The organism is Acidiphilium sp. 20-67-58 (assembly GCF_002255515.1).
Classification (GTDB): Bacteria; Pseudomonadota; Alphaproteobacteria; order Acetobacterales; family Acetobacteraceae; genus Acidiphilium.
The window spans coordinates 1-53,018 of the sequence record NZ_NCAS01000020.1; the positions used below are offsets into that span (position 1 = coordinate 1).

Consider the following 53,018-nt stretch of genomic DNA (forward strand, 5'->3'; position numbering starts at 1 on the left):
TCCGACCGCCAGTCCCGAGAACTCCGCCGCATGTATGACACCGGCGACTATTCCGTCAGCGACCTGGCCGAGGTCTTCTCGGTCTCCCGGCCGACCGTCCTACCGAACCCTCCAACGTCAGCCGGCCGCCACATAGCGATCAAGAAACCCCGCCACTTGCCGGTCAAGCTCACAGCCATCTTCCGGGAGTTTTTTGTCGCGTGTTTTTGTTGTAGGTTGTAGAAAGCCCGCACAATAAATTGCGACAGGTGAAGCATGCCCAATAAGCCCGCCTCCGGTCCCCTGATCGGCTATGCCCGCGTTTCCACCCAAGGCCAGGATCTGGCCCAGCAGCGGGCAACGTTGCGGCAAACAGGTTGCACCCGCATTTTTGAGGAAAAGGTCAGCGGTGCCCGGCGTGACAGACCTGAGCTCGCGCGGTTGCTCGATCATCTGCGCGCCGGCGATGTGGTGACGGTCACACGCTTGGACCGACTGGCGCGCTCAACTCGTGACCTTCTGGAGATCGCAGAGTGCATCAAGGAGGCTGGGGCTGGACTGCGTTCCTTGGCCGAGCCATGGGCTGATACCACCACACCGGCCGGGCGCATCGTTTTGACTGTGTTTGCCGGCATCGCCGATTTCGAGCGCTCCCTGATCGTGGAACGGACCAGCACTGGCCGTATCGCCGCCAAAGCCCGCGGCGTTCGGTTCGGGCCGAAGCCGTCACTCTCGGCCGAACAAATTGCCCACGCTCGCCAGCTCGTGGAGCAGGAAAACCGCCCCGTGTCAGAGGTCGCTAAGCTACTCGGCGTCCATCGGGAAACGCTCTACCGTGCTTTAGGAACGACGCCTAAAAAGGGTGATTTGGCTAAACTTGTGGGGGGAATTACCCCCGAAAATGCCCATCAAGAGGTCAGTTTCGGCCCCCGTGTCGGCCAAGAGCTGATTTGATGTTGCCCTGATTGCACGAGTAGTCTTTACGCGTGTCGCATAATTTACAAATTATACGACGAATCTCAGGTCGGATGATCGGCAAACCAGTCGCCAAGGCCAACCTCATTGTATAATTTCTCATACAGCCAAGCAGATCGCCTTTCGACCGCGGTCTGAAATGCCGTTAGCCTAGTATCCGACCAAATCGACCCGTTGCTGGCTGTTTGCCAGACTGCATACACTTGGTCATTGCATTCGAACGCGCCCTGCAGCAGAGAGGTATATTCGTGCACACCATTATTCACTCGATCCTGAATCCATTGCAGTTTCTCGGGGAACGATTTGTCACCCCAACCGCGGTTCGCTGACAGGTCCACAAGCCATTTGTTACCGATTGCATTGCCAAGATCAAAGCGTGCCCAGCGCAGTTTGTCGAGTTGGGCTTTATCAAGGTCCTTGATGTTCGAGGCCAATCGTTGCTTGAGGACGTCCCAGCTGACCCCCCAGTCATTGTATGGAACCATATGATCAACATCGAATGGCGTGTCATCCTCGCGGTCTGCCAACGGGTCATAATCCGGGAAGGCGGCCGCGAGATAGTCGCGCTGCAGCCACGGAAGGAAGCGCTCCGCGCCGCGCCACCACAACCTGACCAGATCGGCGACGCGATCGGGCTGACCTTTGGTTCGGTCATCGATGAAGCGCAAATGAATAGTGGGTTGATCAGTAACCAGGATCTGAGACATCTCACAGGGCTGGATGATTCGCCTAGTGAGATCTTCACGCATCGCGAGAGATGCAAAGAACTGGTGTAGCGTTAGGTTCGGGTTTTCTCGTATCATCTGGAAGCAGTGGCGGCTCCCCTTGTCATCGTTCCACGATGCGAGGAGCCAAGCAAGGCAGAACCGCACCACGTGATTGGCATTTTGATCGAAGTTGTTTTGCGGCTGCATTTTCCAAAAAACTAGTGCCTGGATAAGCTGAGGTGGCAGATACCGCATGACGGCCGCTGGCAACCCAAGGGGATTTTGGTCATCGTGTCTTACTGCATTGGACATCTCGACGAATGCCTGGGCAAAGGGACCGTGGCCGGTCTCGCCACCTGGGCAGATTTGATCGAGCTGTCTGACCAGATTGCCGTTCTGCCCTTCGATTGCGCGGGAGAATGCAACGATATCAGGAATATCGTTTCCGCGACCGGTTGATTCCCCCTTTTCCTGATGCGCTCTAGCGTTAGCGATGCGAATTGCCGAGGCGGCTATTTTCGACGGTGGCATAACGCGACCCGCCTGTTGATAGATATCGAGAACCAGGTTGTGAAAATCAGGCCGGATGGATTTGTAGAGAGAGAACAGCCGGTCCTCGGTGCTGAGTGGTGTACCTCCGGCACCGATCCTGTCGTACAAACGCCGGAGATTGTCGACGCCGCCGATAGCCGATGCATTTATGAGGGCGACTTCTGCCTGGCCCAGCCGGCTTAGCATCTCGGTTACTCGCTGAACTAAAGTATCATCATCGCCGATCAGAGTCTGCACCGCTGTTTCACGTCGCTCCTGAGGCGCTCCGAACCACGCCTGAAGAAGCACATGCAACGGCATGACGGTGAACGGAGCCGGACGCTCCACGCGAGTTCGATCTATCCCCCTGGGCAGGGGGGGCCAACCATCGGGATGTCCTTCGGGTGGCATTCGCACATTATGTTCGTTCACGGAAAGAATGAATTCCCGTCCACGCCTCAGGAAGTTTTCGAACAGTTCGTGCGTGTATGCGCGACGACCGCCGATCATAATCCGTGCGCCGTCGGGCTCGTATCGGTGACGCGCTTGGCTCCGATCCTTCGAAGGGAGCTTATAGCCTTTGTCATCGTACCCAAAGGGTTGGCTTGCCGACGTTAGATGGAGTTTGAACCTGCGATCCGCGTCTTGGTCATCCAAGTCGATCCATATGCAACGCGCATCCCGCGCTCCGGCATTCAAATTGAAGCCATGAAGCCCAAGCAAGAGGGAGCGTAGGCGCTGCTGTCCATCAAGAAGATCCCATCCTTCGCGAAGCTTCGCGTTACGGGCGTCGGTCCCGGCGCGATGGCCCTGGTGACCCTTCTCGCGTTGCTGGAGCATCAATCCGCCAATCGGCAGGCCATGCAAAACAGAGTCCCACAAATCGATAACCTGCTTGGGATTCCACGCGGAGTCCCTTTGGATTGGCGGTAGCGCGATAAGCCCGTGGTTGGGTAGCGGCTGACCTTCAACCCATTCGAAGGATGCGTGAGCCCAATCCACCAACTCGATGAGATTGATTCCTCTAATGGTGGTCTCAAAGAGCATTTACATTCCTCCGTTCTTCTTAACCTGCCCGCCAGGAGAAGATACTAATCTACCGTGAACTCAGAGAGTCTCGAGGCGCAAGAACGACGACTGCCTTTCCCCACGTATGGAGGTGCCAATCCAGTTCCTGCATGCCACCGCAGCGGAAGCTAACGATCAGCGAGCCATCTGATTGCCTCTCTATCGTCTGGCTCGGATGGAAGACCCAGTCCGACGCCTCATCCGCAGCCTCCGGCACGAACCGCAGCACAACGTCCTGCGGCGGTTCCTGAAACACTCCGAAGGACTGAGCGGCATAAGCCGCAAGGTCGAATTCCTGACGGGTGAAGTTGTCCGCCAGAACCTCGATCTCGCTGATCCGGTCCACCCGCCACAGCCGCATCTCGGTCGTGGTGTCGGTATGCGCGACAAGGTAAGCGCGCCGGCCATACAGTATGGCGTAGGGGCAAAGACTGCGTTGCGTCGCGCGCTTCGCCTCGGCCGGACGATATTTGAGCCGCAACTTGTTCATTCCGAGAATGGCGCCGCGAAGCGCAAGGAGAGTGTCGCGATCGAGCTTCAGCCTTGGGCCAGGCTGCGCCGCACTCCCCTCCGCCTGCATCAGCGCCTCGATATCCGGCTCCGCCACGCGCAGGGCACTCGGCGACATCACCATGCGCAATGTCGCTGCGGCATCGCGCAGGTCAGCAGCGCGAGCGGCCTCGCCGCGCGTGGCGAGTTCAGCCGATACCGTTTCCAGCGTTGCGATCGTTGTCGGCTGGACCGGCAACACAGGCAGTGCGCCGCGGGGCAGCCGCCAGCGGCGCACCCTCTCTTCATCATCGATTGTCTCGAGTTGCGGAAAGACATCCTGCAAACGGTCCCGCATGCGCTCGACAGTGCGGCGGCCGACGTCGAGTTCCCTGGCCATCTCATCGAGCGTCAGACCGGTGCGCGACCCTGCCAGCAGGATCGCAAGACGCAGGAGCCGCATGCCCGGTTCGTATCGCACGGAGAAAGACTGCCCGGCGCCGCGGGTTAGGGCAACAACAATGTCGTTGCCCTTCCCGCCGTTCACGCGCACGTTACCGCTCCGTCCCGAAGCCGATCGGTCGCGCGGCACCAACCCGGCCCTCGACCTCCTCGGCCAGCATGGAGAAAAGGGCATCGGGATCCGGATCGAGACCGAGCAGGGCCACGCGGCGCGCCACCAGCCCGAAATCCGCAGGGGTAAGCCGGTCGAGCCGGAACAGGCCGGCGGGCGGTTCCGCGCCGAACTGCCGCCGGAACAGTGCTTCGGCCTGGTCGAGGTTGAGCGGCCGGAAAGTGATCCTGAGCAGGAAGCGCCGCAGGCTGGCCTTGTCCAACGTATCCGGCAGGTTGGTCGTGCAGGCGAAAGGCAGCTTATGGGTCTCCATCCAGGTCAGCATCTCGTTGACCTGGCTGGCCTCCCAGCTGCGCTGCGCACCGGCACGATCGCGCAGGAGTGAATCCGCCTCATCGAAGATCAGGAAGGCGCTGGTCGCCCTGGCCTCGGCGAAGGCGGCGGCGATCCGCGCCTCCGTCTCGCCGACATACGGGCCGAACAGGTCCGAGCCGCGCTTCTGCAGCACCGTCAGCCCCATCCGCTGCGCGAGATGACGGGCGAAGGCGCTCTTGCCGGTCCCGGGTGGCCCGGAAAGCAACAGCGAGATCCCGCGTGGCGTCCCCTCCCGGCTTAGCCGATCCGCCAACTTCGCGAGGTCGGTATCGGCGTTGCTGAACGCCGGATCGTAGCCGGCCTCGACCTCCGTCTCCGGTGCGGGCGCGCGACCGTGGCCGATCGCCCGTGCCATCCCGGTCGCGACCATCTCCGCGGTCTCGGCGCCACCGCCGGCGAGGCGGGCTGCCCGCAGCGCGGTGCGCGCAACCGACGGGGCCGCCGGGATCATGCCGGCGAGGCGGTGCGCGGTGGCATGATCGAGTTCGACCCCTTCGGCCGTCGCCAGTTCCTGCCAGAGCTCGGCCCGGCGCACCACCGGCGGCAGACGGACCTCGATGCAGAGGCTCATCCGCCGGAGCACCGCGGGGGAGAACGCGGTAAGATCGTTCGCCGCCCAGATCATCGGCACGCGGGAGGTCTCGAGCAGCCGATGGATGAAGATCTTCGGGTCCGGTTCGCGGTCGTGAAGCCGCGGTCGGAACAGGTCCTCCGCCTCGTCGAACAGATAGAGCGCCTTCCCGGTCGTCCCGATCCGCTGGGCCAGCAGCATCTGGGACAGGCGGTCCCCACGCGAGGGCTCTTCACCGGCGCCGTTGCGCTCGCCGAGAAGATACACAGGCACACCGAGCACGGCGGCAATGGCTGCGGCGAGTTCGGTCTTCCCGGTACCCGGCGGACCGTAGAGCAAAATGTTCACCCCGCGCTCGGTATCTGTCGCCAGCGCCCGTTCGATGATCCGCCGGGCAACCTCGATCTCTTCGCCGAGATGACGGAACGCGATCCAGGGCAGGTTTGCCGGCATGGGTTGCCCGAGAAGCTCCGTCCGGACATCTGCCCCACCCAGAGAGCACGCCTGGATCAGGCCTGCGAGGCGCGGCACTACGGCGATGTCGCCGTCACTGTCGATGCGGATCGAACCCGAACTCAGCAATGGGGCATCCGGTTTGAAGCAGGCGTTCACCCGCATCGCATCGCTACCGATCAGCAGCGCAAAAAGGTCAGGATAACGTCGCAGCACACCGGGCCGCCCACGCGCCGCGGCAAGGCAGTCGAACAAACGCTCGAACCGTGTATCCAGCCGGTAGCGGTAAGCAAGCTCGAACAGCCGGGCGTTGAGGCCACTGATCCCGAGGGCTTCAGCAACTGCGGCGAACCCTGCCTCCAGCGACTGCCCGCAAATCAGTCTATCTTCCTCCCGACATAGCCGCTTATCGAGCGCTGCTCGGAAGGACCGCCAGCGAGTTTTGGGGATCGGCCGGGTATTGCGCCGCCGTTCTCCCCGATCGAAATCGGCATCGTTGAACAGATCCTCGGCAAGACCGAGCTGATCACGGTTGCGCGCCATCCAGCCGATCAGCGCTTGTGCCTCATCCGACCCCGGTTCGACCCGATCCATAACGTTGCGGGCATAGCCGACGAGTGCCACCGCATCGATCGTCGGCGCCTGGATCATTTCGAGATCTTCCAGTACTTCAGGGATGCAGAATTCGAGTGAGTTACTGTGCGGCAAGCGGCTCATCACTTGCTCCTCCCACTTTGTGCAGCTGTGGCACGGGCGGTCGCGTGCCTCGCAACACCGACAATGACGCGAGGCGAAAGGCCGCGCGACGCCGTATCGACTTCGATGACGATCGTTCCCGATGCCATCACCCGCGCAGAGGCGGCAAAGGCTTCCTTCCCGATCGTCACGGGGGCGTAAGCTAGATCGAAACCCGCACCCAGTGCGGCAACCTGGCGAAAGGCTGTTGCGGCTGCAACAGAGGGCAGAAAGCCAAGCATCTCACTGGCCTCCTTGGAAAAGCGGATTAGGAACGAGGCATAGGCGCTGAACATCATGAACTCCTCGATTGAACGAGCCACGGACGCAGTTCGCCCGTCACGGCTCTGTTCAAATCGACCCCGCTTGCGGGGATGCTCAGGATGTCATTCAATCATGAGAGATGGATAACATATTAATACGTCAAAAAAGGACGTAGATAATATCCAGATCGTGCAGGGAATAGAGGGGTGATCGCCCCATTGCGGCTTGGGATCGTGATCTCTCAGCCGCCTATCCGGCGGGGAGGGCCGAACTCGCCGCGCAGGCGATGGGTAGTGTCCGGGGTCGTGGTAGACTTTTGGGCCCTGTAACGGTGTAGTTTGTGGTGGCCATCGGATCAGTCGGCTATGGTGGAGTTGCGAGACTTCAACCTGAAGCCTAGAGAACCCGATGACCGAAGATAGATTACCACTGGCTGAGCTACTGGCCAAAGCCGGGTTTGAATCGGCGTCGAAGTGGGACCCCACCCTGGGATCCTCCCGAACCCATTGAATTGACAATCTAATCATGCGTTCTGATGGGGGCCCGATTGGCCGCCGATCGGCTCCGACCGGGACCCTAGGGCGAACGAAATTCCTACCGATATATCAAATGGTTGGTGCGATTCTGCGGTGGGGTCCCACTTCGGCGCCGATTCACACTTAATTTCAGGATGTCATGCCGGCAGTCCCAATTTTCCGAGCAATCGTTTCGCCCAGTCCTTGCTTTTCTCGCTGTAGGACTTTCTCGGTATCAACGCCTTGGGCAGACGTTCGCAACGACAAATCCGCTGAAGCTCTTCTTCCTTCTCGCCAGACCAATGTCCGCCACTGTTGATCCAGCCATCTATCATTGTACGGATCGAGTTCTCGACCTGCTCCTCAATAACATTCCGCCTAAAGCGCATCGCCATCACTGAGAGCGCAGAAATCCCGGTCCTCTCGAAGTCGATCAGGACTATCGGAGGTTTGCCCGGCGGTTCTATTGTGACGAGCATCGCGACACGCGGCCGCGATCCCGTACTCGCGGCTGCGCGACCCTGCTCAAGTTGAACCAGCGTTACGGAGAAAGCGGCTCCGGGCCTCATGGCTCGCATGTGACGAACGGTCTCATCCAGTGCCACGAGATCGCCCATGTCATGTAGGGGTGCAAGCGCAAGCGTCTTGAATTCCAAAGGAACGAGCCTTGCGGTTTCGCTGCGTTCGCCAGTTGTGACGTGGAACGCTTGGAGCGTGGATGTATCCGGTGCCTTCCTTGTCTCTTCGGCCTTTTTCTTGCGCGGCCGGGGCTTTTCCGACCATGCCCGTTGGATCTTCGCGACTTCGAAATCGTTCTCGAACACGCTGCGACGGCTCGGAAGGGATACAATTTTGGTGGTGTGATAGCTGCCGCTTCCGTCTTTGTCGTCGACGTCGATGTCGGGCTCCGCCGACGATGTCCGAGTTCCGCGCCGGTCATTGGAGCCGGGCACGTCTTTAGTGTCACCCCCAGCGCTCATCGCCTTGACGAAGCCGGGGTGGCTGTATTCTAGCTTCCGAAACGGGAGCCGACGGCCACCGATACAGGTCAACTCCAGTACCAAACACTGCCTGCCGCGTTGGGTACCGCGGAACGTCCACAGGGAATTCTGGATCGAGGGCGGCTCAAACAGGACATATTCTTGACCCATCGAGAGACGTTGAATGCTGTCCCATGCACGCCTGGCATCCGGATCCAAGGCAATCCAGGCGAATTCCAGTGCGAAGCTACGGCCTATCGCGCGGGGATCGATTTCCCGTGTAAAGCGGATCGTCGCAGTTTCGCTCCACCCGGGCATCAATGGTGCATACAGCTGCTCAAGGCCCGCCGGGCGCATCAATGCCAAGGCCAAGGCGCGGTTGTGGATGAACATCGCCCGGACCAGCTCGATCACCGGAACCAGCACGTCGCCTTTCGCTGTCCGATAGTGGAACAAACGCTGGGCGCGGTTTGTCCCCTTGGGCAGGGGCAGGAGTTCATGCGGGAGATCCGCGGACGTGAGGATTTCCGGTCGGCCCGTGTCCGGCACGATCGTTTCGAAATCGCTCCCCGGCAGTTCGTCCGTTCGCATTTGACCATGCTCGAACCAGATGCCGGGGCTCAACAAGGGGAACATCCCGATGGGCTCCTCTACCGGGATTAAATCATTCGTGCCCTTGACCCGGTAAACGACCCTAACGTTCCACTCGTTTCTCTCGTTACGAACCAACCCCCTCAGCCAAAAGACTTCAACGGGATCCTTCGAGAGATCCGCGATCGACCGAAAGACGATCCGCCTCATGCGGTCGCCACCCTGGGCGTCTCAAAATGCTCGGCCAAAAGCGTCTGGACCAGGTGTTCGCGCGCGGATGTCAGACCAGCCCGGCGCAGAACTCGCCAGGCCGCCAGGGGTTCACCGGCGCGATCCATCTCCCGGATGATGTGCCGGGTGCGGCGCTCCTGGAACTGATCGACGGACTCGACAACATCACGTAGACATCCCATTGCGTGTGGCAACTTCCCGGCTCGCTTGGCGAGCCACCCCCGATTCCAGGTCGTGCGTTCGATCTGCGATCGCGTGATCCGCACGGGTGGCTCCTGCGTCAAAAGGTGCAGGGTCGCCAGCAAAATCTTTATTCCGGCTTCGCGATCAACAACATCCCAGTCTCGACGAAAATGCGGGGAAGCTGAGCGTCTGCTGACCGGCGGTACTCGTCGATGGGATGCCGTGGTTCGACCGACGCATGACGCAGCCGAGCAGTAACCTGGCGGCGTCTTCCACCGCGTGCCTATGCCCAGTTCGACGGCCAGCTTGACTACCGTCTTCGGGTCCAGCTCAAGCCTACGCGCCAAGCTTCGCAGCGATATGCCGGAATCCACCGCCTCTCTCAGTGCAGGCGCCAACAATGGGCCGTAGGCCTGAAAGCGCGGTGGTCCGAGAACTTGCCGTTCCAGGAAGAGACTGCGGGTGTAGATATACCCGCATTTGCAGGCGAACACGCCGACCAGATGACCATGGTTTCGGTGGATTCTTACTTCGGAAATTGTCAGCCTGCTCCGATGTGGCGCCAGGGGATTCGGACACGCCCAAGGCCCGTCGCCGAATGGCCCGTCAATTCGCAGCTGACGGTCGAGAAAATCCTGGAGGAGCACGTGCTGGAACGGATGAAACGCGTGTCGGTGTTTGCGTGACATCGCTGTAAGCCAGGGACCGGGGCGAAATGCCCCGACGGTCAGTTCCGGAAGTAGCCGGAGGACACCCGCATAATTTTCGAAAAATGCCTGTTCGAGCCGTCGCTGGTCCAGCCGTCCGGAAGACAGGGTCAGCCCAGATCGCAGCAAGGCGCCACGGTAGTGTTTACTCCACTCTTGCGTAGTTCTGATTGGGCCGGGCTTCTCGAGAAGCGCGCGGCTCGCGCCGGCCAGGCGCTCAAGTTTTGTCAACAGGAGGTAATCATTTCCGGCGACAAGATCCGGCGAATCGTTCGGGCAGCTGCGCTTGGTGGCCGCGACATAGATGTGGCGTCCGAAGCCGGTCAGCGATACCGCACTGGCCTTCAGCGGACAGCCGTGCGTTGGGCAGACAAGCACGCCAGGCAACTGATGGTCGCGGCGCCAATAGGGTTCGCCTGGGCATTTTTCCATCTCTGTCAGACAGGCTGGGCAGAACCGCAGCTGAGTTACGTGACCGGCCCGAAATGCGGCTATGCCCAGGCGAAGCAGCATCCCATTCGTAACACCATTCCGCATTGCCGCTCGGACGCGATTGACCACCCCTGGTGGCTGGAACGCGGTATAGTACGGGAACAAGGTGAGTTCCTCGATGACGCGGTCAACCGTCCATCCGGAGCCCGGCGGGAGCCGATCCACCAGGGACTGCAAATGGCCTGGAAGATCTACACTCGCAACGACAAGGCGGTGGCCGTACAGGCTCTCCATGGATTGTATCGAGGAGGGGGCGCCCATGTGTCGATGGTAGCGGGCCAGTACGCTGTACAGCAGTTCTCCCGGATAAACCTGCGGGAAATACGCGAGCATGGTTAACCGGCGAAATCCAGAAGAGGCGGCCTTACCACTCCGGCTTCCTTAAGCGCATCGTACGCGCATTTACCCCGCTCTGCGCCGCCTTTCACAATTGTCCGGAGGTCGTCATCATCAGGATCCTCCACCTTCCGAGACACTGCCTTGACCTTGGGACGACTGACTTTCGGCGGGCTGCTTCTCAAGGTCGTGAGAACGTTCTCGAGTAACAAGAGCGGGTCGCCGGACGGATCCTTGGCTACGGCGTCATTGACCAGCGCCTGTGCGATATCCTCTGCCACGCAAATTTTCTTCAATGCACTGAGCACCGCATCGGTGACGGACTGGGACTTCGGCGCCTGTCCTGACCTTGGGGACGCCTCGGGGTCGATTTCGAGCCTCGGTCTGGGGTCAGACGCACCGCCGAGGATCGACTGGATGTGTGCGTCCAGTCCCCGCAAGTCGTCGTACATGTTCAGTTCGAAGTTGTCGTTCTCACGCAAAGCCTTGATCATCGGCGCTACGAGCTGGAACTCGTCTCTCGCGACTGTCCGGATCAGGCGTGGTGTTAATTCCTCTGACTGTCTCTTGCGACTCTGGTTTGCGTCGACAACCCGCATCTGGGCCAGCATGAATAGCTTGACCGCCAGATCGACGACGCCCTGGCTCTGATCGTACATCACCGCGTTCAGTTCCCCGTTGAGGGCGGTAGGTGGTGTGGTCCACTGGTATTTCCATAGATCACTGAGGAAACGATCCCACTCCGGTCCCGGCACCATCCGATCCCAGAATTGTGAGCCCAGACCGGTGGAGCGACGTGCCGTGCTGAAATTGCCCTGCAGGGTGGGCAAAGCGCCAAATGTTCCAATCGGAATCACTGGCACGCCGATCGTATTCACCAGCTTTACAAGGAAGTTCATCAACGTGTTCGCGCCGACCTTCGCGCCGCGTAAGTGCTGGATTTCGTCGATCACCAACACGCCGAGCCCGTGTAAATTCGCAACCTGTGCCATATACGGCGTCAGCTGTTCCGTCGTTTTGCTTTTTCCGTATCGCTTGACATAGTCTGTACCTATCAATTCGTCGACGGCGTGAAAGAAGTCGATACATAATTGTCTCAGAGACCCGAGAACGGGCGCCTCGAGTCTAAGCCATACGATCTGGGTAATGCTGAACGGATTGTCATGCTGAATCGTCTGTGGATATTGAGCCAGGACGCGCCGTACTGACACCGTCTTGCCGACACCTGGACAGCCAAGGAGCCCAAAACTGCTTGCGGTGACTTTCACCGGTGTCTTTGGCGCTGCATCCAGCGATCTTCTTTCGATTCTCTCGATGCCCGCGTAGATGTGCTTGAGATAGTCGTGGGTAAGGGGATTTCGGCCGACGTAACCCTGGCGCAATAACATCGAAAAGCGCTCGGCCAGGATCACCTGTCGGGCCTGGGGAAGGAAGCAGTTGGCTAGGCGAGCTATGCAGTGCTTGCGATAATGCCGTGGATAGCCGGGCTCTTTTTCATTGAAGTAAGGTGCGTCGCGCAGCTCCTGGTAGATCTCGAGTTGCGACTTTATTGGCGGAAGCCTCGAGATCCACAAGTTACCTTCATATTCGGGCAGAGTCGGCAAATCAGGAGTCGTCATCATCGTCTCCAAGAATTTCGTCGATCGAAGGCATGCTGTAGTCAGGCTCGTCTTCAGCGGTGACGCTACGCGGGAACGGCACAACCTCTCCGCTGTGCTGCCCGGGATCGGTGGAAGGCTGTCCGGGCCGGAAGGCCTCCTCGTCACGGCGGATTTCCCGCTCCGCCGCGCGGTTTGCCCGGATATCCTTTGTGCGGCTGGCATTGCTGCCCCGGCGTAATTTGGGCTGCTTTTGTTTTGCCTTCTCGACCACGGCCTCGATTTCCGTCGCGACGTCGAGCCTCGCCATCTGGCTTTGCTGCTCGCGGTTGGCCTTTTGATCCTGATCGAAGAAATATTGCTGCTCGATCTCGGGCAGGGACACCTGGCGCAGGGCGCGGCTCCGAGGCGTCATGGTGCACTCGTGGAAGGACTGCTCGCCATCATCGGCGGCAAGATAGATGTAATCGAGGCATCGCGGATCGTAGGCGACCTCGATCTGCCATCGCTTTTCCTGGCGTGCCTTGTCGAACCATCGCTGCTCCATTGCCAGGGCACACGTGTAATAGGCAGACTTGAAGCGGATACCGAGTTCGGTCACCATTGCCGTGTCCCGTGGCAGGAGGCAGTAGAGCACCCTGTCTTGCGGGAAGGAGCGCATGGCACCAGAACGATTTTGCCTGCCCCACTCCCACAACTCCACAGGAATGGCGGGCACGCTATCAGCCAGGACGTTCCTGTCCCTATCGTAGCGGGAGATCTCGTGCTGATTGTTATAAAAAAGAACGCAGTTGATGATGACCTGCGTAAATTCGTCGAGATCGAGAAGGGCATCGAGCCGGTAATCAGACCCGCCCCTAGCCCGGAAGTCCCCCTGGACATAGCCCGGAAGAAACGGCTTGAATTTCGCGGGCAGGATTTTGAAGCGTTGCTCGACGATTCCCTTCCACTCGCACCGATAGGGTGCGGCAGTTTCTACGCTAATCTTTAAGGTATTGCTGAGGGTGTCAATCATGCTGCTTGCCATCTCCCCCCTGTCACCGAGAAAGATCTCCGGGAGGAAATGACAGGGCCAGTCATGTGGTTCGATTGAAATGTCAAAGTCCTTGCAGAATTTGACCTTGTCGGCGTTGGAGTTCGCAAGAGCCATCATGGCACCCACCCATGACGGGCCCTCCAGCCCGACGTAGATGCCGGTTATCATGCGGCTGAAGACATCGATTATCACGTAGATGACAGGCCGCCCGATTATCCGTTCCCGATCGATGCGTGAAAGCAAATAGACATCCGCGATCGTGGCATCTATCAGGTATCGGTCCCCAGGCCCGAATACCTCGGCAGTTGCGGTTCCTGTCAGGCCACGCATGTCTTTATCGTAAATGCGTTCGCCAACGCGCTTGCGCTTCACGTCGAGACGTACGTGATCCTTGTCTGCCCAGTATTGAAACTGCTTGAAACTGGGTAAACCGCCGGCCTCATGAACTTCGTCCTTGGGTTCGTGTCGAACCCGGCCGGTTTCGGGATCGATATGCTTCGCGCAGAAAAAATCGGCGATGATCTTGTCGTAGGCGTCGCGCAACGTCCATGTCCGCTTGCGGGCCGTCGCATAAAGGCGATCAAAGCCGACCCGGAATACCTGGCGGATCTCCGGGGTGATATTGGCACCCGGGGCGGATCCGAACTGCTTGGGTCGTCCACGCTTCCGGTCTGATGAGTTTCTCGACTTTCCCGGGGCGCCTGAATTGTGATAGTCGGGTAGCAAGGCGTTCGGTACCATGCCCCGCTGCCAGTACCGACGGAGGTAACAATAGATCTGCCTCCGGGTCGTCCGATTTATGGCGGGGTCGCCGCTGGCTCGTGCTTGCTCGACGATACGTCGAACTTCCTTTCCACGAAACTGGCTCCTGAAGATGTCCGGTTCCTTGGTGGCCAGCTCACCAATGAGACCCCAAGCACGGTCTCGAAGGGCTTTGTGAGACGCTTTCAAAGCCGCGTCACGTACGATCAGGAGATACGGGTCGGCCTCCATGATTTGCCATTCGGCAACTTCCACTGCCTTCACCAGCGACTGCAGGTCACCGAGTTCGGGTAGGGCAGTAGCAGCGTCGACATCGATCGTCACAACGCTGTTTTGTGGGGGGGAGATCCACAGGATCCGAATGCGTCGTATGGGCTCTCCCGTTGTCTGGAGCAGATCGTTGCGAGCAAGGATCACCCCAGCCTCCGATCTTCCTCGAAACGGGTAGTAACTTTGAGAAGGGTTAGCGGATCTTTAGTGCTAAACTCCCGGTCGAGGTTCATCCGCAGCCGTCTCGTCGCTACGAGGTGACGAAGGGCGGTCAACGGCTCGCCCGGGGAGAACCCGCACTTCTCTTCCAACTGGGTAAGAAAGGCCTGGATTGATCCGCTTCTGGTCCGGGTGAATTCGGTCAGGAACTGCTCGCAGCGATCGGGCCAATAGTCGGGGTGTGGTGCCTCGAGCTCGTGCAGCGACCGCATCTTATGCAGCCACTGAAGGTTCCCGACACGAACACGCGGAAGATCCTTCTCCGTGATCAGATGCCACTCGATGCCTTCGCGCTTCCAATACCTGCGCTCGAGTTCCAGTTTCTCTAGTATTCGCGGTTCTTCCAGCTTTTGGGCCGGTTTGGCGGATCTCGCGATAGTCCGAGTCGTTCGCCCGCTTCTGATGTCAATCAAAAAGTCCGTTGTCATTATGATATCTGTCCTCGACGCGGGATCGATTGGGTGGATTATGCCCATGTCTTTGGCGAGCATGCGGGTCACCTCCCGGTCGAGCGGGAATTGCTCACGAATGTCGGTCACCGCGTCATCCCAATCCAGTATCACGAAGAAACGAGTCTCTATGTCGGATAGGAAATGGTGCAGACGTCCAGTCGTGTGGCCGGGGATGCGTGTTGCGCGACCAAGTGTTGGGACGTCCTGGATCGTCAACCATGGCTTGTAATCTTGGCCATTCCCCGTCCCACGTCCTTCCTTATAGAACCGCTGGATTTTTTTCTCGTCGAAACCGTATCGGCGTGAGGCCATTCGCTAATTCAATCGGATCGGGGCCGGCCAGCGTCGGACAACCTCGGAAGGAGGTTCGAAGCAGTCGGACATTGGGGACAGGTGTGACAGAGACGAGTAGGCAACGTCGGCCTACCGGTTGGAGTTCAGCGTGCAGGGGCGCTTCGGCGAAAAGCCTCGGCCGATTGCGACGTCGCCGTTCGGGTTGCAGGAGATGTCGGAAAAGTTAGAGCTGCGACGGGCGCCACGTCCATCATCCCAATCGCGCGAACGGTCTTTCTGCGTCGCCTGATTGTTACAATCCATTTGACTACAAGACAAGCAAAATTCCTTCGAGCAATTAGTTATGTTGCACGTAAAAGAAATTATTCGAAACAGCGCAAAAGACTAAACCCAGACGATGTGAACAAATTGTTTCACCGCCAAGTCGTCCAGTTGGAGTGTTTGAAGTATGATCGATCAATGGCGTGGTCGACGTCAATAGAGATTATGACGCGCGGCAAGCGGGTGTCTCCCTTGATTTGTCGAATAGTCTGAACGTGGTCGCAAGGCTGCGCGAACGAGATGTGGGTTGAGGAATCGGGGCCGGCATAGCTGCGGCCTGAAGATTGAGTTAGTGCGGGCAAATCGAGTGTGGGCAGGCAGTTACGACAACGTGATGAAATGCGTGATCCAAATGCGATGAAAAATTCGGCAAATTATCACGCTAATGTGATAATCCTCCATATTTTGCCATATTGCCTATCTTGCCTAAAAAGGGCGTGTCATGAGCACTGCAAAGCCATCTCAGCTTACGCGGGACATTTTGACAAAAGCGATCAAAAGCAAAGTCGAGAGCATGCCCCTGCGTGACCTCGTCGATCTGGCCTCGGCGCTCAAGATCGCGGTTCCCATGGCGGCCAAGAAGATCCGTCGGCGTGAGCCGAAGTTGGTTGCGCCGCCGGCCGCGCCCGAGGGGCGCGTGCTGCAGGGTGCCGGCGTCGGCCCGCTCGTCTCGATGGCAAAGGGCCGTCGGCTTCTGGATGCGATCACCGTTGACGACGAGGCGGCCGATTGGGTTGAGAGCGAACTCATCGGTGCGGGCGTGGTGGTCAAGCGGCTCGCCATTGCGCGGGGCACCCTCGACAACTGGCGTAAGGCCGGCAAGGTCGTGGCGCTGCGTAAGGGGGTGCGGAACTTTGTCTATCCGCTGCGGCAGTTCGATCATCGCCGGCCCGTGGACGGTCTCGATCTAGTGGCCGAGCACTTCACCTCTGCCGAGGAAGCATGGGAGTGGCTGGTTGTTCCCAATCGAATGACCGGTGGCAAGGCGCCGATCGACGCGCTACGCGCGGGCGACGTGAAGAACGTGGTCAGCGCGGCGGCAGTAGCCTTTGACTACGCGTGAAACACGTACTGCCCAAACTCCGGAAACAGCTGGTCGCCGCTAAGCTTGCCGACTGGTCGCGCATCCTTTCAAAGAGCGTGGTCTTCAGTTCAGTGGCCCGTCAGGGCGAAGCAGATCGAAGCATCAAACAGTAGGACGAAATTGCCGCTACGACCTTTCAGACACCCAAGCTACATCGCGGGCGAACTGGCCGAATACATCGAGGCCAAGAAGATGAGACACGTCCGAGGCGCCCCGATGCACCCCCAGACCCAGGGCAAGATCGAGCGCTGGCACCAGACCCTGAAAAACCGCATCCTCTTGGAAAACTACTTCCTGCCCGGTGACCTCGAGGCCCAGATCAAGGCCTTCGTCGAAAGCTACAACCACCGGCGCTATCACGAAAGCCTGAACAACGTGACGCCCGCAGACACCTACTTCGGCAGGGCCCCGGCCATCATCAAGCAGCGCGAAGGGATTAAACGGAAGACCACCGAGCATCGGCGCATGCAACACCGCAAGCTTGCCGCATAACATCAAACCCCAGACGAGGCCCGTTCTCCGCTAATCCACGCCGCGCATTGAGCCATATGTTCTGACGACGGACAGTTCAGAGTGCACGCTCGCCTGATCGCGCGACGTGACCTCGAGCAGCTTGATCTCACACGACAGCGCCACCTCTGGCATTCTGGAGTAGCAGCAAAGGGTGGGTGAACGAACCCGCTTCCGTCAGCCGTAAGCTGCCCGGCAGAAATCCCCTGTGGATCGACGCCGGATGTTGACCCCGCGAAAGCGAGTTGCATCAGCCACTTGGAATGCGGATCGGCGACGGGACCCCAGACCGATCCACAGCCGTTGGCCCCGACCCCCGGGCCAGATTTGGCCGCAATTATATTGCGTTGTATAAATCTTTATTGTCTAGGATATAATTTTAATATCTGGAATATGACTTTATTATCTAGGATACAACTTTATTTTCCGTCTACATTTATCGCGCCCCAAACGGGCGATCCTGGCGGCGTTGCCTTATTCAACCGTTACCGATTTGGCGAGGTTGCGCGGCTGGTCGACGTCCGTGCCTTTCAGGATGGCGACGTGGTAGGCCAGAAGCTGCACCGGGATGGCATAGAGTAGCGGGGCGACGAACGGGGCGCAGTCCGGCAGGATGACGGTGCGCTCGGCGATGCCGGAGAGGCGCGCTGCGCCGGCGCGGTCGCTGAACAGGATGATCCGCCCGCCGCGGGCCGCGGCCTCCTGCAGGTTGGAGGCGGTTTTCTCGAACAGCGGGCCGGAGGGCAGCACCGCGATGACCGGCACCGAGGGGTCGATCAGCGCGATCGGCCCGTGTTTCATTTCGCCGGCGGGGTAGCCTTCGGCGTGGATGTAGCTCAGCTCCTTCAGCTTCAGCGCGCCTTCGAGGGCGATCGGCATCATCGAGCCGCGGCCGAAGAACAGCACGTCGCGCGCATCGCGGATGTCTTCGGCGAGGGCGCGGATCTCGGCGTCATCGGCGAGGAGCTGGGCCATCTTGCCGGGAAGCTCCATCAGGGCGGCGACGAGCGGCGCGAGCTCGGCATCGCTCCGCGCGCCGCGGGCGCGGGCGAGGGCGAGGGTGAAGCCGGCGAGCACGGCGAGCTGTGCGGTGAAGGCCTTGGTGCTGGCGACGCTGATTTCCGGGCCGGCGATGGTTTCCAGCATCAGGTCGCTCTCGCGCGCCATCGTGCTTTCCGGCACGTTGACCACCGACATCACCTTGCAGCCCTGGCGCTTCATGTAGCGCAGCGCGGCCATGGTATCGGCGGTTTCGCCGGACTGGCTGACGACGAGTCCGAGCCCTGCGGGGTCGAGCGGTGGTTCGCGGTAGCGAAACTCGCTGGCCACATCGGCATCGACCGCGATCCGCGCGATCTCCTCCAGCCAGTAACGCGCCGTCAGACCGGCATAATAGGCCGAGCCGCAGGCCGAGAGGGTGATGCGCGGAATGGCGGCGAGGTCGATCGCGAGGTCCGGCAGGACCGGCAGGCGGGTTGCCGGATCAATCATGCGGTTCAGCGTGTCGCCGATGATCGCGGGGTTCTCGTGCAGCTCCTTTTCCATGAAATGGCGGAAATTGCCCTTGCCGATGGACGCGCCGGTCAGGCGGGTCAGCTTGACCTCGCGGGTGACCGGGTTGTTCGCGGCGTCACGGAATTCGGCACCGCTGCGCGAGACGATCACCCAGTCGCCATCGTCGAGATAGGCGATGCGGCGGGTCAGCGGCGCGAGGGCCAGGGCGTCGGAACCGAGATACATCTCCTCCTCGCCGAAGCCGACCGCGAGCGGGGCGCCGCGCTGCGCGCCGATCATCAGCTCGGGATGGCCGGCGAAGATCAGCGCCAGCGCATAGGCGCCTTCGAGCCGGGCGAAGGCGGCGGCGGCAGCCTCGGTTGGGGCGAGGCCGCGGGCGAGGTGCAGGTCGACGAGCTGGGCAACGGTTTCGGTGTCGGTCTCGGTGGAGAAGACCTGGCCGGCGGCTTCGAGCTCGGCGCGCAGTTCGGCATGGTTCTCGATGATGCCGTTATGCACGACGGCGACGCGGGCGGTGCCGTGCGGATGGGCGTTGCCTTCGGTGGGCGCGCCATGCGTCGCCCAGCGGGTATGGCCGATGCCGGTGGTGCCGGCGAGCGGCTCGGCGGCGAGGCTGGCGGCCAGGTTGGCGAGCTTGCCCTCGGCCCGGCGGCGGGTGATCGCGCCCTCGACCAGGGTGGCGATGCCGGCGCTGTCATAGCCGCGATAGGCGAGGCGGGAGAGACCGTCGAGCAGCAGGGGGGCGGCGTCGTTCCGCCCGATCAGTCCGACAATGCCGCACATCAGCGTTTTCCCTTCGTCATGCGCAGTTCGGCCGCGCGGCCGGGCTTTTCGACCTGCCGGCTGCGCGCGAGCGCCAGCGAATCCGCCGCCACCGGGTCGGTGATGACGCTGCCGGCGGCGATGATCGCACGCTCCCCCACGGTAACAGGTGCCACGAGGGCGACATCCGAGCCGATGAAGGCATCGGCGCCGATCGTGGTGCGGTGCTTGGCGAAGCCGTCGTAATTGCAGGTGATGGTGCCGGCGCCGATATTGGCGTGCGGGCCGATTTCGGCATCGCCGAGATAGGTCAGGTGGTTGGCCTTGGCGCCGGCGCCGAGGCGGGCGGCCTTGAGCTCGACGAAATTGCCGACATGGGCGCCCGCCCCGATCTCGCTGCCCGGGCGCAGCCGCGCATAGGGGCCGATGACGGCGCCGGACGCGATCGTGCAGCCCTCGAGATGGGAGAAGGCGCGGATCGTGACATCCGGCCCGACCGTCACGCCGGGGCCGAAGACGACATGCGGCTCGATCGTGACATCGGCGGCGAGCGCTGTGTCGGCGGCGAGGAAGACGGTTTCGGGGGCTGTCATCGTCACCCCGGCGGCGAGGGCGGCGGCGCGCAGGCGGGACTGCATCGCGGCCTCGGCGGCGGCAAGCTCGGCGCGGGAATTCACCCCCCGGCATTCGTCCCACGGCGCCTCGACCACGGCGACGGCAGCTCCCTCGGCGCGGGCGACGGCGACGAGGTCGGTAAGGTAGTATTCGCCCTTCGCGTTGTCGTTGCCGATTTTCCCGAGCCAGCGGCGCATGTCGGCGGCGGTGGCGGAGAAGCCGCCGACATTGCACAGGCCGATCGCGCGCTCGGCCTCGGTCGCGTCGGCGAATTCGACGATGCGTTCGGCGAAGCCATCGGGGCCGATGATGCGGCCGAAGGCGCCGGGCTCCGGCGGGCGGGTGCCGAGCAGCACCAGCGCCGCATCCCCCGCGCCGAGCCGCGCGCCGAGGCGCTGGAGCGTCGCGCCGGTGACCAGCGGATTGTCGCCATAGACAAGGGTGACGGCGCCGGCGCCGAAATGATCCGCCGCGGCGAGGGCGGCGTGGGCGGTGCCGAGGCGCTCGCGCTGGATCACGGTCGGGTGCGGAGCGGCGGCGCGGGCGACGTCGTCCATATCCGGGCCGGTGACGACGATTGTTTCGGCGAAGGCCGTCTTGCAGGCGGCGAGCAGATGGGCGAGCATCGGCTGGCCGGCGATGCGGTGCAGCACCTTGGGGCGGCTCGACTTCATCCGGGTGCCGAGGCCGGCGGCAAGGATCACGGCGGTATTGTGCATGCGCGAAGCGGTAGCCCTGGCCTGCCGCTCATGTAAAGTGCCGCGCCATCAAATAGGATTTCGGAGTGTGTCATGAACGCTTCACGCGGTGTTGTTTTCGACCTGGACGGCACGGTGATCGACAGCCTGCCCGACCTTGCGGCGGCGCTGAACCGCTCGCTGGCCCGCCACGGCGCGGCGCCGGTGGCGCGGGAGGATGTCGCGCCGATGGTCGGCGATGGCGCGAAAATGCTGCTGAAGCGGGGCTATGCAGCGCGCGGCATGACGCCGGAGGCCGCGGACGAGGCGATCTTCCTCGCCGATTACGAGGCGCATGTGACCGATCTCACCGAACCCTATCCGGGCATCGTGACGGCGCTGGAGACGCTGGCCGCGCGGGGCTACCGGCTCGGCATGTGCACCAACAAGCCCGAGGCCTCGGCGCGCAAGGTGCTGGCGGCGCTCGATCTCGACCGGTTCTTTCCGGTGCTGATCGGCGGGGATGCAACGAATTTCCGCAAGCCTGACCCGCGCCATCTCGGCGCCGTGCTGGAGGCGATGACGATTGCGCCGCGGGGGGCGGTGATGGTCGGCGATCATCACAACGACATCGCCACGGCGGAAGGGCTCGGCGTCGCCTCGATTTTCGTCCGCTGGGGCTATGGCAGGGCGGAGGGCACGATCGCCATCGGCGAGACCGCTGCCCTGGTCCCCGCGGTGGAGCGGCTGCTCGGCGCCGCCTGAACCCGCCGGCCTCGATTTCCTGCGTTCGGCATGACGCGCCCGGCCTTGACGGGGGCGGCGCGATGGACCATTTGCGTAAACAGGACCTGTGTTGTCCACAATCGGGTGTGCCATGCTGAGATTGTCGCGTTTGACCGACTATGCGGTGGTGGTTCTGGTGCGTCTTGCCCAGGCCGCCACGGTTGAAACCGCCCCCGCGATCGCGGCGGGCACCGGGATTCCGGAGCCGACCGTAGCCAAGGTCCTGAAGGGGCTGGCGCAGTCCGGCCTCGTGCTGTCGCAGCGCGGCGCGCATGGCGGCTACCGGCTTGGGCGGCCGCTCGCCGCGATCCCGATCGCGGATGTGATCGTCGCGATCGACGGGCCAATTGCTCTCACCGCCTGCGTCGAGGGCACGGGCGGGGCGTGCGACAGCGCGTCGCTTTGCCCGATGGCGGGACGCTGGGGCGTGGTGAACGACGCGATCAGCGATGCGCTGGGCGCGATCACGCTGGATGACATGCAGGCGGCGGCCCTGCCCAGGGCGCTGCGGGTCGATGAAACGGATCTTGCGGCGCGCGCGCCGTCAACTGTCGAATAGGGGTTTCAATGCCTGCCGTGAATGAGACGATCGAGACTGTCGACCGGATATCCGGCGGCGGCTACAAGTTCGGCTTCGAGACCAATATCGAGATGGAGTTCGCGCCCAAGGGGCTGAACGAGGACATCGTCCGGCTCATCTCGGCGAAGAAGGGCGAGCCGGAATGGCTGCTCGAATGGCGCCTCAAGGCGTATCGCGCCTGGCTGACGATGGAAGATCCGGCCTGGGCGCGCGTCCATCATCCCAGGATCGACTATCAGGACCTGCATTATTACGCGGCGCCGAAGAAGCCGGCGCCGAAATCGCTCGACGAGGTCGACCCCGAGCTGCTCGCGATGTACGAGAAGCTGGGCATTCCGCTGAACGAGCGCGCGGCGCTGGCGGGCATCGCCGTCGATGCCGTGTTCGACAGCGTTTCGGTCGCGACCACGTTCCGCGACACGCTGGCCAAGGCCGGGGTGATCTTCTGCTCGATTTCCGAGGCGGTGCGCGAGCATCCCGATCTCGTGCGGCAATATCTCGGCAGCGTCGTGCCGGCGGGCGACAATTATTACGCCGCGCTGAACTCGGCGGTGTTTTCCGATGGCAGCTTCGTCTTCGTGCCGAAGGGCGTGCGCTGCCCGATGGAGCTTTCGACCTATTTCCGCATCAATGCGCGCAATACCGGGCAGTTCGAGCGCACACTGATCATCGCCGAGGCGGGGGCCAGCGTGTCGTATCTCGAAGGCTGCACCGCGCCGATGCGCGACGAGAACCAGCTTCACGCCGCGGTCGTCGAACTCGTGGCGCTCGACGAGGCGACGATCAAGTATTCGACCGTGCAGAACTGGTATCCGGGCGACGCCCAGGGGCGCGGCGGCATCTACAATTTCGTGACCAAGCGCGGCGCCTGCCGGGGGCGGAACTCGAAGATTTCCTGGACCCAGGTGGAGACCGGCTCGGCGATCACCTGGAAATATCCGTCCTGCATCCTGCAGGGCGAGGGGTCGACCGGCGAGTTCTACTCGGTGGCGGTGACGAACAATTTCCAGCAGGCCGATACCGGCACCAAGATGATCCATCTGGCGCCGAACACGACGAGCACGATCGTCTCCAAGGGGATTTCGGCCGGACGGTCGAACAACACCTATCGCGGCCTGGTGCGGATCATGCCGCGGGCGATGAATGCGCGGAACTTCACCCAGTGCGACAGCCTGCTGATCGGCGATCAGTGTGGCGCGCATACGGTGCCGTATATCGAGAGCCGCAACCGCACCGCGAAGGTGGAGCACGAGGCGACGACCTCGAAGATCGCCGACGACCAGCTGTTCTACTGCCGGGCGCGCGGGCTTTCCGAAGAGGACGCGGTGGGGCTTCTGGTGAACGGCTTCTGCCGGGATGTTTTGAAGGAATTGCCGATGGAGTTCGCGGTCGAGGCGCAGAAGCTGCTCGCCGTGTCTCTCGAAGGCTCCGTGGGCTGAGGACGCAACATGCTTGAAATCAAGGGACTGACCGCGACCATCGATGGCAAGGAGATCCTTCGCGGGATCGACCTCACCGTGCCGGAGGGCGAGGTGCACGCGATCATGGGGCCGAACGGGGCGGGGAAATCCACCCTGTCCTACGTGCTCTCCGGCCGCGACGGCTACGAGGTGACCGGCGGCAGCGTGACGTATAACGGGGTCGACCTGCTGGCGATGGAGCCGGAGGAGCGGGCGGCGGCGGGTGTGTTCCTGGCCTTCCAGTATCCGGTCGAATTGCCGGGGGTGGGCAATGCCAATTTCATCCGCACCGCGCTGAACGCGATCCGCCGGGCGCGCGGCGAGACGGAACTCGACGCCGTGCAGTTCCTCAAGGAAGCGCGGGCGGCGGTGAAGGCGCTGAAGATGCCGGACGACATGCTGAAGCGAAACGTCAATGTCGGGTTCTCGGGCGGCGAGAAGAAGCGCAACGAGGTGTTGCAGATGGCGCTGCTGAAGCCGACCCTGGCGCTGCTCGACGAGACCGATTCCGGGCTCGATATCGATGCGCTCAGGATCGTCGCCGAAGGGGTGAACGCGCTGCGCGGGCCCACCTTCTCGGCGCTGGTGATCACGCATTATCAGCGGCTGCTCGACCATATCGTGCCGGACCGGGTGCATGTGCTGGCGGCCGGCAGGATCGTCCGCTCCGGCGGGCCGGAGCTTGCGCTCGAGCTTGAGGCGAACGGTTATGCGGGGCTGGAGGCGGCATGAGCGGGACTGACCTGCTCGACGGTTTCGACCTCGCCGCACTGCCGGGCGCGTCCACGCGGGAGGCGGCGGCGGCGCGGGTGCGCGCCGACGGTTGGCCGACGAAGCGCGACGAGGCCTGGCACTATACCGATCTCGCGGCCGGGCTGCGTGGTTTTGCGCTCGGCCCCGCCCCGGTGGTGGATGTTGAAGCAGAGTTGCCGGAAGGGCAGCGCGTCGTGTTCGTCAATGGCCGGTTCGATGCGGCGCGCTCGGCGGCGCCCGAATGGGTGGGCCGGCTCAGCGATGCGGCCCTGGGTGATGCTGCGCTGGGCGATGCGGCGCGCGGCGGCGTTGTCGTCGCACTGAACACCGCGCTGGCGGAGGATGGCGTCGCCATCACCCTCGCGCCGGGCCAGCAGGGCGGCACGCTGTTCCTGGTGGCGCTGGCGGCGGGCCGGGGCGAGGCGATGCCGGCCATCGCGCCGCGCCACCGGATCGCGCTCGGCGCCGGTGCGACGCTGACGCTGATCGAGACCGCGCGCGGCGAGGGCAGCTACCTGCACGCGCCGGTCTTCGAGGTGGACCTCGGCGAGGGGGCGCGGCTCAACCATTACCGGCTCCAGGATGAATCCGCCGAGGCGGTGCATGTCGCCACCATTTTCGCGGAAATCGCGGGTGGGGCCGGCTATGAGAGCTTCACCCTCAACCGCGGCGCCCGGCTCAGCCGCAACGAGACCCATGCGCGGCTCGGCGGCAAGGCGGCGGATGTGCATCTCAACGCCGCGCAGCTGCTCAATGGAACCCAGCATGGCGACGTGACCACGGTGGTGCGGCACGACGCGCCGAACTGCGCCTCGCGGCAGACGGTGAAATCGGTCCTCGCCGGGGCGGCGCGCGGCGTGTTCCAGGGGCGGATCGAGGTCGATCGCATCGCGCAGAAGACCGACGGCTACCAGATGAACCAGGCGCTGCTGCTCTCCGACGAAGCGGAGATCGACAGCAAGCCGGAGCTGGAAATCTTCGCCGACGACGTGAAGTGCAGCCATGGTGCGACGATCGGCGCGCTCGACCCCGAGCAGCTCTTCTACCTGCGCAGCCGCGGCGTGCCGGAGGCGGAGGCGAAATCGATCCTGATCCGCGCCTTTCTCGACGAGGCGCTTGAGCCGGTGACCGACGAGGCGGCGCGGGCCGTCTTCGAGGCGGCGATCGGCGCCTGGTGGCGGGAGGGCGCATGAGCGCTTCCCTCGAGCAGACCGGCTTCGACATCGCGCGCATCCGCGCCGATTTCCCCATCCTGTCGCAGACGGTGCATGGCAAGAAGCTGGTGTTTCTCGACAGCGGCGCCTCGGCGCAGAAGCCGCGCGCGGTGATCGACGCGATGGTCCGCTCGATGGAGACGCGCTACGCCAATGTCCATCGCGGGCTGCACTGGCTGAGCGAGCGCGCCTCGGACGATTACGAGGCCGCGCGCGACAAGGTGGCGGCCTTCCTCAACGCGGCGCGCGAGGAGATCGTCTTTGTGCGCAACGCGACCGAGGGGATCAATCTCGTTGCCGCGACGTTCGGGCGGTCGGCGCTGCAGCCGGGCGATGCGGTGGTGGTGAGCGAGATGGAGCACCACGCCAATCTCGTGCCCTGGCAGATGCTGCGGGATTCGCACGGGATCGATCTGCGCATCGTCAGGATCACCGATACCGGCGAGCTGGATTTTGCCGACCTGGAGCGGCAATTCGCCGATGGGCGGGTGCGGCTGCTGGCGATCACCCATATGTCGAACGTGCTCGGCACCTACACGCCGGTCGAGCGGCTTGCCGCCTTTGCGCATGAGCGCGGGGCGCGGCTGCTGCTCGATGGCGCGCAGGCGGTGGTGCACCGTGCTGTCGATGTCCGCGCGATCGATGCGGATTTCTACGTGTTCTCCGGTCACAAGCTCTACGGTCCGTCCGGCATCGGGGTGCTGTTTGGCAAGCGCGAGCTGCTCGACGCGATGCCGCCTTTCCTGGGCGGCGGCGACATGATCCGCAGCGTGAGTTACGAAAAATCGACCTGGGCGGAGCCGCCCTACCGGTTCGAGGCGGGCACGCCGGCGATCGTCGAGGCGGTGGGCCTTGCCGCGGCGATCGACTACGTGAACGCGATCGGCTTTCCGGCAATCGCCGCGCATGAGCGGGCGCTGACCGACCACGCGCTGGCGACGCTCGATGCGATCGACGGCATCCATGTGGTCGGGCGTGCGCAGGACCGCGGCGGGGTGGTCGCCTTCACCATGGACGGGGTGCATGCGCACGACGTCGCCACCCTGCTCGACAAGCAGGGGATCGCGGTGCGCGCCGGGCATCATTGCGCGGAACCGTTGACCCACCGGCTCGGGCTCGACAGCACCGCCCGCGCGACCTTTGGCGTCTATACGACGATGGAAGAGATCGACGCGCTGGCGAAGGGGCTGCGGCGCGTGCAGCAGGTGTTCGGCGGATGAGCGACGCTGCGGATGTCGGCGATCTGTACCAGCGGCTGATCATGGATCGCGCCCGCGCGCCGCTGCATGCCGGCCGGCCCGCCGCGTTCGACGCCGAGGCCGAGGGCGACAATCCGATGTGCGGCGACCGGGTGCAGCTGCGCCTGAGCTGCTCGGGCGGGGCGATCGGCGAGGTGTGGCACGAGACCCGCGGCTGCGCGATCTGCATCGCCTCGGCCGATCTGATGGCGGATGCGGTGACCGGGCGCACGCGCACGGCGGCCAATGAGCTTGCCGGCGCCTTCGAGACGATGGTGGCGAGCGGGGCCGTGCCCGACCGCGAGGATTTCACCGAATTGCGGGCGCTCTCGGGCGTTCATGAATACCGCTCGCGGCACCGCTGCGCGACACTTCCCTGGCAGGCGCTGCGCGCCGCCCTGACCAAGACGATGGAGACCGGACATGGCGGATGACATGGCCAGGACCGAACCCGTGACCACCTGGACGCCGGAGGGCGAAACCCCGCCGCTGGTGAGCGAGGAGAACGTGATCGCGGCGATCGCCACGGTCTACGACCCGGAAATTCCGGTGAACATCTTCGAGCTCGGCCTGATCTACGCCATCGAGATCGAGGGTGGGGCGGTAAAGGTGGAAATGACGCTCACTGCGCCGGCCTGCCCCAGCGCGCAGGAACTGCCCGAGGCGGTGCGCCTCGCGGTGGGGACGGTGCCGGGGGTGAGCGAGGTGGAGGTCGAGACCGTGTGGGATCCGCCCTGGGATCCCTCGCGGATGAGCGACGAGGCGCGCCTCGCGCTCAACATGTTCTGAGGAGTCCGCGATGACCACGATCCGCACCGAATCCGCCCCGCCCCGCCGCAGCCTGCCGCCGCTGATGCAACTGACCGACGCCGCGGCCGATCGCCTGCGTGCGCTGTATGAAAGCGGCCAGCAGGGGCGCCTGCTGCGCATCAGTGTCGGCACCAAGGGGTGCTCCGGCCTGTCCTACGAGATGAACTGGGTGGACGAGCCGGCGCCGACCGATGAACAGGTGAGCGACAAGGGCGTTACCGTCCTGATCGATCGCAAGGCCACCCTGTTCCTGATCGGCACGGTGATGGACTACAAGGTTGAGACATTCACCTCAGGCTTCACCTTCGAGAATCCGAACGAGAAGGGCCGTTGCGGCTGTGGCGAGAGTTTCCACGTCTGACGCCCTGCGGTGATGTCGCGGCCTGACGGCCCAGACCGGTTCAGGCGATGTCTTCCAGCCCGTCTGCGGTGACACGGCGGAAGAAACAGTTATGCGCGCCGGTGTGGCAGGCCGGGCCGGTCTGCTCGACAAGGAGCAGCAGCGTGTCGCCATCGCAGTCGAGCCGCATCTCGACCAAGCGCTGGACATGGCCCGAGCTTTCACCCTTGCGCCAGAGCTTGCCCCGGCTGCGGCTGAAATAGCAGACTTGTCCGGTCGCGAGGCTTTCGGCGATCGATTCCGCGTTCATCCAGGCCATCATCAGCACCTCGCCGGTATCGTGCTGCTGGGCGATGGCGGGAATGAGTCCGGCTTCGTTGAAGCGCGCGGCGGTGATGACGGGGTGGGTCATGCCGTGCCGTCCGGGCTGAAGCCGTCCTGCAGTTCCCCGGCCATGCAGGGTGACGAGGCGCAGGTGGTTCTGGCCTGACCGCACAGCACGGCGAGACCCTGTTCGAGATCGGCGATCAGGTCGTCGGTGTGTTCGAGGCCGATTTGCAGGCGCAGCATCTCGCCGCCGAAGCGGCCGGTGCCTTCGGTGCGGGTGATCGTGTTGGTGGTCGGCAAGGCGAGGCTCTCATAGCCGCCCCAGGAGGCGCCGATGCCGAACAGGCGTAGCGCGTCGGCCATCGCGCAGACGGCGTCGTAATCGTGTTCGGGCTGGAACACCACGCCGAACAGGCCGCAGCCGCCGGTGAAATCCCGCTTCCAGAATTCGTGGCCGGGGCAGGAGGACAGGGCGGGATGCAGCACGCGCAGCACTTCCGGCCGGCCGGCGAGCCACGTGGCGACGGCAAGGGCCGCGCGTTCCTGCTCGGCAAGGCGGACCGCGAGGGTGCGGGCGCCGCGCAGGGCCAGCCAGCAATCGTCCGGCGAGGCGTATTGGCCGAGATCGAGCGCGCCGGCGCGCAGCCAGGCCCAGTCTTCATCCGTTGCCACGGTGATGGCGCCGAGCACGATGTCGGAATGGCCGCCGACATATTTGGTCAGCGCCTGGATCGACACGTCGACCCCGTGGTGGAACGGCTGGAAGGTGCGGATGCCCCAGGTGTTGTCCATGAACAGCTTGGCGCCATGCGCGTGGGCGACGCGGGCGAGCATCGGTACGTCCTGCACCTCGAAGGTGTGGCTGCCGGGGCTTTCGGAAAAGATCGCGGTGGTTTGCGGCAGCAGCAGCGCGACCAAGCGCTCTTCGGCGATCAGCGGATCGTAATAGGTGGTGGCGACGCCATAGCGCGCGAGCACGCTGTCGCAGAAGCGGCGCGTCGGGCCATAGACGGAGTCGGGCACCAGCATGTGGTCGCCGGCCTTCAGCCAGGCGAGCAGCGGCACGGTGATGGCGGCAAGGCCCGAGGAGACGATCTGGCAATGCGTGCCGCCCTCGATTTCGGCGACCACGTTTTCCAGCGCGAAATGGGTCTCGGTGCCGTAAAGCCCGTAGATCTCTTCCTGCTCCAGGCGGCGCTTGCCGATTTCGCGGCGCGCCGCGCATGACGGGTAGAGCACGGTCGAGCCGCGGACGAGCTTGGGATTGACATAGCCATGCGACTTGACCGGCCGGCGCGAGGCCAGGGAGAGGCGGGTTTCGAAACGATCTTCGGTCATGCGGGATCCTCTCCGGTGGCAACCGGGGTGTCGGGCAGCGCACCCCATTCGGCCCATGAGCCGTCATAGAGCGCGCCCATCGGCAGGCCTGCGCGAATGAGGCCAAGAGTGACGACGGCCGCCGTCACGCCGGAGCCGCACATGGTGACGGGCGGTGTCGCGCCGTCGATCCCGGCGGCGGCGAAGCGGGCGCGCAACGCCTCCGGCGGCAGCATGGTCGCGTCGTCGCCGAGCAGTTCGGAATAGGGCAGCGAACGGGCGCCGGGAACATGGCCGCCGCGCATGCCGGGGCGCGGCTCGGGCACCGCGGCGGTGTAGCGGCCAGCGGTGCGGGCATCGAGCAGGATTTCCCGTCGGCTGGCGATGTTGGCCTCGATCGCGGCGCGGTCACGGATGCGGGCGGGGTCGAGACGTGGCGTGAAGCGGCCGCGCGGACGCGGCCGTGCGGCGCCGGCCTCGATCGCCCGTCCTTCCTTGCGCCATTTCGGCAGCCCGCCATCGAGGACGGCGACATTGTCATGGCCGAAGACGCGGAACATCCACCAGCCGCGCGCCGCCGAGAACAGGCCGCGCTGGTCGTAGACGACGATGCGGGAGTCGTTGCTGACGCCGAGCGCCTCGACCGCGGCGGCAAAGCCGGCTTCGTCCGGCAGCATGTGCGGCAGTGGCGAGGTGGTGTCGGCGATTCGCTCGATGTCGAAGAAGGCGGCACCGGGCAAGTGGGCGTCCTCGAACAGGGCGGTGGCGTCCTGCGGTTCGTTCGGGAGGTAGAAGGACGCGTCGAAAACGATCAGCGCCGGATCATCGAGTGTCGCGGCGAGAGACTCTGTTGAGATCAGCGGTGTCGACATGCGTGAAGTGTAACGCGCCGGCAGGGGTTTGTCTCCCTGCCGGCGCGGGAAATCAGGCCATGGCCGGTTCCAGCATCCGCCGCACCTCGGCCGCCGCGGCGCGGCCCTTGATGGCGTCGCGCCAGGCGCCCTCGGCGACGCGCTGATGGGTCATCACCGCGTCGTCGGCGCTGGTGATCATGGCCACACCGGTTTGCGCGTCGGGCGGCGCGTCGGTCGGGAAGGGGTTCACCGCGAGGCAGGCGCGCTCGCGCGAACGCAGGATCGAGAAGGGACCGTTCGGATCGCCGCCGGGCATCAGGCCGAGCTGCAGGCCGATCGGCTCGCTCTCCATCAGTTCGATCATGCGCTCGACCTCGCGGTGCGCGGTGTCGCGGCATTTCCGGCGAAGCTTTTCGGACAGCGGCAGGGTGCCGGCGATGCCGTGCTCGATGAAGCGCTGCAGCGACGCGGTGGTGAGGATCGCGATGACCGAGGGGCGGCGGGCGATGAACATCCGCTTGCGGACCGCGAGAACGCTGAGCACCTGTTCCGCGGCGGTGCGGGCCATGGCGCGGTCCTGGCCGCTGATCTCGGCGTTTTCCTCGAAGACCTGCGCGAGGGTGGCGTCGTATTCCTCGGAGGTGGTCAGATAGCAGATCGGGCCGAAGAATTGCAGGATCTGATCGGATGTTTCCTCGATCTGGCGGAGCCGCTCGAGATACCCGATGGGCCGGCTGTAATATTCGATGCCGATACCGAGCAAGGTCAGCGGCGAAATCTTGAGCAGTTCGGCCAGACGCTTGACGGTGTCGAGCTTAATGACCTCGCCTTTTTCGTAGCGATAAAGGGCGGCGCGCGATACGCCGAGACGGGCAGCGATCTCTTCGGCCTTGAGGCCGGACTCCATGCGATAGGCTCTGAGTTGCTGCCCAATATCATTAAAATGCATTGTCGTTTCTCACTTTTTAAACACTTTTGGCTCTACAATACGGCTCATCTCAACAATTCATTAACAGAGATGACAGGCAAAGTGTAATTTCTTTTTTTCTCCAATGAAAGATTATTAAGACCAGAAAAATCGTTTTTCCGCCATCGAGCCAATTCTAGATAGGCGGTGTATCCTATTTACATCATATGACGTATCCCTGTTTACATGTCGAGACAATCCGAGGTGGAAGAATCCCAGAAAACCGGGCTTTCCGCCCGCCGCCGGGCCGAGCTGCGCGGCAGGGGCGCTGAGACCCTCGTCGCTAACTTGTACGGCGCCAGAGGATTTGAGATACTCGCGCGAAGGTTGCGTACTCCGGCGGGGGAAATCGACCTTGTCGTGGCCGATCGGGAGGTGCTCGCCTTCGTCGAGGTGAAGGCCCGCGCCGCCCTGCGCGCCGCCGCCGATGCGCTCACCCCGCGGCAGCGGCGGCGACTCGTCGCGGCGGCCGAAATCGCTCTCGGCCAGCAACCCGGCTGGGCGCGTCCGGAGACACGCTTCGACGTCATCCTGGTGACCGGCGAGGCGGTTCATCCGATCTTTGCGGCATTTCGCGCCGATGATGGCTGAAGCGTTTGGCTCTGCGGCGCAGAGGCGCGTATAAGGACAGCATGAGCAACCGATCTCCCGAGCCTCCCCGTCTGAAGGGTGCCCGCGCCGATGCCGCGATGGATGCAGAATTGCGGCGTAACGTGGCGTTCTGGATGCTCCGCGGCGTCGAATGCCGGTCCGGTGCTGCGCCTTCGGGCATCGGGATCGATTTCGCCGCGGGGCGGGTCGTGTTTGACGATGGTATCGACCGGCTGGCCCGTCGCTTCGCGCTTCGCCTCGCCGGGGAATGGCTCGCGCTGGTGCGCGCCGGCGTGCCGGTGCCGCTCGCCGGGCTTGCTGCCGCCCGCGCCGCCGCGCAATTCGCCGAGGCCGAGCGGATGCCGCCGCTGCCGCGCTTTCCGTGGGCGGTGACGATGGCGGCGGAACCGCCGCCGGCGGCAGACCAGCTCGAACGGGTTTCGCGCGACCTGGCTGCGCTGGCCAATGGCGCCGGTGCGGCAGGGGCGGCGGATATCGCCCGGTGCCGGGCGCTGTGGCCGGTGATCGGCATCGTCGAATCCATCATGGAAACCGGCGGCGACATCCGGCTCATGCGCGACCCGCAGAGCGACCTCAACGGCTATGGATGCAGCCACCGGCCGCGACCGTGGGCGGTAACCTTCGCTTCGTCCACCGCATCTTCGGTCTCCGAGCGCGGCTATGAGGCGGCGGACCGGGTGCGGCTGCGGCTGACCGCGGCGATGCTGCGCGATGGCGACCGCCGCGCGATCGGGCAGGAGGCCGTCGCCGTGCGCCGGCGCATCGGGCACGATGCTGGCCTGCCTGCGGGCGGGGCGGTCGTGCTGGCCGCCTCGGGCACCGACAGCGAATTGCTCGCCCTCGCCCTCAGCCACTTGCCCGATGCCGGGCAGCCGATCACCACCATTCTGCTGGCGCCCGAGGAAACCGGCAGCGGCGTGCCGATGGCCGCGGTGGGAAGGCATTTCGCGATCGATACCGCGAACGGGCACGATGTCTCGCGCGCCGCCCCGATCGGCGGTTTCAGGCCGGATACCGAGCTGGTCTCGGTTCCGTTGCGCGACAAATATGGCATTCCGCGCCCGGCAACCGACATCGAGGACGAGATCGGCCGCGCGGTTGCGGCTGCGGCGGCGGCCGGGCGCCGGGTGATCCTGCACGCACTCGACCTGTCGAAGACCGGTCTTCTCGCACCGTCGATGGCGCTGCTGCGCAATTTGCGCGCGCGCTTTGGCGATGCGCTGGATATTGTGGTCGATGCCTGCCAGATGCGGATCGGACCCTCGCGCATCCGCGCCTATCTCGACCTTGATGCCGTGGTGCAGATCACCGGGTCGAAATTTCTCACCGGCCCGCCTTTTGCCGGCGCCGCCCTCATTCCCCCGCGCATCGCGCGACGGCTCGGGCGCGGACGGCTGCCCTCCGGGCTCGATGCCTATTTCAGCCGGGGCGAGTGGCCGCCTTCGGCAATGGCGGCGCGCGGTCTGCCCGAGGGCGCGAATTATGGCCTGTTGCTGCGCTGGCGCGCGGCGCTGGCGGAGTTGCGGGTGTTCGCCGCAGTGCCGGAGGCGCGCAAGTCCGACGTTCTCCTGCGGTTTCGCGCCGCGGTCGAGGCGGCGGTGGCGCGGCATGACATCTTTGTGTTGCAGACCGTCGCCGATCCCGCCCGCGAGGGTGGCGGCTGGGACGCGCTGCGCAGCGTTTTCGCTTTCGCCGTGCGTGCGCCGGGCTCGATGGACCGGCTGCTGGACCCTGCCGCGGCTCGTCAGCTCTATCATTGGCTGAACGCGGATTGCGCCGCACTCTTCGACACCGGCCGCGATCGCAGTATTGCCGCTCGCATTTGCCATATCGGTCAGCCGGTTGCCCTGCCCGATGGCGAGGGCGGGCAGATCGGCTGGCTCAGGGTTTCGGCCGGGGCGCGGCTGATTTCGGGCGAGCCGTCGCATCGCGGGCTCGCAACGGACCGCCGGCTGGCCCGGGAGATGGGCGACCTCGCGCTCGTCTTCGACAAGATCGCGCTGCTACGCTCTCATTGGGACCGGCTGGCCCAGTTCGACCCACGGCCGCGCTATCGCTGATCATTTATAGCCCGGCGCTCCAGACCGGAAGGACGGAGCGCCGGAGCGCCGGAGCGCGCGCTGTCTCAGCCGGAAAGTGCCGCTTCCAGGGCGTCGAGCCCTTCGCCGAGCACGGCATCGCTGACCGTCAGCGGCACCAGCAGGCGGATCGTGTTGCCGTGGACGCCGCAGGAAATCACGATGAGGCCGTGCTCGCGGGCGCGGGCGATGACCTGTTTCGTGGTCTCGGCGTCCGGTTCGTGACCGCCGCGCTGGCGGACGATGTCGAAGGCGATCATGGCACCCGGCCCGCGGATCGCGGCGATCGGGGCCACGTCGTTGCGGGCGGCGATGCGCTCGAGCCTGCCCTTCATCGTGGCACCGATCGCATTGGCGCGGTCCACCAGGTTTTCCTCCTGGATCACGTCGAGCACCGCGAGGGCGGCGGCGCAGGCGAGCGGGTTGCCGGCATAGGTGCCGCCGAGGCCGCCGGGCTCCGGCGCGTCCATCACCGCGGCGCGGCCGATCACGCCGGAAAGCGGGAAACCGCCGGCCAGCGATTTCGCGACCGTCATCAGGTCCGGCTTCACGCCGGAATGCTCGATGCCGAACATCTTCCCGGTGCGGCCGAAGCCGGTCTGCACCTCGTCGGCGATCAGCAGGATCCCGTTGCGGTCGCACAGCGCGCGCAGTGCGACCAGCAGCTCGGCCGGCGCCGGGATGAACCCGCCCTCGCCCTGGACCGGCTCGATCACGATGGCGGCGACGCGCTCGGGCTCGATATCGGCGCGAAACAGCATCTCGATGCCGCGAAGACTGTCGGCGACGCTGACGCCGAAGGGCTCGAAGGGAAAGGGCGCGTGATAGATTTCGGCCGGCATCGGCGCGAAGCGCTTCTTGTAGGGCACGACCTTGCCGGTCATCGCCATGGTCAGCAGGGTGCGGCCGTGATAGCCGCCGGCGAAGGTGATGATGCCGGGGCGGCCGGTGGCGGCGCGGGCGATCTTGACGGCGTTTTCCAGCGCCTCGGCGCCAGTGGTGAGGAACACGGTTTTCGCCGGTCCCTCGATCGGGGCGATCGCGTTGAGCCGCTCGGCCAGGGCGACATAGGGCTCATACGGCGTGACCTGGAAGCAGGTATGGGTGAAGCGGTCGAGCTGCTCGCGGACGGCCGCTATCACCTTCGGGTGGCGGTGCCCGGTATTGAGCACCGCGATGCCGGCGGCGAAGTCGATATACCGCTTCCCCTCCGCGTCCCACAGTTCGGCGTTCTCGGCGTGGGCGGTGTAGGCCATCGGATGGCTGATGCCTACACCGCGGGCGATGGCCGCCTCGCGGCGGCCGTGCAGCTCGGAATTCGCGCTCATTTTCCGATGTCCGCAGCGACCGGGCTGCGGTGCATCGTGCTGTGCACCACGAAATCGGCTTCCGTCGCGTCGCGGATCTGCTCGATCGTCACATCGTCCGGCTTGTCGACCAGAACGAGCGAGGGTGAGCGGGTGTGATCGACCTCAAAGACCGCCATGTCGGTGACGATCATGCTGACCACGTTCTTGCCGGTGAGCGGCAGGGAGCATTTGCGCAGGATCTTGGCTTCGCCCTTGGCGGTGTGCTCCATGAGCACGACGACGCGCGGCACGCCGGCGACGAGGTCCATCGCGCCGCCCATGCCCTTCACCATCTTGCCGGGGATCATCCAGTTCGCGAGATCGCCGTTCTCGGCCACCTGCAGCGCGCCGAGGATGGAGATGTCGATATGCCCGCCGCGCACCATGGCGAAGGATTCGGCAGAGTCGAAATAGCTCGTGGTCGGCAGCTCGGTGACGGTCTGCTTGCCGGCGTTGATCAGGTCGGCGTCTTCCTCGCCCTCATAGGGGAAAGGGCCGATCCCGAGCATGCCGTTCTCGGAGTGCAGGTGGACCGAGACGCCCTCGGGGATGTGGTTGGCCACCAGCGTCGGGATGCCGATGCCGAGATTGACGTAGAATCCGTCCTGCAGTTCACGGGCGGCGCGGGCCGCCATCTGGTCGCGTGTCCAGGGCATGTTTTCCTCCTCAGGCCCGCTCGCGCACGGTGCGCTTTTCGATGTGCTTCTCGACCTGCGCAAGCTTGACGATGCGTTTCACGTAGATTCCGGGGGTGACGATATGGTCCGGGTCGAGCGTGCCGGGTTCGACCAGCTCCTCGACCTCGGCGACCGTCACCTTGGCGGCGGCGGCGCAGATCGGGTTGAAGTTCCGCGCCGTCTTCCGATAGACGAGATTGCCCTCGGTATCGCCCTTCCAGGCATGGACCACGGCGAGATCGCCGAAGATGCCGCGCTCCATCACGTAATGCCGGCCGTCGAACTCGCGGGTTTCCTTGCCGTCGGCAACCTGCGTGCCATAGCCCGTCGCGGTGAAGAAGGCGGGGATGCCGGCGCCGCCGGCGCGGATGCGTTCGGCCAGGGTGCCCTGCGGGTTGAACTCGATCTCAAGCTCGCCGGCGAGATATTGCCGGGCGAAGGTGGCGTTCTCGCCGACATAGGACGAGATCATCTTCCGCACCTGCCGCGTATCCAGCAGGATGCCGAGACCGACCCCGTCGATCCCGGCATTGTTGGAGACGATGGTCAGGTTGCGCACGCCGCTTTCGCGGATCGCCTCGATCAGCGCCATCGGCACGCCGCACAGGCCAAAGCCGCCGGCGAGGATGGTCATGTCGTCGCGCAGCAGACCGGCGAGCGCCTCGACGGCGCCGGAATAGACCTTACGCATCCGGTTGGTTTCCTCCTTAGTGTTTCAGCGTTCGACGCACATGGCGACGCCCATGCCGCCGCCGATGCACAGCGTGGCGAGACCCTTGCGGGCGTCGCGCTTCTGCATCTCGAAGAGCAGGGTGGTCAGGACGCGCGCGCCCGAGGCGCCGATCGGGTGGCCGATGGCGATGGCGCCGCCGTTCACGTTCACCTTCGCCGGGTCGAGATTGAGGCCCTTGTTCACCGCGCAGGCCTGGGCGGCGAAGGCTTCGTTCGCCTCGACCAGGTCGAGATCGGTGACTGACCAGCCGGCCCGGGAGAGCGCCTTCTGCGAGGAAGGGATCGGCCCGGTGCCCATCACCGCGGGATCGACGCCGGCGGTGGCGAAGCTGGCGATGCGGGCGAGCGGGGTGAGGCCGCGCTTCGCCGCTTCCTTCGCCGACATGACGACGAGGGCGGCGGCGCCGTCATTGATGCCGGAGGCGTTGCCGGCGGTCACGGTGCCGTCCTTCGAGAAGGCGGGCTTGAGCTTCGCCATGCTCTCGGCCGAGGCGTCGTGGCGGATGTATTCATCGTCGGCGACCACGATCTCGCCCTTGCGGGTGGTGATCGTCACCGGCGCGATCTCGTCGCGGAAGCGGCCGGATTTCTGTGCCGCGGCGGCCTTGTGCTGCGAGGCGAGGGCGAGGGCGTCCTGCTCCTCGCGGGTGATCTGGTAGGCGCGGGCGACGTTCTCGGCGGTGGTGCCCATGTGGTAGCCGTTGAAGGCGTCCCACAGCCCGTCCTTGATCATGGAGTCGATGAACTTGACGTCGCCCATCTTGGTGCCGGCCCGCAGATGGGCGACATGGGTGCTGAGCGACATGCTTTCCTGGCCGCCGGCGATGACGATGTCGGACTGGCCGGACATCACCTGCTGGGCGGCAAGCGCCACGGCGCGCAGGCCGGAGCCGCAGACCTGGTTGATGCCGAAGGCGGTCTTGGAATCGGGGATGCCGGCATTGCGCGCGGCCTGGCGGGCGGGATTCTGCCCGGCGCCGGCTGCGAGCACCTGGCCGAGGATCACTTCGTCGACCTCTTCGGGGGAAAGCCCGGCGCGCTGCAGCGCGGCCCGGATCGCGATCTCGCCCAGCACATGCGCCGGGGTGGCTGCAAAGGCGCCGTTGAAGCTGCCGACCGGCGTACGCGCCGCGGCTGCGATGACGATGTCGTCCATTGAGCTGTTCCTCCGTCTTGTTCCTGCCCCACAGCATAGCCGCTTGCCGCCGCAAGGGCTACAGCCCGGCCACCCATTCGCCGAATGGTTGCCATAGGGCTTTCGGCGCACTCATCCCGGCGATCATGCCGATATGTCCGGCATTCGGCGCGATCAGGGCAGCGCCGGGGATCGCTGCGGCGAGGGCGGCGGCGGATGACGGCGGGACCAGCCGGTCCCGCGCCGGGGTGGCGACCAGGGTCGGGCAGGCGAGGGCGGCGGGGTTCACCGGCAGGCCGGCGATGCGCCAGGCGCCGTTTGCCGTGGTGTTCTCGCCATACCAGCCGCCGAGGGTTTCGCGGGCGACCGGGGCAGCGAGCGGCACGCCGTCGTTCAGCCAGTCCTCGAGGGCGACGAAGCGGATGGCGCGCGGGCTCGCGGGATCGAGGGCGGCGAAGGCGCGGTATTTCGCGGTGACGCCGAACGGGTCGAGCGTGGCGAACAGGGTTTGCAGCGCATCGATCGGCAGCGTGCCGGTGGCGGCCATCAGCGGTTCGAGGATGGGCAGGCTGGTGGCGAGGCTGCGCGCCGCGGCCGCGTCCTCGGCGTGGAAGTCCCACGGTGTCGCCAGCAGGGCGAGGGCGCGGACGCGGGCGGGCGCGCGCAGGGCGGCGGCGAGGGCGAGCAGCCCGCCCATGCAGTAGCCGACCAGGATGACCGGGCGATCCAGCGCGGCGAGGGCACGGTCGAGCCGGCCGGCGATGTAGTCGGTGAGGGTGAACTGCCGCTCGATGGTGCCGGGCCAGCCCCAGTCGAGCAGCAGCGGATGGGTGCCGCGGGCGGCGAGGAAGCGGAGGAACGAGGCGTCTTCGGCGAGATCGAGGATATACGCGCGGTTGACGAGGCTGGGGACGAAGAACAGCGTCGGGCCGGTGCCGCCGTAATCGAGCAGGCGGGTCTCGCCTTCGCTCCAGACAACTGGCGGGTCGGCCAGGGTGCGGCGCCAGGGGTGGCGGCGATAGGCGGCGATCCCGGCGAGCAGGGCGGCATCCTGTTCGAGTGCCTCGCGCACCACCGCGGCGGCGAAGTCAGGGTCCGCCAGGCCCTCCGTCGCGTTCCAGTGCGGCCAGACGCGCCTCAAGTTCGGCAATGCGGCGATGGAGGCGTTCGACCGCATCGCCGCCAGCATCAGGTGCAGCAGCAGGGGGCGCGGGCCGCGCCGTTCCATCGGGCCGGGGGCGTCGGGGCGGCTCATGACGGGACATCGCCTCGGCGGCGCCGATCGCCGCGGTCGCGGCACCGGCCCAGATTGTCATCAGCCCTGTCCATGCCTCGCGCCACTCCCGGTCCTGCGCCATGGCGGCGAGTTCGCTCTGCCAGAGCGTGATCCAGTCGCGCGCAAGATCGGCGAGGCGCGTCTCCGCGTCCGGCGGTTCGGCTTTGTGCTTGTCGCCCGGTCTGGCGTCTGTCATGAGGCATCCTGGCAACCACGCTGCGTTAGTGCTGTCCTAGCGCGAAAGGCGGGCTTTCCGCCAGTAGCCCCCGGATGGGAGATGATCATGCCGCCGGCTTTCATCGCAACCGGGTTTTGCGTCGGCCTGCTGATCGGGCTCACCGGGGTGGGCGGCGGCTCGGTGATGACGCCGATCCTGGTGCTGGTGTTCGGCATCCAAGCCACCACCGCGATCGGCACCGACCTGCTCTTCGCTGCCTGTACCAAGGCGTTCGGCACCGCGGTGCATGGCGCGAACCGGACGGTGGCGTGGCGCCTCGTCTGGCGGCTGGGCGCCGGCAGCGTGCCGGGGGCAATCGCGGCGATCCTGCTGCTCGGGCAAATCGGCGTTCACGGTGCTGCGGCCAACCGGCTGAGCCTCGGGCTGCTTGGCGCGATGCTGCTGCTCGCGGCCGCCTCGCTGGCGGCGAAGCCGTGGATCGCGCGGCGCGGCGGCGGGGTGCGGCGGGCGCCGCCCGCCTGGATCACGATCGCGCTCGGCTTCGGGCTCGGCGTCACGGTCACGCTGTCCTCCGTGGGGGCGGGCGCGCTCGGCACGGTGGTGCTGATATACCTTTATCCGGAACTGTCGCTGGCCGAAGTGGTCGGCTCGGACATCGCGCATGCGGTGCTGCTGACGATGGTGGCCGGATTCGGCCGGCTCTGGCTGCACGGGATCGACGTGCCGATGCTCGGCGCCCTGCTCGCCGGCTCGCTGCCCGGCGTTGCCATCGGCAGCCTGCTGGTCAGGCGCGCGCCCGAGCGCCTGCTGCGCTACGCCATCGCCGCGATGCTCGGCATGGTCGGCCTGCGGGTGCTGCTCGACCTGGCCTGAGGCGGCGCTGGCTTTCGCGGGGCGTCTCTGTCATGGTGGTGCGGTGCAAACAGCCGAACCAACGGCGACCGCGTTCCACGCTTTGCGACGAGGGGAAAGGGCGAAGACAATGGCTCAAACGCCGGACGGCACCAAGCCGATCGTCATCAAGAAATACGCCAACCGGCGCTTGTACAATACAGAAAGCTCGACCTACATCACGCTCGAGACCCTGTCGGAGATGGTCCGCGAGGGGCGAGACTTCGAGGTGTTCGACGCGAAATCCGGCGAGGACATCACCCGCGCGGTGCTGACCCAGATCATCGTCGAGGAAGAGAGCAAGGTCGGGCAGGCCATGCTGCCGACCAATTTTCTCCGCCAGCTCATCGGGCTTTACGGCAACAACATGCAGGGCGTGGTGCCGCGCTTCCTCGAACAGGCGATGAGCCAGTTAAGCCGCCAGCAATCGCAGATGCGCGCGGCGGTGCAGCAGACCATGGGCAATTTCATGCCGCCGGGCATGGAAGAGATCGGCCGGCAGAACATGGCGATGATGGAGCGGGCGATGAGCCTGTTCTCGCCCTTCGCGCCGCCCGGCGAGGCGGCGCCGCCGGCTGCCGACGAGCCCGCGGGCGGCGAGGAGATCGACGCGTTGCGCGCCGAGGTCGAGCGGTTGCAGGGCGAGATCGCCGCACTCCGGGCCAAGGCGCCGAAGCGCGGCTGATGGCGGCCTGGCTGGCAGGGTACGGGTGAGCGGACGGACGGTTCTGGTCAGCGGCGCTGCGGGGTTTGTCGGCCGGGCGGTGACCGCGCGGCTCGCCGCCTCCGGGGCGGAGGTCGTCGTTGCGCTGCGGCGTGCGCGCGAGGTGCCCGGCGCTGCGCGGGCGGTGGATGCGGGCGATCTGGCCGCGCCGGCGCCCGCCCTCGCGGCGGCGTTGCGCGGCGTGGATGCCGTGGTGCATGCCGCCGGGCTCGCTCATCGCAACGGGGTCGATCCGGCGGCGCTGGCGGCGGCGAACGTGACGGCGGCGCGGCGGGTGGCCGAGGAGGCTGTGGCGCGCGGGGTGCGGCGGCTGGTTCTCGTCTCCTCGGCGGCAGTATTCGGCAAGCAGCGTGACGGGACGTTCAGCGAGGCGAGCCCGCCCCGCCCCGACGATGCCTATGCCGCGAGCAAGCTCGAGGGCGAGGCGGCGGTGCGCGCGACGGTTGCCGGCAGCGCAACCCGGCTGGTGATCGTCAGGCCCTGCGCGGTGGTCGGGCCGGGCTGCGCCGGCAACATTCCGCGGCTGGTCCGGCTGATCCGCCGCGGCATGCCGTTGCCCTTCGGCGCCATCGCCAATGCCCGCAGCTTCATCGCGGTTGATGATCTGGCGGCGCTGATCGCGCGGGCGGTGGCGGCCGATGATCCGCCGGATTGCGTGATCGGCGCGCATCCCGAGCCGGTTTCGACGCCGGCGCTGATCCGCGCGCTGGCCGGCGGGCTGGGCCGCAAGGTCGTGCTGCTGCCGGTGCCACCCTCATGGCTGGGGGCTGCGACGCGCATGGCCGGGCACGGGGAATTGTGGCGCAGCTTCGCCGGGTCGTTCCGTGCCGATGTCTCGCTGGCCCGGGATTCCCTCGGGTTTTCGGCGCCGACGCCGGTGCGCGCGGCGCTCCAAGCGACCGCGGCGGCGTTACGGTAACCGGTTACCGCAGGCCTATCTGCTTGACGACGCGGCGGAATTCGCGCATAGGCCCGTCATCGCAAGGATGATGTCACGAGGACTCCCGTCATGAAGACCACCGTTTCGCTGAAACCGGCGGACGTGCAGAAGGATTGGGTGCTGATCGACGCCGACGGGCTGGTGCTCGGCCGGCTCGCCGCCCTGATCGCCAACCGCCTGCGCGGCAAGCACAAGCCGCAATTCACCCCGCATGTCGATTGCGGCGACCACATCATCGTCGTCAACGCCGACAAGGTGACGGTGACGGGCAAGAAGATGGACGATTCCACCTTCTACTACCACACCGGCTACCCCGGCGGGATCAAGGGGCGGACGATCCGCCAGCGCCTCGACGGGAAGAACCCGGAGAGCGTCATCGAGAAGGCGGTTGAGCGGATGATTACCCGCGGTCCGCTGCAGCGCCAGCAGATGAAGAACCTGCATGTCTATGTCGGTCCGTCGCACCCGCATCATGGCCAGCAGCCCAAGGTGCTCGACGTCGCGGCGCTGAACCGCAAGAACCTCAACCGTAACGCGAGGGCGTGAACATGTCCGGAACCGGTACGCTCGCCGATCTGAAGACCATCATCACCCCGACAACCGGGGTTGCCGCCGAGGCCGATGCGCCGAAGCGCGAGCCCAAGCGCGACGCGCTCGGCCGTTCCTACGCCACCGGCCGCCGCAAGGATGCGGTTGCCCGCGTGTGGATCAAGCCGGGCAAGGGCGAGATCGTGATCAATGGCCGCAAGGCGGCGCAGTATTTCGCGCGCCCGGTGCTGCGGATGCTGATTACCCAGCCCTTCCTCGTCGCTGACCGCTACAACCAGTTCGACGTGATGGCGACCGTCACCGGCGGCGGGCTTTCGGGCCAGGCCGGCGCCGTGCGGCACGGCATCTCCCGCGCGCTCACCTATTACGAGCCGGATCTGCGCGGCATTCTCAAGGCCGCCGGGTTCCTCACCCGCGACCCGCGCACCGTCGAGCGCAAGAAATACGGCAAGGCGAAGGCCCGCCGGAGCTTCCAGTTCTCGAAGCGCTGATCCGCCTTTTCCACATTGCGCGCCGCCCCGGTTCCGTCCGGGGCGGTTGGCGTTTGTGGCAGCCGGCTTTTCTTGTCACCTCGCCGCGCGGCCATCTCCGGCCTTGACGGCGGATGGCGGTATATCGGAACAAGAGAGCATGACCGCAGCGCGCGACGAGTTTGGCAATTTGCGCCTCGATGAGCAGCTCTGCTTCGCGCTCTATGCCGCCACGCACGCGATCACCCGGGTGTATCGGCCGTTGCTGGCCGAGCTGGGCCTGACCTATCCGCAATATATCGTGCTGCTGGTGCTCTTCGAGCGGCATGAATCGACGGTGAACGGCGTTGCCGAGGCGCTGAAGCTCGATGCGGCCACCGTGACGCCGCTGCTCAAGCGCCTTGCCGAGGCCGGTTTCGTCTCCCGCGAGCGCAGCCGGGACGACGAACGCGTCGTCATCGTGCGGCTGACCCCGAAGGCCGAGGCCGTCGCGCCGCGGCTTGCGGCGATCCAGAACACCGTGCGTTGCCGCGCCGGTCTCGATGCCGGGCAATTCGAGGCCCTGCGCGCAGAGCTTGTCGCGTTGACCGATCGGCTGTGCCGCGATGGCGAGGCATCGTCCTGACGGATTGCCTGGCGGGGCGATCAGTGTTTGAGACGGGTTTCGAGGGCTGCCGCCATACGGTCCGCCGCGCGGTCGAGCATCAGTTGGTCGTCCGACTTGACCTCGAAGGTTCTGGCCATCAGCTCCCGGCCTGACCGCACATCCAGCAGATAGGCCTTCATGTAGACGATCAGATCGCTGACCCGGTGCAGCGTGCCGACGAACAGGAAGCCGGCTCCGGCCTGCCTGGCTGCGGCAACGAGGCAGGAGGTGCAGGTCGAGGGATGGTCGTAGTCGGCGTCGATCCGCTTCATGCGGGCGAGGGTTTCGCCGGTGCCGACGGCTTTCGCCCGGCCCGCGCGATCGAGATCCGCCCGGATGCGCGCAGCGGCGTGGCGTAGCCAGCGCTGCTGGTCGGCGACGATGGCGGGGCGCTGGTCGGCCGCGGTGTCGAACAGGTCGAACGGGGCGACGAACACGGTCGGGCGCTGCGTGGCGGCGTGGGCGCTGCCGGCGCCGGAGGCGATCAGCGCGAGAGCACAGGCGGCGAGGGCAAGCCCGCCGCGCATGGCCTCAGCTTACCTTGCCGTGGCAGTATTTGTATTTCTTGCCCGAACCGCAGGGGCAGGCCGCGTTGCGCGGCGTCGCGGCCCAGGTTTCCGGCCGGTCGGGATCGACCGATTCGGCGCGATAGGTGCTGACCGCCATTTCCGGCGCCAGGGCGGGCTGCGGCTCGGCGAGGGCGACGCCGTCATAAGGCTGGCTCGCCGGATGGCTGGTGAGCATCGACGCCGGATCGAAGGCGGGGGCAGCCGCGGTTGCCGGGTCGGTCCCGAGTTCGACATGGGCAAGCACGGAGGAGACCTGTTCCTTCAGATCCTCGAGCATCGCGGTGAACAGGGCGAAGGCCTCGGCCTTGTATTCGTTGAGCGGGTCGCGCTGGCCGTAGGCGCGCAGGCCGATGCCCTGGCGGAGATGGTCGAGGGCGAGGAGATGCTCCTTCCAGAGATGATCGAGCGTTTGCAGCAGGATCGATTTCTCGAGGAAGCGCATGAAGTCGGGGCCGAAATTCGCGGCCTTGGCGGCCATGTGCGCCTCGATGGCGTCGCTGATGCGCTCGCGCAGATGGCTCTCGTCGATCCCTTCTTCGGCCGCCCAGTCGGCGACCGGCAGGTCGAGCCCGAACACGCGCTGCACATCCTCGGCGAGTTCGGCACTTTCCCACTGCTCGGCATAGGCCTTCTCGGGGATGCGGCGCTCAACCATCTGCGCGATCGTGTCGGCGCGCATCTCGCCGATCACATCGGCGACGCTTTCGGCGCGCATGAACTCGCGGCGCTGGGCATAGACCTCCTTGCGCTGGTTGTTCATCACGTCGTCGTATTTGAGCAGGTTCTTGCGGGTGTCGAAGTTCCGCGCCTCGACCTTTTTCTGGGCCTTTTCCAGCGCCTTGTTGATCCAGGGATGGATGATCGCCTCGCCTTCCTTCAGGCCGAGCTTCTCCAGCATCGGGCCCATCCGGTCGGAGCCGAAGATCCGCATCAGGTCGTCTTCGAGCGAGAGGAAGAAGCGCGAGGCACCGGGGTCGCCCTGGCGGCCGGAGCGGCCGCGCAGCTGGTTGTCGACCCGGCGGCTCTCATGCCGCTCGGTGCCGATCACGAACAGGCCGCCTGAGGCATGGACGATGTCGTGCGCGGCCTCGATCTCGGCGCGGATCGCGGCCTCGCGCGCGGGGCGGTCGGCTTCGGGCAGCGTCTCGAGCTCGGTCTTCAGGCGCATTTCGAGATTGCCGCCGAGCTTGATGTCGGTGCCGCGGCCGGCCATGTTGGTCGCGATCGTGACCGCTCCCGGCGCGCCGGCATCGGCGACGATCGCCGCCTCCTGCTCATGGAACCGGGCATTGAGCACGGCATGGGGGATTTTCCGGCTGTTGAGCAGGCCGGAGATGATCTCGGATTTCTCGATCGAGGTGGTGCCCACCAGCACCGGCTGCTGGCGCTGGCGGCATTCCTCGATCAGTGCTGCGACGGCCTCGTATTTCTCGTCGGCCGAGCGGTAGACCTCGTCGTCGCTGTCCTTGCGGGCGACCGGCACGTTGGTCGGGATCTCGACGACCGCGAGCTTGTAGATCTCGTCGAACTCGTCGGCCTCGGTCATGGCGGTGCCGGTCATGCCGGACAGCTTCGGATAGAGGCGGAAATAGTTCTGGAAGGTGATCGAGGCCAGGGTCTGGTTCTCGCGCTCGACGGTGACGTGTTCCTTCGCTTCCAGCGCCTGGTGCAGCCCGTCGGAATAGCGCCTTCCTTCCATCATGCGGCCGGTGAACTCGTCGATGATGATGACCTGGCCGTCCTTGACGATGTAATCGACGTCGCGGGTGAACAGTGTGTGGGCGCGCAGCGACTGGTTGGTGTGATGCACCAGCGAGATGTTGAACACGTCGTAGAGATTGCCCTCGGTGAGCAGCCCGGCCTCGGCGAGCATCTGCTCCACCCGCTCGGAACCCAGCTCGGTGAGGTTCACCGTCTTGAATTTCTCGTCCTTGTCATAGGTCGCCGGGTCTTCCACCAGGCGTTTCACGATGCCGTCGACCTCGTTGTAGAGTTCGGTCGGCTCGTCGGAAGGGCCGGAGATGATCAGCGGGGTGCGGGCCTCGTCGATCAGGATCGAGTCGACCTCGTCGACGATCGCGTAGTTGAAATCGCGCTGGACCATGTCGGCAAGCGCGTATTTCATGTTGTCGCGCAGATAGTCGAAGCCGAACTCGTTGTTGGTCCCGTAGGTGATGTCGGCCGCGTAGGCCTCGCGCCGCGCATCGTCCTCCAGCCCCGGCACGATCACGCCGACGGACAGGCCGAGGAAATTGTAGAGCCGGCCCATCCAGCCGGCGTCGCGCCGGGCGAGATAGTCGTTGACGGTGACGACATGCACGCCCTTGCCGGTGAGGGCGTTGAGATAGACCGGCAGCGTGCCCACCAGCGTCTTGCCCTCGCCGGTCTTCATTTCGGCGATCTTGCCGTCATGCAGCACCATGCCGCCGATCATCTGGACATCGAAATGGCGCATGCCGAGCACGCGCTTCGATGCCTCGCGGCAGACCGCGAAAGCCTCGGGGAGCAGGCGGTCGAGCGGCTCGCCGCCCGCGAGGCGGGAGCGGAATTCCGCCGTCTTGCCCTGCAGCGCCGCGTCATCGAGGGCTTCGAGGGCGGGTTCGTGGGCGTTGATTTCGGCGACGCGCCGGCGATAGGCCTTCAGCGCACGGTCGTTGCTGGTGCCGATGATGGCGCGGGCGATGCTTGAGAACATGATGACGCGAGCTTCCGGTCTATCCGCGAGTCTGAACCTGTCCGTCCCGACTGGTCTGGGTTGCGTGGCAGCCCGGCGGCGCGCATCCGCGCGGGCGCCCGACTGCGATCGGATCATTGACATAAGAGTGCGCGCCGGTCTGGTCAAATCACGCGCGCCAAGCGCGGTGTAGTACGCGCGCCAAAGCGCGTTGCAATATCGGGAATTTTGCGCGCCGCCCGGCCCGGCCCGCTTGCAGGCGCCGGACGCTTCGGCCATGGTGCGGCCGTTTTGCATCAGGGACCAGCAGCATGAAGCGTTCTCTTTCAGGGTTTTCGGCCGGCTTCGCTCTCACGGCGGTGATGGCGCTCGGGCTTTGCGGCCCGGCTTTCGCCGCCACGGGCAGCGGCGCGGCCGCGCCCGCCGCGGCCAAGCCTGCCGCCAAGACGCAGAAGGATACGGTCGTCGCGATCGTCAACGGTCACGATATCCACCTCTCCGACGTCGCCAAGGCGGCGCAGAGCCTGCCGCCGCAACTGCAGAACGCGCCGCCACAGGAGCTTTTCCCGGTCCTGCTCAACCGGCTGGTCGATGAGCGCGCCCTGCTGATCCGGGCCCGCAAGGCCGGGACGGCGAAGGATCCGAAAGTGGCGGCGGAGATGAAGGCGGCGGCGGACCAGGCGCTGGAGCGCGGCTATCTGCGCACGCTGGTCGAGCCGAAACTGACCGACGCCGCGGTGAAGGCCTATTACGAGGCCCATTACGTCAAGGCGAAGCAGCCCGAGGAGGTCAAGGCACGGCAGATCCTCGTCAAGACCCAGGCTGAGGCGGAAAAGGTGATCGCCGAACTGGGCAAGGGGGCGAAGTTCGCCGATCTCGCCAAGAAATACAGCATCGATCCCGGTGCCAAGAATGGCGGCGAGCTTGGCTGGTTCACCAAGCAGGAAATGGTCAAGCCCTTCGCCGATGCCGCCTTCGCGCTCAAGCCCGGTACCTATACCAAGACGCCGGTGCAGTCGCAGTTCGGCTGGCATGTGATCGAGAGCGAGGGGCAGCGGGAAAAGCCGGTACCCGCGCTTGACGACGTGAAGGACCAGATCCGGCAGCGGATCACCAACGCGGCGGTGACCAAGGTGCTACAGGACGCGCGCAAGGGGCTGAACATCAAGCTCTTCAACCCCGACGGCACCCCGGCGCAGGACGGCGGCGCCGCGCCCGCGAAGAACTGAGCGCGACGCCGTGGCGAAGGATCTGCCGGTATCGCCGCTGGCGGTGAGCCTGCCGGACCTTCCGGCAGTGGCCGGGGTGCGGTTTGCCACTGCCGCCGCCGGCATCCGCTATCGCGGGCGGGACGATGTCCTGCTCGCCTCCTTCGACCCCGGCACGACCGTTGCGGGTGTGTTTACCCGCAACAAGTGTCCTGGCGCGCCGGTGAGCTGGTGTCGCGAGATCCTGCCCGGTGGGATGGCGCGCGGCCTCGTGGTCAATGCCGGCAATGCCAACGTGTTCAACGGGGCGGCCGGGGCGGCGGCGGCGCGGCTGAGTGCCGAATCGGCGGCGCGCGCGCTCGGTTGCCCGGCCGAGGAGGTATTCCTGGCCTCGACCGGGGTGATCGGCGAGCCGATGCCGGCCGAGCGGATCGTTGCGGTCATGGATGCGCTCGCGGCCGGTCTTGCGCCGGATCGCTGGGCGGAATCGGCCCGCGCGATCATGACCACCGATACGTTTCCGAAGGCAGCAACGCGGACGGCGCGTCTCGGCGGTGTTGAGGTGCGGATTTCCGGCATCGCCAAGGGCAGCGGCATGATCGCGCCCGACATGGCGACGATGCTGGCCTTCATCGTCACCGACGCCGCCCTGCCGGCGGCGACGCTGCAGGCGATGCTCGGCCGCGGCGTCGGGCCCAGCTTCAATTCGATCACCGTGGATTCGGATACCTCGACCTCCGACACGGTGCTGCTGTTCGCAACCGGCGCCGCCGGCAATGCGCCGCTGAGCGACGCGCGGGGTCTTGCAGCCTTCCGCCAGGCGCTGAATGAGGTTCTGCACGACCTCGCCCTGATGGTGGTGCGCGACGGCGAGGGCGCGCGGAAGCTGATCGAGATCAATGTCGCCGGCGCGGTTTCCGCCCTGTCGGCACGGCGGGTCGGGCTTGCCATCGCGAATTCGCCGCTGGTCAAGACCGCGATCGCCGGCGAGGACGCGAATTGGGGGCGGATCGTCATGGCGGTGGGCAAGGCCGGCGAGCCGGCCGAGCGGGACCGGCTGGCCGTGGCCGTCGGCGGCGTGTGGATGGCGCGCGAGGGCAGGGTTGTCGAGGGATATGACGAGGCGCCGGTCGTCGCGCACATGCGCGGCGCGGAGATCCGCATCGATGTCGATCTCGGCATGGGGCGCGGCCGCGCGCGGGTTTGGACCTGCGATCTGACTCACGGCTATATCGACATCAACGGCAGCTATCGCAGCTAGAGCATCATCCGATCAGATGGCTCCATCTGATCGGATTAAGATGCTCAAATTATCAACAAGAAAAAGCACATTCCGATCGGCTGATGGTCGCGGCGCAAGGCGGCGCTGGAGGCACCGCGCGGTATGTCGCCGCCTGATATCACGGTCTCGTGATCATGAGAAAACCCTACGGGGTCATCCGTTTCCCGCTCTGCCGCGTAGTTGGGGCATGAGGTCGCCGCCGGCGACCGAGCAGAGGAGACTACGGACCATGAAACTCAGCCATATTGCCCTCGGCGCCGCTCTTGCCGTCGCCGCCTGCGGAACCGCCATGGCCGCCATGATGGACCATTCCGTGATGGTCGGGGGCGCGCCGATGTATCCGAGCCGGAACATCGTGCAGAACGCGGTGAATTCCAAGGACAACACGACCCTGGTGGCCGCGGTGAAGGCCGCCGGTCTGGTCAAGGCGCTGGAGGGCAAGGGGCCGTTCACCGTGTTCGCGCCGACCAACGAGGCGTTCGACATGCTGCCCAAGGGAACGGTGCCGACCCTTCTCGAGCCGAAAAACAAGGCGATGCTCACCTCGATCCTGCTCTATCACGTCGTGCCCGGCGATTTCACCTTCGCAACGCTGCGCGCCGATATCCAGGGGCATGGCGGAATGGTCAAGCTGCCGACCCTCGACAAGGGGCACGACCTGACGCTGCGGATGAACGGGCCGCACAATATCGAGGTTGTCGACGAGAAGGGTAACGTCGCCCAGATCGAGACCTATGACGTGAACCAGTCGAACGGTGTCATCCAGGTGATCGACCGGGTGCTGATGCCCTGATCCTGGCGCACCATCCGATCAGATGGAGTCATCCGATCGGATAAGGATGCTCTCGCGACCGAATCGGGAAGCCAGCGGCCTCGGCCGCTGGCTTTGCCGTGATCGGGGCCCTGCTCCGACGTCCTCTTGATGCGTCGCCTGCCATGGCGCAGAACGATATCGCACTGAAAATAGGGGGTGACCGTGAGTCTCAGGGGCAAGGTTGCGCTGGTAACCGGTTCGACCAGCGGCATCGGTCTCGGGATTGCCCGCGCGCTGGCGGCGCAGGGTGCCGATATCATGCTCAACGGGTTTGGCGATACGGTGAAGATCGAGGCGCTGCGTGCCGCCCTCGCCGACGAGTTCGGCGTGCGGGTGGCATTCGATGGTGCCGACCTGACAAAGGCTGCGGAGATCCGCCGGCTGGTCGAGCGGACCGAGGCTGATCTTGGTTCGATCGACATTCTGGTGAACAATGCCGGGATCCAGCACGTCGCACCGGTGGAGGATTTCCCCGACGAGAAATGGGACGCGGTGATCGCGCTCAATCTCTCCGCCGTGTTCCACGGGATGAAAGCCGCCGTGCCGCCGATGCGCCGCCGGGGCTGGGGGCGGATCGTGAACATCGCCTCCGCGCACGGGCTGGTGGCAAGCGGGCAGAAGATTGCCTATGTCGCCGCGAAGCACGGCGTCGTCGGCGCCACCAAGACGGTCGCGATCGAGTGCGCGAATGACGGGATCACCGTGAACGCCATCTGTCCGGGCTGGGTGCTGACGCCGCTGGTCGAGGCGCAGATCGAGGCCCGCGCCGCTTCGAACCACACCACCGTGCAGGACGAGTCCAAAACCCTGCTGGCCGAGAAGCAGCCGATGCTGGAATTCACCACCCCGGCGAAGATCGGCGCATTCGTCGTGTTCCTCTGCTCCGATGGCGCATCGACGATCACCGGCGCAGCGCTGTCCATCGACGGGGGCTGGGTTGCCCAGTAAGCACGACGAGGCATCGCATATCGCCGCATTGCTGCGGCGCGGCGCGGAGCTGAAGCTGGCGCTGGCGGCGTCACCCCAGCCGGTTATCGATGTCGTCGGGGTTTGTGAGGCTGCAATTCGTGCCGGCAACAAGCTGATGTTCTGCGGCAATGGCGGGTCGGCGGCGGATTCCCAGCATCTCGCGACGGAACTGCTGATCCGCTTGCGGGGCAGCGTCGCCCGCGAGTCCTGGCCGGCCCTGGCGCTGACGCTCGATCCTGCCGCGCTCACCGCAGCAGGAAACGATTTCGGGTTCGACGAGGTGTTCGCGCGGCCGCTTTCCGGCCTCGGTCGCACCGGCGATGTGCTGTTCGGGATCACGACATCCGGGCGGTCGCCCTCTGTGCTGCGGGCGCTGGAAGTGGCGCGCGGCATGGGGATTGTCACGATCGGGCTGCTCGGGGGCGATGGTGGGCCGGCACTGGCGCTCTGCGACCACGCGCTCGTCGTGCCGGATAGCACCACCGCGCGGATCCAGGAGTGTCACATTACCCTCGGTCACATCATCCTCGAACTGCTGGAAGACCGGCTGACGGAGCGCCACGGGTGAAGATCCTGCTCACCGGCGCGGCCGGGTTCATCGGTTATCATGTCGCCGAGGCCCTGCTCGCGCGCGGTGCGCAGGTGGTTGGGGTGGATGATGTCAATCCGTATTACGACATCCGGCTGAAACGCGCCCGTCTGGCGCGGCTCGCCGCGCATGAGAGGTTCCGGTTTCACCGGGCCGATATCGCGGATCACGCCGCATTGCGGGCGGCCGGGGAGGGGTGGGACGTGATCGTCCACCTCGCGGCACAGGCGGGGGTTCGCTACTCGATCGACAATCCGTTCGCCTATGCCGTGGCAAACATGACGGGGCATCTGTCGGTGCTCGAACTTGCCCGGCACAGCCCTGGCCTGCGGCATCTCGTCTACGCGAGCTCTTCGTCGGTCTATGGCGCCGGAACTCCGCTGCCCTACGCCGAGACGGCGAGGGCGGACCGCCCGCAATCGCTCTATGCGGCAACCAAGCGGGCCGACGAAATGATGAGCGCCGCCTATGCCCATCTCTATGGCCTGCGCCAGACCGGACTACGGTTCTTTACGGTTTACGGACCGTGGGGGCGCCCGGACATGGCCTATTTCGGGTTCGCCGAAGCGATCATGGGCGGCCGGCCCATCACGCTTTACGACGGCGGAACCCTGAAACGCGACTTCACCTACATCGACGATATCGTCGACGGGGTGATGGGGGTGATCGACCATCCACCAGCGATTGCCGGCGAGCACCGGGTTTTCAACATCGGCAATCATCGGGCCGAACTCGTGCTCGATCTCGTACGGCTTCTTGAGACGGAACTAGGGCGAAAGGCCCTGATCGAGGACGCGCCCCGCCCTGCGGCCGACCCTGTCGAGACCTGCGCAGACCTTTCCGCGCTGACTGCGCTCACCGGTTTCGTCCCTCAAACTCAATTAAATCAGGGTGTTGCGAAATTTATTGCGTGGTATCGCATTTGGTGTGCGCAGAGGGGTTGACGCCCCAGTTCGGGTGTAATAGATCAGTCACATCGACGGCGGCACTGACTGAATGTGACGACGGCCTGATGCTCGGCGGGATGGAAGTCCCGTCGTTTTGTTCTTTGAGGATTGTGAATAGGCTAGGAAGGGATACGTTGGTGGCGTTTGGCTACTGGCCTGAGAGGGTTGGTGGTTGGAACTGGAGCGTGGGTT

At 65.0% G+C, this 53,018-nt stretch carries 48 protein-coding genes and 2 pseudogenes; 27 read left to right on the plus strand and 23 right to left on the minus strand.

What is annotated here, in order from left to right:
• A pseudogene (locus B7Z76_RS16405) lies at window positions 1-136 on the plus strand (helix-turn-helix domain-containing protein); the annotation flags it as partial.
• A 119-nt stretch (window positions 137-255) separates the two neighbouring features.
• Window positions 256-933, plus strand: coding sequence for a recombinase family protein (locus B7Z76_RS09425; protein ID WP_291343563.1), 678 nt, complete (start codon window positions 256-258; stop codon window positions 931-933).
• 65 nt (window positions 934-998) lie between these two features.
• On the opposite strand, the gene B7Z76_RS09430 is transcribed toward B7Z76_RS09425, so the two are convergent.
• From B7Z76_RS09430 to B7Z76_RS09470, 9 genes are all read right to left on the minus strand, one after another.
• Window positions 999-3,239, minus strand: coding sequence for a DUF262 domain-containing protein (locus B7Z76_RS09430; RefSeq protein ID WP_291343565.1), 2,241 nt, complete (start codon window positions 3,237-3,239; stop codon window positions 999-1,001).
• 49 nt (window positions 3,240-3,288) lie between these two features.
• Window positions 3,289-4,302 (minus strand): YafY family protein, encoded by a 1,014-nt coding sequence (locus B7Z76_RS09435; RefSeq protein ID WP_291343567.1) that lies wholly within the window; start codon window positions 4,300-4,302, stop codon window positions 3,289-3,291.
• 1 nt (window position 4,303) lies between these two features.
• Window positions 4,304-6,439, minus strand: a complete 2,136-nt coding sequence (locus B7Z76_RS09440; RefSeq protein ID WP_291343569.1) for an ATP-binding protein — start codon at window positions 6,437-6,439, stop codon at window positions 4,304-4,306.
• Window positions 6,439-6,756 carry a hypothetical protein gene (locus B7Z76_RS09445; protein ID WP_291343571.1) on the minus strand — a complete coding sequence of 106 codons (318 nt, stop codon included), beginning with the start codon at window positions 6,754-6,756 and terminating at the stop codon, window positions 6,439-6,441. Before B7Z76_RS09445 ends, B7Z76_RS09440 begins: the two co-directional genes overlap by 1 nt.
• Window positions 6,757-7,394: 638 nt before the next feature.
• Entirely contained in the window at window positions 7,395-9,017 is a 1,623-nt protein-coding gene (locus B7Z76_RS09450) for a hypothetical protein (RefSeq protein WP_291343573.1), read from the minus strand.
• Window positions 9,014-10,753 carry a TnsD family Tn7-like transposition protein gene (locus B7Z76_RS09455; RefSeq protein WP_291343575.1) on the minus strand — a complete coding sequence of 580 codons (1,740 nt, stop codon included), beginning with the start codon at window positions 10,751-10,753 and terminating at the stop codon, window positions 9,014-9,016. Before B7Z76_RS09455 ends, B7Z76_RS09450 begins: the two co-directional genes overlap by 4 nt.
• A 2-nt stretch (window positions 10,754-10,755) precedes the next feature.
• Window positions 10,756-12,378, minus strand: a complete 1,623-nt coding sequence (locus B7Z76_RS09460; RefSeq protein WP_291343577.1) for an ATP-binding protein — start codon at window positions 12,376-12,378, stop codon at window positions 10,756-10,758.
• On the minus strand, window positions 12,362-14,476 hold the full coding sequence (locus B7Z76_RS09465; protein ID WP_291343579.1) for a Mu transposase C-terminal domain-containing protein: 2,115 nt from the start codon (window positions 14,474-14,476) through the stop codon (window positions 12,362-12,364). Before B7Z76_RS09465 ends, B7Z76_RS09460 begins: the two co-directional genes overlap by 17 nt.
• 89 nt (window positions 14,477-14,565) lie before the next feature.
• The gene (locus B7Z76_RS09470; RefSeq protein ID WP_291343581.1) at window positions 14,566-15,405 is read right to left on the minus strand and encodes a TnsA endonuclease N-terminal domain-containing protein; all 840 of its coding nucleotides are present in this window, start codon (window positions 15,403-15,405) and stop codon (window positions 14,566-14,568) included.
• A gap of 745 nt (window positions 15,406-16,150) precedes the next feature.
• Here B7Z76_RS09470 and B7Z76_RS09475 point away from each other — a divergent pair.
• Together B7Z76_RS09475 and B7Z76_RS09480 are read left to right on the plus strand one after the other, a co-directional pair.
• Window positions 16,151-16,771, plus strand: coding sequence for a hypothetical protein (locus tag B7Z76_RS09475; RefSeq protein WP_291343583.1), 621 nt, complete (start codon window positions 16,151-16,153; stop codon window positions 16,769-16,771).
• 165 nt (window positions 16,772-16,936) lie between these two features.
• Window positions 16,937-17,284, plus strand: a pseudogene (locus B7Z76_RS09480) (integrase core domain-containing protein); the annotation flags it as partial.
• A 492-nt stretch (window positions 17,285-17,776) separates the two neighbouring features.
• Here the strand turns inward: B7Z76_RS09480 and glmS are convergent.
• Both glmS and glmU read right to left on the minus strand, forming a co-directional pair.
• On the minus strand, window positions 17,777-19,600 hold the full coding sequence (gene glmS / locus B7Z76_RS09485; RefSeq protein WP_291343586.1) for a glutamine--fructose-6-phosphate transaminase (isomerizing): 1,824 nt from the start codon (window positions 19,598-19,600) through the stop codon (window positions 17,777-17,779).
• Window positions 19,600-20,913, minus strand: coding sequence for a bifunctional UDP-N-acetylglucosamine diphosphorylase/glucosamine-1-phosphate N-acetyltransferase GlmU (gene glmU / locus B7Z76_RS09490; protein WP_291343588.1), 1,314 nt, complete (start codon window positions 20,911-20,913; stop codon window positions 19,600-19,602). The genes glmS and glmU overlap by 1 nt, the downstream gene beginning before the upstream one ends.
• A 72-nt stretch (window positions 20,914-20,985) precedes the next feature.
• On the opposite strand from glmU, the gene gph reads away from it, so the two are divergent.
• The 9 genes from gph to B7Z76_RS09535 all read left to right on the plus strand — a co-directional run bounded on the left by gph (window position 20,986) and on the right by B7Z76_RS09535 (window position 28,073).
• Window positions 20,986-21,636: a phosphoglycolate phosphatase gene (gene gph / locus B7Z76_RS09495; RefSeq protein ID WP_291343590.1), complete on the plus strand. Its 651-nt coding sequence runs from the start codon at window positions 20,986-20,988 to the stop codon at window positions 21,634-21,636.
• Window positions 21,637-21,748: 112 nt separating this feature from the next.
• A complete protein-coding gene (locus B7Z76_RS09500) occupies window positions 21,749-22,216 on the plus strand; it encodes an SUF system Fe-S cluster assembly regulator (protein ID WP_291343591.1) in 468 nt (155 codons plus the stop codon).
• An 8-nt stretch (window positions 22,217-22,224) separates the two neighbouring features.
• Complete coding sequence (sufB, locus tag B7Z76_RS09505) at window positions 22,225-23,676, plus strand: Fe-S cluster assembly protein SufB (protein ID WP_174503326.1); 1,452 nt, start codon at window positions 22,225-22,227, stop codon at window positions 23,674-23,676.
• Window positions 23,677-23,685: 9 nt separating this feature from the next.
• The gene (gene sufC / locus B7Z76_RS09510; RefSeq protein ID WP_291343593.1) at window positions 23,686-24,429 is read left to right on the plus strand and encodes a Fe-S cluster assembly ATPase SufC; all 744 of its coding nucleotides are present in this window, start codon (window positions 23,686-23,688) and stop codon (window positions 24,427-24,429) included.
• The gene (gene sufD / locus B7Z76_RS09515; RefSeq protein ID WP_174503324.1) at window positions 24,426-25,643 is read left to right on the plus strand and encodes a Fe-S cluster assembly protein SufD; all 1,218 of its coding nucleotides are present in this window, start codon (window positions 24,426-24,428) and stop codon (window positions 25,641-25,643) included. The genes sufC and sufD overlap by 4 nt, the downstream gene beginning before the upstream one ends.
• Window positions 25,640-26,884 carry an aminotransferase class V-fold PLP-dependent enzyme gene (locus B7Z76_RS09520; RefSeq protein WP_291343595.1) on the plus strand — a complete coding sequence of 415 codons (1,245 nt, stop codon included), beginning with the start codon at window positions 25,640-25,642 and terminating at the stop codon, window positions 26,882-26,884. The genes sufD and B7Z76_RS09520 overlap by 4 nt, the downstream gene beginning before the upstream one ends.
• Window positions 26,881-27,336, plus strand: coding sequence for a Fe-S cluster assembly sulfur transfer protein SufU (sufU, locus tag B7Z76_RS09525; protein WP_291343597.1), 456 nt, complete (start codon window positions 26,881-26,883; stop codon window positions 27,334-27,336). Before B7Z76_RS09520 ends, sufU begins: the two co-directional genes overlap by 4 nt.
• Complete coding sequence (locus tag B7Z76_RS09530) at window positions 27,326-27,691, plus strand: DUF59 domain-containing protein (protein WP_174503321.1); 366 nt, start codon at window positions 27,326-27,328, stop codon at window positions 27,689-27,691. Before sufU ends, B7Z76_RS09530 begins: the two co-directional genes overlap by 11 nt.
• A gap of 10 nt (window positions 27,692-27,701) precedes the next feature.
• Window positions 27,702-28,073: an iron-sulfur cluster assembly accessory protein gene (locus B7Z76_RS09535; protein ID WP_174503320.1), complete on the plus strand. Its 372-nt coding sequence runs from the start codon at window positions 27,702-27,704 to the stop codon at window positions 28,071-28,073.
• A gap of 40 nt (window positions 28,074-28,113) precedes the next feature.
• Here the strand turns inward: B7Z76_RS09535 and hisI are convergent, their stop codons facing one another.
• From hisI to B7Z76_RS09555, 4 genes are read right to left on the minus strand one after another with little or no spacing between them, the layout of a single operon-like run.
• Window positions 28,114-28,464, minus strand: a complete 351-nt coding sequence (gene hisI, locus B7Z76_RS09540) for a phosphoribosyl-AMP cyclohydrolase (protein ID WP_291343599.1) — start codon at window positions 28,462-28,464, stop codon at window positions 28,114-28,116.
• On the minus strand, window positions 28,461-29,717 hold the full coding sequence (metC, locus tag B7Z76_RS09545) for a cystathionine beta-lyase (protein WP_291343601.1): 1,257 nt from the start codon (window positions 29,715-29,717) through the stop codon (window positions 28,461-28,463). Before metC ends, hisI begins: the two co-directional genes overlap by 4 nt.
• On the minus strand, window positions 29,714-30,568 hold the full coding sequence (gene sseA / locus B7Z76_RS09550) for a 3-mercaptopyruvate sulfurtransferase (RefSeq protein WP_291343603.1): 855 nt from the start codon (window positions 30,566-30,568) through the stop codon (window positions 29,714-29,716). The genes metC and sseA overlap by 4 nt, the downstream gene beginning before the upstream one ends.
• Window positions 30,569-30,620: 52 nt before the next feature.
• Window positions 30,621-31,499, minus strand: a complete 879-nt coding sequence (locus B7Z76_RS09555) for a helix-turn-helix domain-containing protein (RefSeq protein ID WP_174503316.1) — start codon at window positions 31,497-31,499, stop codon at window positions 30,621-30,623.
• A gap of 204 nt (window positions 31,500-31,703) precedes the next feature.
• Between B7Z76_RS09555 and B7Z76_RS09560 the strand changes: the two genes are divergently transcribed.
• A complete protein-coding gene (locus tag B7Z76_RS09560) occupies window positions 31,704-32,108 on the plus strand; it encodes a YraN family protein (protein ID WP_174503315.1) in 405 nt (134 codons plus the stop codon).
• A gap of 41 nt (window positions 32,109-32,149) precedes the next feature.
• A complete protein-coding gene (locus B7Z76_RS09565) occupies window positions 32,150-34,189 on the plus strand; it encodes a hypothetical protein (RefSeq protein WP_291343606.1) in 2,040 nt (679 codons plus the stop codon).
• Between the two features lie 65 nt (window positions 34,190-34,254).
• On the opposite strand, the gene gabT is transcribed toward B7Z76_RS09565, so the two are convergent.
• Genes gabT through B7Z76_RS09595 form a run of 6 tightly spaced genes read right to left on the minus strand, consistent with a single transcriptional unit; the run spans window position 34,255 to window position 39,572 of the window.
• Window positions 34,255-35,535, minus strand: coding sequence for a 4-aminobutyrate--2-oxoglutarate transaminase (gene gabT, locus B7Z76_RS09570; protein WP_291343608.1), 1,281 nt, complete (start codon window positions 35,533-35,535; stop codon window positions 34,255-34,257).
• Window positions 35,532-36,212 (minus strand): CoA transferase subunit B, encoded by a 681-nt coding sequence (locus tag B7Z76_RS09575; protein WP_174503312.1) that lies wholly within the window; start codon window positions 36,210-36,212, stop codon window positions 35,532-35,534. Before B7Z76_RS09575 ends, gabT begins: the two co-directional genes overlap by 4 nt.
• 10 nt (window positions 36,213-36,222) lie before the next feature.
• On the minus strand, window positions 36,223-36,924 hold the full coding sequence (locus tag B7Z76_RS09580) for a CoA transferase subunit A (RefSeq protein WP_174503311.1): 702 nt from the start codon (window positions 36,922-36,924) through the stop codon (window positions 36,223-36,225).
• A gap of 24 nt (window positions 36,925-36,948) precedes the next feature.
• Entirely contained in the window at window positions 36,949-38,121 is a 1,173-nt protein-coding gene (locus B7Z76_RS09585) for an acetyl-CoA C-acetyltransferase (RefSeq protein WP_174503310.1), read from the minus strand.
• Between the two features lie 58 nt (window positions 38,122-38,179).
• On the minus strand, window positions 38,180-39,241 hold the full coding sequence (locus B7Z76_RS09590; RefSeq protein ID WP_291343613.1) for an alpha/beta fold hydrolase: 1,062 nt from the start codon (window positions 39,239-39,241) through the stop codon (window positions 38,180-38,182).
• Window positions 39,189-39,572, minus strand: coding sequence for a hypothetical protein (locus tag B7Z76_RS09595; protein WP_236656327.1), 384 nt, complete (start codon window positions 39,570-39,572; stop codon window positions 39,189-39,191). The genes B7Z76_RS09590 and B7Z76_RS09595 overlap by 53 nt, the downstream gene beginning before the upstream one ends.
• A gap of 87 nt (window positions 39,573-39,659) precedes the next feature.
• On the opposite strand from B7Z76_RS09595, the gene B7Z76_RS09600 reads away from it, so the two are divergent.
• The 6 genes from B7Z76_RS09600 to B7Z76_RS09625 all read left to right on the plus strand — a co-directional run bounded on the left by B7Z76_RS09600 (window position 39,660) and on the right by B7Z76_RS09625 (window position 43,753).
• Window positions 39,660-40,427 carry a sulfite exporter TauE/SafE family protein gene (locus tag B7Z76_RS09600; RefSeq protein WP_174503308.1) on the plus strand — a complete coding sequence of 256 codons (768 nt, stop codon included), beginning with the start codon at window positions 39,660-39,662 and terminating at the stop codon, window positions 40,425-40,427.
• Window positions 40,428-40,536: 109 nt separating this feature from the next.
• Window positions 40,537-41,130, plus strand: a complete 594-nt coding sequence (gene phaR / locus B7Z76_RS09605) for a polyhydroxyalkanoate synthesis repressor PhaR (protein ID WP_291343616.1) — start codon at window positions 40,537-40,539, stop codon at window positions 41,128-41,130.
• A gap of 25 nt (window positions 41,131-41,155) precedes the next feature.
• The gene (locus B7Z76_RS09610; protein ID WP_291343617.1) at window positions 41,156-42,088 is read left to right on the plus strand and encodes an NAD-dependent epimerase/dehydratase family protein; all 933 of its coding nucleotides are present in this window, start codon (window positions 41,156-41,158) and stop codon (window positions 42,086-42,088) included.
• Between the two features lie 90 nt (window positions 42,089-42,178).
• Window positions 42,179-42,655, plus strand: coding sequence for a 50S ribosomal protein L13 (rplM, locus tag B7Z76_RS09615; protein ID WP_174503305.1), 477 nt, complete (start codon window positions 42,179-42,181; stop codon window positions 42,653-42,655).
• A gap of 2 nt (window positions 42,656-42,657) precedes the next feature.
• Entirely contained in the window at window positions 42,658-43,149 is a 492-nt protein-coding gene (rpsI, locus tag B7Z76_RS09620) for a 30S ribosomal protein S9 (protein WP_174503304.1), read from the plus strand.
• 139 nt (window positions 43,150-43,288) lie between these two features.
• Window positions 43,289-43,753 carry a MarR family winged helix-turn-helix transcriptional regulator gene (locus tag B7Z76_RS09625; RefSeq protein ID WP_291343618.1) on the plus strand — a complete coding sequence of 155 codons (465 nt, stop codon included), beginning with the start codon at window positions 43,289-43,291 and terminating at the stop codon, window positions 43,751-43,753.
• Between the two features lie 20 nt (window positions 43,754-43,773).
• Here B7Z76_RS09625 and B7Z76_RS09630 read toward each other — a convergent pair whose 3' ends face one another.
• Window positions 43,774-44,301: a DUF2380 domain-containing protein gene (locus B7Z76_RS09630; protein WP_291343619.1), complete on the minus strand. Its 528-nt coding sequence runs from the start codon at window positions 44,299-44,301 to the stop codon at window positions 43,774-43,776.
• Between the two features lie 4 nt (window positions 44,302-44,305).
• Window positions 44,306-47,038: a preprotein translocase subunit SecA gene (gene secA / locus B7Z76_RS09635; protein ID WP_291343620.1), complete on the minus strand. Its 2,733-nt coding sequence runs from the start codon at window positions 47,036-47,038 to the stop codon at window positions 44,306-44,308.
• A gap of 290 nt (window positions 47,039-47,328) precedes the next feature.
• Between secA and B7Z76_RS09640 the strand changes: the two genes are divergently transcribed.
• From B7Z76_RS09640 to B7Z76_RS09665, 6 genes are all read left to right on the plus strand, one after another.
• Window positions 47,329-48,246, plus strand: coding sequence for a peptidylprolyl isomerase (locus B7Z76_RS09640; RefSeq protein WP_174503301.1), 918 nt, complete (start codon window positions 47,329-47,331; stop codon window positions 48,244-48,246).
• Between the two features lie 10 nt (window positions 48,247-48,256).
• Window positions 48,257-49,486, plus strand: a complete 1,230-nt coding sequence (gene argJ / locus B7Z76_RS09645; protein ID WP_291343621.1) for a bifunctional glutamate N-acetyltransferase/amino-acid acetyltransferase ArgJ — start codon at window positions 48,257-48,259, stop codon at window positions 49,484-49,486.
• A 250-nt stretch (window positions 49,487-49,736) separates the two neighbouring features.
• Window positions 49,737-50,300 (plus strand): fasciclin domain-containing protein, encoded by a 564-nt coding sequence (locus B7Z76_RS09650; protein WP_174503299.1) that lies wholly within the window; start codon window positions 49,737-49,739, stop codon window positions 50,298-50,300.
• A gap of 183 nt (window positions 50,301-50,483) precedes the next feature.
• On the plus strand, window positions 50,484-51,269 hold the full coding sequence (locus tag B7Z76_RS09655; RefSeq protein ID WP_174503298.1) for a 3-hydroxybutyrate dehydrogenase: 786 nt from the start codon (window positions 50,484-50,486) through the stop codon (window positions 51,267-51,269).
• The gene (locus B7Z76_RS09660; RefSeq protein WP_291343623.1) at window positions 51,259-51,858 is read left to right on the plus strand and encodes an SIS domain-containing protein; all 600 of its coding nucleotides are present in this window, start codon (window positions 51,259-51,261) and stop codon (window positions 51,856-51,858) included. Before B7Z76_RS09655 ends, B7Z76_RS09660 begins: the two co-directional genes overlap by 11 nt.
• Window positions 51,855-52,823 carry an NAD-dependent epimerase/dehydratase family protein gene (locus B7Z76_RS09665; RefSeq protein ID WP_291343624.1) on the plus strand — a complete coding sequence of 323 codons (969 nt, stop codon included), beginning with the start codon at window positions 51,855-51,857 and terminating at the stop codon, window positions 52,821-52,823. Before B7Z76_RS09660 ends, B7Z76_RS09665 begins: the two co-directional genes overlap by 4 nt.
• The last annotated feature ends 195 nt before the right edge of the window (window positions 52,824-53,018 follow it).

Excerpts from the sequence above, each read along its gene's own strand:
- B7Z76_RS09425 (WP_291343563.1), top strand. The coding sequence starts at position 256 with ATGCCCAATAAGCCCGCCTCCGGTCCCCTGATCGGCTATGCCCGCGTT.
- B7Z76_RS09430 (WP_291343565.1), bottom strand. The coding sequence starts at position 3,239 with ATGCTCTTTGAGACCACCATTAGAGGAATCAATCTCATCGAGTTGGTG.
- B7Z76_RS09440 (WP_291343569.1), bottom strand. The coding sequence starts at position 6,439 with ATGAGCCGCTTGCCGCACAGTAACTCACTCGAATTCTGCATCCCTGAA.
- B7Z76_RS09445 (WP_291343571.1), bottom strand. The coding sequence starts at position 6,756 with ATGATGTTCAGCGCCTATGCCTCGTTCCTAATCCGCTTTTCCAAGGAG.
- B7Z76_RS09450 (WP_291343573.1), bottom strand. The coding sequence starts at position 9,017 with ATGAGGCGGATCGTCTTTCGGTCGATCGCGGATCTCTCGAAGGATCCC.
- B7Z76_RS09455 (WP_291343575.1), bottom strand. The coding sequence starts at position 10,753 with ATGCTCGCGTATTTCCCGCAGGTTTATCCGGGAGAACTGCTGTACAGC.
- B7Z76_RS09460 (WP_291343577.1), bottom strand. The coding sequence starts at position 12,378 with ATGATGACGACTCCTGATTTGCCGACTCTGCCCGAATATGAAGGTAAC.
- B7Z76_RS09470 (WP_291343581.1), bottom strand. The coding sequence starts at position 15,405 with ATGGCCTCACGCCGATACGGTTTCGACGAGAAAAAAATCCAGCGGTTC.
- B7Z76_RS09475 (WP_291343583.1), top strand. The coding sequence starts at position 16,151 with ATGAGCACTGCAAAGCCATCTCAGCTTACGCGGGACATTTTGACAAAA.
- glmS (WP_291343586.1), bottom strand. The coding sequence starts at position 19,600 with ATGTGCGGCATTGTCGGACTGATCGGGCGGAACGACGCCGCCCCCCTG.
- glmU (WP_291343588.1), bottom strand. The coding sequence starts at position 20,913 with ATGCACAATACCGCCGTGATCCTTGCCGCCGGCCTCGGCACCCGGATG.
- gph (WP_291343590.1), top strand. The coding sequence starts at position 20,986 with ATGAACGCTTCACGCGGTGTTGTTTTCGACCTGGACGGCACGGTGATC.
- B7Z76_RS09500 (WP_291343591.1), top strand. The coding sequence starts at position 21,749 with ATGCTGAGATTGTCGCGTTTGACCGACTATGCGGTGGTGGTTCTGGTG.
- sufB (WP_174503326.1), top strand. The coding sequence starts at position 22,225 with ATGCCTGCCGTGAATGAGACGATCGAGACTGTCGACCGGATATCCGGC.
- sufC (WP_291343593.1), top strand. The coding sequence starts at position 23,686 with ATGCTTGAAATCAAGGGACTGACCGCGACCATCGATGGCAAGGAGATC.
- sufD (WP_174503324.1), top strand. The coding sequence starts at position 24,426 with ATGAGCGGGACTGACCTGCTCGACGGTTTCGACCTCGCCGCACTGCCG.
- B7Z76_RS09520 (WP_291343595.1), top strand. The coding sequence starts at position 25,640 with ATGAGCGCTTCCCTCGAGCAGACCGGCTTCGACATCGCGCGCATCCGC.
- sufU (WP_291343597.1), top strand. The coding sequence starts at position 26,881 with ATGAGCGACGCTGCGGATGTCGGCGATCTGTACCAGCGGCTGATCATG.
- B7Z76_RS09530 (WP_174503321.1), top strand. The coding sequence starts at position 27,326 with ATGGCGGATGACATGGCCAGGACCGAACCCGTGACCACCTGGACGCCG.
- B7Z76_RS09535 (WP_174503320.1), top strand. The coding sequence starts at position 27,702 with ATGACCACGATCCGCACCGAATCCGCCCCGCCCCGCCGCAGCCTGCCG.
- hisI (WP_291343599.1), bottom strand. The coding sequence starts at position 28,464 with ATGACCCACCCCGTCATCACCGCCGCGCGCTTCAACGAAGCCGGACTC.
- metC (WP_291343601.1), bottom strand. The coding sequence starts at position 29,717 with ATGACCGAAGATCGTTTCGAAACCCGCCTCTCCCTGGCCTCGCGCCGG.
- sseA (WP_291343603.1), bottom strand. The coding sequence starts at position 30,568 with ATGTCGACACCGCTGATCTCAACAGAGTCTCTCGCCGCGACACTCGAT.
- B7Z76_RS09555 (WP_174503316.1), bottom strand. The coding sequence starts at position 31,499 with ATGCATTTTAATGATATTGGGCAGCAACTCAGAGCCTATCGCATGGAG.
- B7Z76_RS09560 (WP_174503315.1), top strand. The coding sequence starts at position 31,704 with ATGTCGAGACAATCCGAGGTGGAAGAATCCCAGAAAACCGGGCTTTCC.
- B7Z76_RS09565 (WP_291343606.1), top strand. The coding sequence starts at position 32,150 with ATGAGCAACCGATCTCCCGAGCCTCCCCGTCTGAAGGGTGCCCGCGCC.
- gabT (WP_291343608.1), bottom strand. The coding sequence starts at position 35,535 with ATGAGCGCGAATTCCGAGCTGCACGGCCGCCGCGAGGCGGCCATCGCC.
- B7Z76_RS09575 (WP_174503312.1), bottom strand. The coding sequence starts at position 36,212 with ATGCCCTGGACACGCGACCAGATGGCGGCCCGCGCCGCCCGTGAACTG.
- B7Z76_RS09580 (WP_174503311.1), bottom strand. The coding sequence starts at position 36,924 with ATGCGTAAGGTCTATTCCGGCGCCGTCGAGGCGCTCGCCGGTCTGCTG.
- B7Z76_RS09585 (WP_174503310.1), bottom strand. The coding sequence starts at position 38,121 with ATGGACGACATCGTCATCGCAGCCGCGGCGCGTACGCCGGTCGGCAGC.
- B7Z76_RS09595 (WP_236656327.1), bottom strand. The coding sequence starts at position 39,572 with ATGACAGACGCCAGACCGGGCGACAAGCACAAAGCCGAACCGCCGGAC.
- B7Z76_RS09600 (WP_174503308.1), top strand. The coding sequence starts at position 39,660 with ATGCCGCCGGCTTTCATCGCAACCGGGTTTTGCGTCGGCCTGCTGATC.
- phaR (WP_291343616.1), top strand. The coding sequence starts at position 40,537 with ATGGCTCAAACGCCGGACGGCACCAAGCCGATCGTCATCAAGAAATAC.
- rplM (WP_174503305.1), top strand. The coding sequence starts at position 42,179 with ATGAAGACCACCGTTTCGCTGAAACCGGCGGACGTGCAGAAGGATTGG.
- rpsI (WP_174503304.1), top strand. The coding sequence starts at position 42,658 with ATGTCCGGAACCGGTACGCTCGCCGATCTGAAGACCATCATCACCCCG.
- B7Z76_RS09625 (WP_291343618.1), top strand. The coding sequence starts at position 43,289 with ATGACCGCAGCGCGCGACGAGTTTGGCAATTTGCGCCTCGATGAGCAG.
- B7Z76_RS09630 (WP_291343619.1), bottom strand. The coding sequence starts at position 44,301 with ATGCGCGGCGGGCTTGCCCTCGCCGCCTGTGCTCTCGCGCTGATCGCC.
- secA (WP_291343620.1), bottom strand. The coding sequence starts at position 47,038 with ATGTTCTCAAGCATCGCCCGCGCCATCATCGGCACCAGCAACGACCGT.
- B7Z76_RS09640 (WP_174503301.1), top strand. The coding sequence starts at position 47,329 with ATGAAGCGTTCTCTTTCAGGGTTTTCGGCCGGCTTCGCTCTCACGGCG.
- B7Z76_RS09650 (WP_174503299.1), top strand. The coding sequence starts at position 49,737 with ATGAAACTCAGCCATATTGCCCTCGGCGCCGCTCTTGCCGTCGCCGCC.